This window comes from Clostridia bacterium (assembly GCA_035628995.1).
Lineage (GTDB): Bacteria > Bacillota > Clostridia > Lutisporales > Lutisporaceae > BRH-c25.
In genome coordinates, this window is the sequence record DASPIR010000016.1 from 1 (window position 1) to 52,405 (window position 52,405).

Sequence of the window (52,405 nt, forward strand, 5' to 3'; positions counted from 1 at the left end):
AGGACGTACTTGCAAAATGCTACGGCGGTGACATAACAAGAAAGAAGAAGCTTCTGGAAAAGCAGAAGGAAGGAAAGAAGAGAATGAGACAGGTAGGAAGCGTGGAGCTGCCGCAGGAAGCCTTCATGTCAGTCCTTAAGCTTGATGAATAATAGGTGAAGCAGATGAAGGAAGTCGGATTATATATCCACATACCCTACTGCAGGAGCAAATGCCTGTATTGTGATTTCAACTCTATTGAAGGTAAGGCAGATAAAGCGGAAGGTTATGTGGCTGCACTTCTCCGGGAGCTTAATGCATACCAGGAGAGATATAACTTCATATATAAAACAGTTTTTATCGGTGGGGGTACTCCCACCGTTATTAATTATCCCCTTATAGGCGCAGTTATGAAACAGGTGACCCCATATTTGAAACCTGGGGCGGAAGTGAGTATGGAATCCAACCCGGGTACAGTGACTTATGAAAGCCTTAAGTATTATAGAGGTCTTGGAATCAACAGGCTCAGCATAGGCCTGCAGGCGTGGCAGGAGGAGTTGCTTAAGGGCATTGGACGGATCCACAGCCGTGAGGACTTTTTACAGGCCTTTGAAAATGCAAGAAAAGCAGGCTTTACAAACATAAACGCTGACCTGATGTTTGCGCTGCCGAACCAGACCATGCAGATGTGGGAGGAAACCCTTTTCAATATCTGCAGGCTTGGGCCGGAGCATGTATCCTGCTACAGTCTGAAGCTGGAGGAAGGTACTAGGCTCTGTGAAATGCATGAGAAAGGCATAGTGCAGCTGCCTGATGAGGATATGGACAGGGACATGTATAAAAGAGCGGTAGATATGCTGAATGCTGCCGGATATCATCAATATGAGATATCAAATTTCGCAAAAAAAGGCATGGAGTGTGAGCATAATCTTGTCTATTGGAGAAACGAGGAGTATCTTGGAATCGGCGCAGGAAGCCATTCCAGGCTGGATGGCAGGAGGTTCTGGAATCAAAGGGATATTTACCTATATACATGCTTGGTGACCCAAGGAGAGCTGCCTGTAGAAGGTCAGGAGGAGCCGTCTTTGGATGAGGAAATGTGGGAGACCATATTCCTGGCTCTTAGGCTGAATGAAGGCTTAGATATCCACGCTTTTGAAAGAAAGTATATGACAGATTTCGGGAGCCGCTATGGCGAAGCCATGAAAAAGCTTGCTGCCCAAGGACTTATAGCAATTGAAGCAGGCTCCTTGAAGCTTACCGATAAAGGAAGAGATTTGTCCAATTCAGTATTTATTGAATTCCTATGAAACATAGGAATTTTTTTTTGTAAAAAACTATTGACAAAAATATCCCCCAGTGATATTTTAAAGACAGAATTAGCACTCGATACAGTAGAGTGCTAACAAGGGTGGTGAAAAGGATGGACCTGGGAGATAGGAAAAAACTTATTCTTCAAGCTATAATAGAGGATTATATAAATACTGCAGAGCCTGTCGGTTCTAGGACAATATCCAAAAAGTACCTGACAGGAACAAGTCCTGCGACTATAAGAAACGAAATGGCTGACCTTGAGGAGATGGGTTTCATTGAGCAGCCCCATACCTCATCAGGAAGAATTCCCTCAGACAAAGGCTACAGACTTTACGTAGATAAGATTATGAAACAGAATACTGTTAATGATGTTCAGAGGGAAATGATAAAGAAAGAATTCCTTGACACCCTTGGAGAGATTGACCGACTGGTAAAGCATGCATCCAAACTGCTTTCTCAAATGACTCAATACACATCCATAGTAATGGCCCCGCAGCTCCGCAGAACCAGCGTCAAACAGATACAACTTATAAGGATAGATAACGCTACGGTATTGGCAGTAATAATAACAGACGCCGGAATCGTAAAAAATAGTGTTCTTAGACTAACACAGGATGTGCAATCAGATGCTCTAATGAGGATAACAAATATGCTGAATGACAAGCTGTCAGGGTTGGGAATCGAAGACATTGAAGATTTTGACCTTGAATATATGAGGAATAATTCCCTGGGACATGGAGAAATTATTGAACAGATTGTGCCAGAACTGATACAGACGTTATTCTACTCCGATACTGCGGAGGTATACCATGACGGAGTGTCAAACATATTGAACCTGCCGGAATATAGTGATATCAACAAGGCAAGGAATTTCCTCAATACAATGGAGGAAAAAGATCTGCTGTTCAAGGTGCTGAATGATGTCAAGGGTGATGTCGGTGTAAGCATAGGCAGCGAAAATAAGCTTGAGCAGTTCAAAGACTGCAGCTTGATAACAGCAACCTACAGAATAAACGGCAAGACTATAGGCTCAGTTGGGATAATCGGTCCTACCAGGATGGAATATTCCAAAGCAATTTCCATTGTGGAATGCATGACAAACAACCTCAGTGATATGCTAACAAATATCCTAAAGAGGTAAAGTAAAATATAACAAGCTTAAAGGTGGTCAGATTAATGAAGCATAAGAAACATACTTCGGAGGAAGCTGAACAAATCGATAATTCAGATGCAGAAGCTTCCGAACAGTTGGCAAAAGAAGTGGCAGCCCCCGAACAATCAGATGAGGATGTAAGCAAGGAGGTTGAAGAACTCAGAAAGCAGTCTGAAGAAAACTACAACAGACTTCTCAGAATGCAGGCTGATTTTGACAACTATAAAAAGAGGGTAGCCAAGGAAAGAGAAGACATGTACTATACCGCTCTGGAAACCATTGTGCAGCAGCTGCTTCCGGTGGTTGACAATATGGAAAGAGCTGCGGCGGCATTCAGAAATGATCTGCTGGACGAGAAATATATAAGCGGTGTAGAAATGGTCAGCAAGCAGATGCTGGAGGTTCTGAGTAAAAACGGAGTCAAAGAAATTGAAGCCTTGGAGAAGGAATTCGACCCCAATATACACCATGCAGTAATGCAGGTACCTGGGGAAGATGAGGATGAAAACAAGGTAAAGGAAGTATTCCAGAAGGGATATATTCTTGGAAACAAAGTAATCAGACCAACACTTGTAAAGGTGTCGGTAAAGCAATAATTGACTATATTATTAAGGGAGGAAAACATTAAATGGCAAAGGTAATAGGTATTGACTTAGGAACTACAAACTCTTGTGTTGCAGTTATGGAAGGCGGAGAGCCTGTAGTTATTCCTAATGCTGAAGGTGGAAGAACAACACCCTCAGTTGTAGGTTTTTCAAAAACAGGAGAGAGGCTTGTAGGTCAAGTCGCAAAAAGGCAGGCAATAACTAATTCTGAGAGAACAATAAGCTCGATAAAAAGAGAAATGGGAACAAATTTCAAGGTAGCTATTGATGATAAAAACTATACACCACAGGAAATATCAGCAATGATACTTGCAAAGCTTAAGCAGGATGCAGAGGCTTACCTGGGTGAAACAATAACACAGGCAGTTATAACTGTACCAGCATATTTCAGCGACAGCCAGAGGCAGGCTACAAAGGATGCAGGTAAAATTGCAGGCCTTGAAGTATTGAGAATAATCAACGAACCCACTGCCGCATCACTGGCATATGGCCTTGACAAGGAAGAAAACCAGAAAATTCTTGTATTCGACCTTGGGGGCGGTACGTTTGACGTATCAGTACTCGAGCTTGGAGATGGAGTATTCGAAGTGCTTGCAACAAACGGCAACAACAGACTTGGCGGTGATGACTTCGACCAGAGAGTTATAAACTTCCTGGCAGACGAGTTCAAAAGAACAAACGGTATAGATCTTCGAGTTGACAAAATGGCTATGCAGAGACTCAAGGAATCCGCGGAAAAGGCGAAAATAGAGCTTTCTGGAGTACTGCAGACCAATATAAATCTTCCGTTCATAACTGCTGACGCAAGTGGACCAAAGCATCTTGATATAACTCTTACCAGAGCTAAGTTTGATGAGCTTACACGTGATTTGGTCGAAATGACAATGGAACCATTGAAAAAGGCTCTATCAGATGCCGGGCTTACGGCTGATAAACTGAATAAAATTATACTTGTGGGTGGTTCAACAAGAACTCCTGCAGTACAGGATGCTGTAAAGAAGGTTACCGGCAAGGAACCATACAAGGGAGTAAATCCTGATGAATGTGTTGCAGTGGGTGCAGCTATACAGGCGGCAGTTTTGACTGGAGAAGTGAAGGATGTACTTCTTCTCGACGTAACTCCACTTTCACTTGGTATTGAGACTCTAGGCGGTGTATTCACTAAGCTTATTGAGAGAAACACTACCATACCTACAAAGAAGAGCCAGATATTCTCAACAGCAGCTGATGGGCAGACAAGTGTTGAAATACACGTACTCCAGGGAGAGAGAGAAATGGCTTCTTACAACAAGACTCTTGGAAGATTCCAGCTTAGCGGAATACCTCCGGCTCCAAGAGGAGTGCCTCAGGTAGAGGTTACCTTCGACATTGATGCGAATGGTATTGCACATGTATCTGCAAAGGACCTGGGTACAGGAAACGAGCAGAAGGTAACTATCACAGCAAGCTCTCATCTTTCTGACAGCGATATAAATTCAGCAGTAAAGGAAGCAGAAATGTATGCTGCTGAAGACAAGAAGAAAAAGGAAGAGGTAGAAACAAGAAATAATGCAGACAACTTGGTATACCAGACAGAGAAGAACCTGAAGGATCTTGAAGACAAACTCAGCAGTGAAGACAAGGCAAAAATCGAAGCTGAATTGAATAGTGTGAAGGAAGCGTTGAAAGGGACAGACAACGAAGCAATAAAAGCAGCTACCGAGGAGCTCACAAAGGTATTCTACGAAATATCAACCAAGATATATCAAGCAAACGCAGGCCAGCAAGGACCTGCCGGAACAGAACCACAGGATGATAATACAGTAAATGCTGATTATAAGGTTGATGACGACAAGCAATAAATGATATAATGCAAGAGTACTAAGCAGGATACCTTTTTAAGGTCTCCTGCTTAGCTATGAATTGATTCATTAGACAATGTGCAATAGTGTGGGTTCAAGGTAATGTTTAGAGGAAGTCTTCGAAGGATTTGCCCTAGGCACGAGCCGCGAGGCACGTAGCACGAGGCAAAACCTGGGATGTAAAGGTGGTGAAAAGATGGCAGTAAAAAGAGATTATTATGAAGTATTGGGTGTAAACAAAAATGCTTCTGAAGACGAGCTGAAAAAGGCATACAGGCAGCTTGCAAAGAAGTACCATCCTGATATGAACCAGGGTGACAAGGGCTTGGAAGCTAAGTTCAAAGAAGTGAATGAAGCATATGAAGTATTGAGCGACAAGGATAAAAAAGCAAAATATGATCAATTCGGTCACGCGGGAGTTGATCCTAATGGCTTCGGCGGTGCCGGAGGAGGCTTCGGCGGCGCTGGAGGTTTTGGCGGTGCCGGAGGCTTTGAAGATATATTTGATATGTTCTTTGGTGGAGCCAGCGGTGGCTTTGGCGGTGGTGCAAGGAAGAGATCAGGCCCTCAAAAGGGTGCAGACTTGAAGTATGAGATAGAGCTGGAATTTGAAGAAGCAGCCTTTGGAGTAAAAAAGGATGTACACGTGACAAGAAATGAAAACTGTACCGAGTGCAAAGGTACTGGAGCAAAAGCGGGAAGCGGTGTAGAGACTTGCAAAGACTGCGGAGGCAGCGGTGAAATCAGGTTTACCCAAAACACAGTATTTGGCAGGGTTGTGAATGTAAGACCTTGTGACTCGTGCCATGGGGAAGGCAAGATTATCAAAGAGCCTTGTCCACAATGCATGGGAAGAGGCAGTGTAAGAAAAAGCAGAAAAATAACGCTGGATATACCCGCAGGTGTTGACACCGGCTCTGTGATGCCGCTCAGAGGTGAAGGAGAGCCAGGACTGAAAGGCGGGTCCAACGGGGATTTATATATTTATATGAGAGTCAAGCCCCATAGGCTGTTTAAACGCGAAGGCATCAATATGTACTGCGAAATCCCGATTTCCTTTACACAAGCAGCTTTGGGAGATGAAATAGATGTGCCAACTCTTGATGGTGGCATGAAATATACAGTACCGGAAGGCACTCAGACCGGCACCACCTTCAGAATCAAGAACAAAGGCATTCCCAGCCTGAAGAACAAAATGAAGGGTGACCTTTACTTCACAGTCAAAGTAGCTGTGCCCAAGAAGCTGAACGACCATCAGAAGGAGCTTCTCAGGAAGTTTGCGGAAATTGGCGGAAGCAACTTGGATGAGCAGGGGAAATCCTTCTTCGATAAGGTCAAGGATGCATTCGGAAAGTGAATTCCTAGTATGATATGAAAAAAGGCTCGGCTTAATGGCGGGCCTTTTGTTATTCTAGCAAGTATCGAAACAGAGACAGCCATGTCATAGCCACATATGAGTATACAAAAATTGATGGCACTAATTCACTGCGCCTAAGAAAAGTCTAGCGCCTTCCAAAGGCCATCCTTGGCCCTGGAAGGCTTGCTTCGGCGTCCTGCCTCGCATACGACTTTTCTAAGGCTCCGTTCATAAGTGCCATTAACAATTTCTGTATAAGCATACTTAGGCTATTGACATGGCTGTCTTGCCAATTAGCTGCTTAGTAGAGGAAAGCTATATGCTGATTTAATTAAGTATTAGCTTCAGAGCGCACTTGAATGGGGTTCAGGAGGTCAGAGGTTCGATCCCCTTATCTCTACCAAAAACAATCCTTGTAATCCGAATGATTACAGGGTTTTTGTTATTCAGCGAGGGAAATTAATAAGTTAGGGAGTTTTTTTATAAGAAAAAATCATCCTTGCGTTTGAATGGTATACACGAAAATCAGATGAGTTAATGGCATTTAGAAAATTGTCACAAGCATGAACATTACCAGAATTTATGATATAATTATGTCTATAATGGGAAGTTGAGTTACGCTTTCAGTTAGGCTAATAATGGGAAGTTGAATGCTAAGTAATTCTATATTAAAGTTTAGAATATGATAAGGTGAACCGTGTCATAAGTGATTGCTAAAGTATAATAATGCTTGAATATCATGGGAGGGATACAATATGAAATTGGAACTAGCAAATATTAAAATTGGTCAACCGGCGCACAGGGCGCTACGAGGTGCAGGAATTGAGACTCTGGAAGAATTAACTCTGTATAACGAAGCTGAATTACTTGCGCTTCACGGATTTGGACCCAAGGCATTAAGAATATTAATAAGTGCTCTTGCTGAAAATGGTCTTTCTTTCAAAGCAGAAGGCTAGATATTAAAAGAACTATGGTGTCAGGCATAGTTCTTAAGCACTTATTCATAAAACCGCAGTCAGAGCGGTACGGTGAATCGTATCATAAGTAGGAAAAATAGTATAAAAAATAGATAAGTGCCAGGCTCCGAGGTTATTAGGTTTTTATGCTTATTGACTTCAGTAACCTAATAACCTTTGCACCTGGCACCTAAAGGCACACCGGGAGCGGAACTCCGCCAAGGGGACAGGCTCTGAGAGTCCGGTTCAGTGATGTCGTGAGTGCGAAACCGTTAGCTGAAATCAGACAAAAAAATATCTGCCTATTGTAATTAGATCTAAATTTGATATCAAGCAAAACGATTTAATGAAGGGGAAGTTTATCGATGCATAGAAAAAAACTATTAATAGTGATTTGGATGTCAGCAATCCTTCTGCTTACCGCATGTAGTCGAGGAGATGTAGACTTAAGTTTCATTGACGTGCCGAAGAAAGTAAGTCTTATGAGCAGTATGTATCATGATGAAATAAAATCGCTTAATGAGGAATGGAAAAAGGGTCAAAATACTAATGACAAAGAATCGCAGCAGAAATTACTCAACAAGATGATAGAGTATTATAAAGCTGCTACTTTAGAAATCGAGGATGAAGAATTTATTAAGACAGTCTTTAATGCTATTAAAAAAGAAAAAGCTTCTGTGTGGGATAGTGATCGAATTGGTCCAGTAGATGCATCTTGTTTCAAACTGAATATAAATGATGAATCACAGATAATAACGGATGAGTATTTAGACTCAGTATCAATTTTTGAAGATGGATCGGCTTTTTTAATTATCCAAAATCATTACAAATCAAGAGTCCTTAAATCAATAGTCCTTAAAATAAACTTGAAAACGAATGACTTTGAATATATTCAAAAATACTTCGACGATCATAAAAGCAAATAAACTATGGTGCCAGGCACCGCACTTTCGCACATACTTAGAAAGTATTACTTTGTATGTAGTATCAGTTTCTCATTATCCATATGCCCATTAGGCTAATAATGGGAAGCTAGCATAGCTATTACACTAATATGGAGGAAATATGGTTAAGACAATAAAACAAATGATTACCGATATAAAAAAAGCTAGCGAACGTGAAAATTTAGTTATTTTCATTGGTGCAGGTGTATCGGTTAATTCAGGGTATAGGTTATGGGATAGTTTGATAGGATTGTTTAATGGAGAGTTAAAATATTCTTTAAAAACAAGTCACTTCAGTACAGATGAAATGCTAAAAATTCCTCAATACTATTATAATGAAAATAGTGCAAGATACTATGAAATCATAAAAAGTGAGTATAGTAAATTACCTGATCAAACCAACGATATTATTGATGAGATATTAAATCTTAAGCCTGTACACATTATTACAACAAATTTTGACTTATTAATTGAAAAATCATTAGAAGAGAACCATATATACGGCAATACGGTATATGGTAGTCTGGGAAAATATTCAATCATTAGAAGTGACGATGATTTCGTTAATGCCGCAAAAAATCACTACTTGATAAAGATGCATGGTGATATGGAATCATTGGATAGTCTAGTGCTAAAAGAAGAAGATTATTTGCAGTATTCTTCATCACACACATTAATTGAAACATTTATTAAATCATTGTTCGTTAATCATACCATTCTTTTTATTGGGTATGGCCTTGGGGATTATAATATAAAACTTATTATGTCATGGGTCGATGGCATTTTGCAAAATCAAAGGAAACAAAACGATAATGATCGATTTTCCTACTATTTTATTAATTCTGACTCGGAACCTTTAAAGGATTATGAAAAAGACTATTATAGAAGACAAAATATTTTTGTGATAGAAAGTTCTGATGTGCCAGCCGATTTTAGCACCCACAGTTATAATGAAAAGGCGGTAGTATTCGAAGATGTTAGAGGAAACAATCTGCTTAGAACATGCAAATATATCAAATACGGAAGAGATAACGACTTGGTTGAAATAAAGGATGATTTATCAGTATTTGATAACATTGATTGTATTACTGCTAAAGAATTAATGTCTAAATTAGGAGATTATATTGAACATCATAACATGTACGATAATATTCTTACTTATAGGGAAGAACTATTATCACTACAGTTAAAAACAATAATTGATATATTGGCTAATAACGCCAATACAACAGAGGCGATTTATTTTACTTCTGTTTTTAAGAAAGCTGGCATTGGCACTATTGTGTCTACATTTTCCGAATCAGATAATAAACAGATTGTTAATTTAGAAGATTCTTATGAAAATACGGATGTTCTATACACTAGTGTAATTGAATGTAATATAAGGCAACTATATGAGTTATGCCAAGCACCTTATAGTGACCAACGGGCAATGCTACAAGCAGGATATGTATGCTCAGTTTTAGATAATAATGAAAAAGCAGTACAGTTATTCGAAGCGGCTATGTCTCATTACAGCTCAACAAATGATTTTTTTCATTTATTAATCTGTCAACAGAACATCTGTAAAGTAAGTATTAGAGAAAAGCAGATTTGGTATGTATTAAAAAACAATTTGTCTGAAGAAGATAAAGATACTTTTAGAACACTTTACGATTATCTTGATGACTCTGATGAAATATACCAAGAAACAGTCGAAGCATTTAAACTTTTGGAACGGAAATTTGATGTTAATTATCATAGCGTGTACTGGGACAAAGATAATTTATCATTTTTGAAATTACGATATCATATACACCAAATCCAAAAATATTTTATAATAAACAACATTTATATAAAAGGATATAGCGGGTCCACACAAATTATCGGTAACTGGCTAAAAACACTTGATCTTTATGTGGATTTGGTATTAATGCTACATTCTTCAAATGTGAAAATGAATCGCAAAAATACGATTTATATGCGAAATGCACTTAAAAAAGAAGATATACACATTCTAATTACCCATCCTGACAATAGAGATCTAAAATACATATTAAAAAAATACAACATAAAACAAATCGAAGTATCTGATGGCTGTATGGATTATATTATATCTGTGCTAAATAATTATATTGATGCCTTCGAATTTCAAAGTATTTTACGCTTTAAGTTTGCTAATGATATTAAAAATATTCTATTACTTATACAAGTTATAACCTTCAAATCAGAACAATATAATTCTATATTTCAAAGCCTAACAAACTTGTTAAAAAGAATTATAACTACTCATTTTGACAAGAAAGACTACTATTTCACAGTTTTTAGGGATGTACCAATTGAAATCCTTGAATGTATCTTTAACATATTGCGTTTTCGAAAAGACAATGTACAAATAGAATCGCTTAAAAATATTATCGAGAATGTTCTCCTGTGTTTCAATAATACTTCGCATGAAGATAATATAGGGATTGCTGTGTTCAGAGAGTGTAGCATACTTCTAAATTTTAGCGTGGCTCTAGAGTATTATTATAAAGGAATTATATCAGAAAATATAACCAATCAATTTCTAGAAATTGTGCGAGATAAGCATCCAGACATGTTAAGCAGATTCATTATTGAAATTTTCCCAATTCTTTCAGAACAACAAAAAGTAAAATGGAGGATGTCTGTTGGAATTTTAGGAATTGAGCCTTATTATATTCGCTTTGGAATTATTAACGGTGTGTTTTATTATGATGATAAGATATTTACTATTCTCATCAATCTTTGTAGAAAGCAGGTCAAAGAGAAGCCACCCGAAAAAGAAGGAGATTTACATCTAAAACCTTTATATAGTGTTTTAAGATTGGTCGAAAAGGGTTATATTACTGACCTAGAGCCTTATAGGGAATTTATAGGGCATTATGATTTTTTTGATTTTGTCTGCTTCCCAAACGATTTTGATTATACTAAGTATGACACTAGCTGGGGTTCTTGGTTGGCTTTAGAAAAATATAGAGAACCTGCATTTAAAACAGCTTATGAAACCCTGAAAATAAAGTATGAGCAAACAATGAAAGACGGTCCATCCGATATTGAAAAATCGATATTTTATAAATATTTTTATTTCGAGAATGATCCGTACTAACTCAGACACGTAGGCAATAAGAAACAACTTTACTTTAGCTAGACTTCCAATTATCCTTAGCAAATTATCCGAATTTAGGCGCAAAAAACTCAAGTCCTTAAATAAGAACTTGAGTGCAAAAAAGCAAATACTGCGCCTAACTTTGGATAATTATGATAGCGCGAAACGACAGAGAGTTATGGGGATTGAATAGTTATACCCGGCTTAATTTGAAAGATCATTTTTGGTGTTGGCTTAATACAGCAACGACAAATATACAAAAATAAGCAGCAGATACGGTAAAATAGAGATAGCTTCCCCCTCCCCGTAACATGGCTTAACTTTTGAGTCATGCGGTTTGAATAGTGGCAGGAGGCGGTTTCCCCAAATACATAAATCTACTGAGTTTGTCAGAACCGCAGTGAGGGCATTTGGATAAATCTCTGCCTGTAATTTTTTCGATTAGCTGGAGGGTGGAAGCTTTCTCTTTAAATAGAACAGTCGTGTTGGTAAGCTGTTTGCAAATCTTTAGTTTGGTAGTCTTGTTACGGTTACCAAGCAGGCCGTAGTGCCTGATTTTCATAAATCCACTTGGCAGAATATGAATAAGGAATCTGCGTATAAACTCATCAGCAGAAACAGTCATTAGCTTGCATTTGCTACTATCCTTGTAATCCCGCCATTTGTACGTAACATTACCATTTTCAATACTCATGATACGATTGTTGGAGATGGCAACCCGATGAGTATATCTGCCCAGATATTCAACAACACAGGCGGCATCCTTAAAAGGCGCTTTGCAGTAGACAATCCACTCCTTAGAATATAGGGAAGAAAGCAGCTTTTCAAATTCCGTTTCACTGGAAAGAAATTTTTGACTACCATGAAATTCAAGCTTGCTCTGATAATACAATTGTTTGAGGTAATACAGAAACTTGCCTCTAAATTTTCGAGATAGAACCTTAACCGGGATAAAAAACTTTTTTCTACTGTTTACCCATTTGCCGATCGAGGATAATCCACCACCTGGCACGATGCAGTGAATATGTGGATGGTGCATGAGGTTTTGTCCCCAAGTATGTAGAACTGATGTGAAGCCAAGCTTTGCACCGAGATATTTCTTGTCAGATGCTAATTCTACAAGTGTTTCAGCTATAGCCTTAAACAAAAGAGTATAAAGTACTTTTTGATTTTGATATACCATCAAATTTAAGGTATCTGGAATGGTGAACACCACATGAAAGTATCCGATGTTAAGTAAGTTGCTTTTCTGGTTGTCAATCCAACGTTCTTTGGCAAGCGTTTGGCATTTAGGGCAGTGCCTATTACGGCAAGAGTTGTAAGAAATTTGGGTATTACCACAACTTCCACATACGTCTATATGACCGCCTAACTGTGAAGTCCTGCATTTTTGAATTGCAGACATGGCTTTATGCTGAACAAGGGTAAGCTTGTGGTTTTTACGATAATCTGTGCCATATTTAAGAAATATATCTTGAACCTCAGCCAATTGCTGTCTCCATTTCCTTTAACGTATCAAGGGGGCTTGTTACATTTAAAGAATCAATTTTTAGTAAATGAAGATAAAAGCATGTTGTACTTATGTCTGAATGTCCAAGTAATTGTTTAATATGAAATATACTAACCCCAGATTCAAGAAGGTGAGTCGCAAAACAATGCCTTAATGTATGTGTAGAAACATCTTTGGTTATTCCGGCTATATTCTTGTATTTGTTGAATATATTAGCTACTCCTCGAGGCGTAATATGTGTACCAGAATTTATCCTGCTGTAAAAAAGCCATTCTTTAGGATGGTATGCCTTCCAATAATCTCTGAGTATTTCAAGATTAGAATGTGAAAGTAGTGCAAATCTATCTTTGGCACCTTTACCGTCGCGGATAAGTAGTTGCATCTTGTTGCTATCAATATCTGATACTTTAAGACAGGCAGCTTCACTAAGTCGGAGCCCTGCACCATAAATAGTCATTAAGATAGATTTATCTCTTAAATTATCGCAAGCAGCAAAAATACTTTGAATTTCCTCTTGAGTAAGGATATCAGGAAATTTACGTTTTTTACGGTGACGAGGTATTTGTTTGCAGTTTAAATTAACATTTAAAGTTACGCCATACAAAAAGCGAAGACCGCTATTATATGAATTTACACTTCCGGAAGTAAGTCCTTTTTCGGTTGTAAGATAGTGAAGAAACTCTCTAATATCCTCTTCGCCAAGCTCAGTTGCTGGTTTACCAAAGTAATCCTGAAAAATTTTAGTTTTTGTATAGTATTCATCTTGGGTGTTCTTGCTTAACCCCCTGAGTTCTACATCAAACTTCAATTTTTCTAAAACCTGTTCTTTTGTCATAGTTAAAACATCTCCTTTAAATTAGAGTTACATCTATTTTAAAGGATTCGAATACAAAAAAGGAACTGATACACCTACATTATCAGTTCCAAGTACAATAGCTAAGGCAATGCACCGGAAACCACCGCGTAAGCGGTTTAGTGCTATCCATATAATCGGTAGTTTGCTTTTATGTCTTGATGAAAAGGATCAACCAAAGATATAAGAGGCTCTGCTTGCCGCCCACCCGAAAAAGATATGAACCAGAGAAAGCGAGGAACTTTATGGAGTCAAAGAATGTTTTATCTCAAATAATTTCTTCATTATCGACAGAGGATAAGTATATTGTAAACAGCCTGCATGAAACAGCACTTGCTCTTGGATATATGGCAAAGATTTCACCTGTCGGAGAAGGAAGCCTGACGATTGGAAATATGAGTATATCGCAATAAAGCCGAAACGTTCACTTTACATTTTGCATATAACCAGGCAGTGGTTTTCAATCCGTGCAAAATTGTTTCACATATCAGAGTACTCCGATGTTTTGAAGAACGCACACGACTTTAGGAGGAAAAAAGTTAATACTCCCCTAAATCGTTACATAAAATGCCCCAGGAGAGTAACTGATAGGTAGAACAGCCATGTCAATAGCCTAAGTATGCTTATACAGAAATTGTTAATGGTACTTAGAAGCGGAGCCTTAGAAAAATCGTATACGAGGCAGGACGCCGAGTAAGCCTTCCAGGGCCATGGACGGCCTTTGGAAGGCGTTAGATTTTTCTTAGGCGTAGCGGATTAGTACCATCAATTTCTGTATTACACATATGTGGCTATGACATGGCTGTTCTTATTTTAGAGATTCTCTTACTTGCTACTTAGTATTTGATCTTATTAACTTCGCTCATTCTTTTCTTTATAAAATCTTTATATTCCAGTTCTGCTTTTTTGTTGGTCTTTCTCTCAACAAATGCAGCTTCCTTCTTCAGTTTGATGTAGTTATTGTATCTATCCTCACTTAGGGCGCCGCTCTCGATTGCTTCCTTTACTGCACACTGGGGTTCAGTGGTATGTGTGCAGTTCGAGAATCTGCAATTCTCTGCAAAGCTCTCTATATCATTAAAGGCAGTGTTAATGCCTTCTTCAGCATCCAAAATATGAAACTCCCGCATACCTGGAGTGTCTATCACTACACCGCCTTCGGGCAGTAATATCAGCTCTCTGTTAGTGGTAGTGTGCCTGCCCCTATCTCCCAAATCGCTTATTGCCTGAGTATCAAGCCTTTCTTCGCCAAGCAGCCTGTTTACTATCGTTGATTTGCCGACACCGGAGGATCCAAGGAAAGCTACAGTCTGACCCGGTTTGATGTAATTCCTAACTGTTTCAGCAGCTGAATCGTTTGCACAGCTGATGCAGTGTACATCTACGCCTATCGCTGCTTCCTGTGTCTCTTTTAATTTCTCTTCAACATTTTCGCATAAATCAGATTTTGTAAGCAGTACTACCGGAATGGCACCGCTGTCCCAGCCCATGGTTATATACCTTTCCAGCCTTCTTAGGTTATAATTCTGATTAAGAGACATGCATATAAATACAGTGTCGATATTTACAGCTATTATTTGCTCCTCAACAGTATTACCCGCTGATTTTCTGGAGAATTTGCTCTTGCGGCTAAGTATTCCGCGAATTATAGCCCTATCACTATCAGATTCAGACTTATCCAATACCACCCAGTCCCCTACGGCGGGATAATCATCACGAAGGGCAGCGGAATAAATCATTTTACCGGATATTGCTGCGAGTGTTTCTCTGTTTTCGCAGTAGACCTTGTATAAGCCCTTATATTCAACAGCAACCCTGCCAACCTCGCAAGAGTCCTTATAACCTGCAAATTCCTTTTCCAAGTCCTCGTTCCAGCCTAAAGCCATTAAGTTATTATTTGTATTCAATATGTTGTTAACCTCCCATTAATTTTGGGCATAAAAATAGCCCTGTGTAGTTAGTCGATACCCGACTACTCCCAGGACATGGTTAACATACAGCATGTATTAAATATTACAGTATCGTTCCAACACTTTTGGGAGCAGTCATTATGAAATTCACAAAAAAAGAACAGAATTCTACACACTCTATCTTCATATGACATCACTCCTTCCAAATTAATAAATTAAGAATAACAGATTATAATATTCTTGTAAATAGTATTATATTAAATTGCTTCGAAGACTATACTCAAAAAACGCGCAACACGAAACGCGTAACTCGCAACCATATCCTTGAGGAATACAATTTGCATATCCATGAATATATTGTAAAAATTAGTATGATTATATATAATAATTAAAGTATCAAAAATAGTAACCGGAGAACATACCGGGCATATTTCTATTGTGAAGGGATGAATTATATGAAATACATAGAGCTGCAGGTAATAACAACTACTGAAGCATCTGATGCAGTATCAGAAATATTATATAACGAGGGAGCATCGGGAGTGCTTATAGAAGATCCTAACGACTTTAACGCATTGAACAAGGATAAGAAGAGTTGGGATTATGTTGAAGAGGAGTTAATCAAGAAATTGGGAGACGATGCCAAGGTAAAAGGATATTTTCTCTCTGAAGAATTTAGTGAAGAAAAGTTGAATACTATAAGAAGCCGAGTAGGAAAGCTGGAAGAGTTCGGACTCGACAAGGGAAAAGGCATTGTGTCCACACGTGAAGTCAATGATGAAGACTGGGCTAATGCCTGGAAGAAATATTACAAGCCTGCAAAGGTCGGAGACAGAGTGGTTATAAAGCCTACCTGGGAAGGGTACGAGAGCAAGGCCGGTGAAGTTATTGTGGAGCTGGATCCAGGAATGGCCTTCGGTACAGGAACCCATGAAACAACAATTATGTGCGTCAAGCTATTGGAGAAGTATGTTAAGGATGACAGCACAGTGTTTGACGTAGGCTGTGGCTCTGGAATCCTTGGAATAACAGCTGCCAAGCTTAATGCAAAGAGTGTCGTCTGTGTGGACATAGACGAGCTTTCCTGCAAAGTCAGCAGGGAGAATGCAGAAATAAACAAGGTGTCCGACAGGCTGGACATTCGCTGCGGAAACCTTCTAGATGTAGTTGCAGATAAGGCTGATGTCATAATTGCAAATATAATAGCGGATATAATAATTTCCTTCAGTGAAGATGCAATGAATTTCATGAATAAGGGCGGCATATTCATATCCTCCGGCATTATAAGGGATAGAAGGGATGACGTGCTGAAAAAGCTCAGGGCAGAGGGCTTCAACGTTCTCGAAGTGCTTGAAATGGGAGAATGGTGCGCCATAGCGGCAGAGAGGAAGTAAAATGCACAGGTTTTTTGTAAAGAATAGAGATATTGAAAAAGACAACATAACCGTTTATGGAGAAGATGTGCAGCATATATCGAAAGTGCTGCGTCTTCAAGTTGGTGACAAGATAGTGCTTTGTGATGGAGAGGGGTCAGACTATCTTGCAGCAATTGAAAGCATGGATAAGACCTCTGTAAGGACGGTTATCCTCGATAAGGAAGCATCAAAAGGTGAGCCGGATGTTGAGGTGGTATTATATCAGGGAATACCTAAATCAACCAAGATGGACCTCATCATTCAAAAGTGTACAGAAATGGGAATTATAAGGGTGGTTCCAGTTTCTACAGTGAGGACTATAGTTAAGCTGGAGTCAGAAAAGGATGAGAAGAAGAAGGTTGAAAGATGGACTAAAATTGCTGAAGAAGCGGCAAAGCAGAGCGGGAGAGGAATTATTCCCACTATTGAAATGCCCATGACCTTTCCTGAGGCACTTAAAGACGCAGCAAGGCTGGATGCAGTTATAGTACCCTACGAGCTGGAAGGCAGCCTATCTATTAAGGAAGCACTTCGCAAGGATAAAGGAAGCAGCATAGGCTTCTTCATAGGTCCTGAAGGGGGCTTCGACTCCTCGGAGATTGAGAAGGCAAAAGCAGCGGGAGCGGTACCGGTCACCTTAGGCAGCAGGATACTCCGCACAGAGACCGCGGGGGTGGCAGTACTGACCAGCATAATGTACGAATATGACCAGATGAAATAATATCATATTCAGATGAATATGATAAGCCTCCGGCGGATGCACACGATTTTGTAATGGAAATTATCACGCAAACGTGATCAAAATCGGCGCGCAAATTCGCCGATGCGAATTTGAATTCAGGAGGAAGTGCTTTGAAAAGAGCGGCATTTTATACACTGGGCTGCAAGGTCAACCAGTATGAGACGGAAGCAATGATTGAGAGTTTTGAAAGTGCAGGCTATGAAACTGTAGAATATACTGAGTATGCAGATGTATATATTATAAATACCTGTACGGTCACCAATATGGGAGACAGGAAATCCAGGCAGGTAATAAGAAGGGCCCTGGAGCTTAATCCCGATGCCTTTGTGGCTGTTGTGGGCTGCTATTCCCAGATAGCACCCAAGGAGGTGCTGGAGATACCGGGAGTCAGCCTTGTGGTTGGAACAAATGAGAGAAACAGGATAGTGGAGCTGGTTGAGTATGCCATGGAAAAAGAGGAAAAGCTCAATCTGGTCAATGACATAATGGAAGTAAGTGAATTTGAAGAAATGTCCATTAAAAACTATAAGAGCAGGACCAGGGCGTTTCTGAAAATTCAGGAGGGCTGCGACCAGTACTGTACATATTGCATAATACCTTATGCCAGAGGGCATATTAGAAGCCGCAAGCCGGAAAGTATAATAGCCGAGGTAAGGGAGCTTGCGGAGAATGGCTTCAGGGAGGTCGTACTGACGGGGATACATGTGGCTTCCTATGGAAAAGACCTGGGGAATACTTCACTTATAGAGATGATTGAGAAGGTTCATCAGGTGGAAGGAATTGAGCGAATTCGCATGAGCTCTGTAGATCCTAATGTGATGACAGAAGAGTTTATCGGCAGGCTAAAAAAACTGCCTAAAATATGCAGACATTTTCACCTTTCGCTGCAAAGCGGATGTGATGAAACCTTGAAAAGGATGAATAGAAAATATACCACAGAGGAATATAAAAGAGTGGTAGGGAAATTAAGGGAAGTCTTTGCTGATGTTGCAATAACAACCGACCTGATTGTAGGTTTTCCGGGAGAGACAGAGGAAGAATTTCAGAAAACAGCTGCCTTCATTGAGGAGATATCCTTCAGTGCCATGCATGTTTTCAAGTATTCACCCCGAGAGGGTACACCGGCTTCAAAATATCAAAATCAGGTAAAGCCCCAGGTAAAAGATGCCAGGAGCAAACTTGTAACTTCCATTGCCAAAAAAAGTGAAGAAAAATTCAAAAAAGGCTTTATCGGAAGCTGCAGGTCGGTTTTGTATGAGCGTCCAATTGATGAGAAGAGCTCTCTTTACGAGGGTTTGACAGATAACTATATTAGGGTTGTCTCTGAATCGCAGAGTGACATAAAGGGAAAAATAATTGAAACAATTCTTGTTGAACTAAGAGAAGATTCTATGGCAGGTAAAATTAAGCAATAAATTTTGATACATTTGCAGGAATTTAAAATATTTTGTTGAATATCCAATAATGCATTTGTAAGCTGAATTGTTGTTGGAAGGAAGCTTCTAATAATATAAGGCGGGGACTGGACTAAGGAGGTGAAGTAATGAGCGACTGTATTTTCTGCAAGATAGCCAGCGGAGAAATACCTTGCAGCTTGGTTTATCAGGATAACCTAGTAATGGCTTTTAAAGACATCAATCCACTTGCTCCAGTTCATATATTAATTATACCAAAGCAGCATATTGAGTCTGCCCAGGAAATAAATGGGGGCAACTCACAGATAGCAGGGTATATTTTTGAGAAAATCCCGGATATAGCAAAAGAAGCAGGCATAGCAGAAAGTGGTTACCGTGTAATTACCAATATTGGAAAGGACGGCGGGCAGTTAGTGCCACACCTGCATTTTCATATATTGGGAGGACGCAAATTAGAAACAGCTCTGGGATAGAGTAGAAAACTCAAAAAACCTGTTATTGACACTAAATAATCAATTAATGTATAATTAACTAAGTGTTTTATTTAGTCCCACTTTGTAACACAGTATTAAAATATACTGTAAGGATTGTTACCAGCGGAGGGAGGGAAATAGATGTCAGAAATTAGAGTTGGTGAAAATGAATCTCTTGAGAGCGCTCTTCGAAGGTTTAAGAAGAAATGCGCTAGGGCCGGGGTTTTGGCAGAAGTTAGAAAAAGAGAACATTATGAAAGCCCAAGCGTAAAAAGAAGAAAGAAATCTGAAGCTGCAAGAAAAAGAAAAACAAAATAAAGAAGGTTGATGTGAATGTCCCTCAAAGAAGTATTACAGCAAGACCTTAAGTCTGCAATGAAGGAAAAGGATGTCATCAGGAAAAATGTAGTAACTATGATGAGAGCCGCTGTGCTGCAGATTGAAAAGGATAAAAAGATTGAATTGGATGATGAGGGTGTTATAGAGGTAATTGCCAAAGGCGTAAAACAAAGGAAGGATTCTATACCTGACTTTGAAAAAGGCAACAGACCCGACCTGGTTGAAAATATAGAAAAAGAAATTGGTATTCTGATGGGGTATTTGCCGCAGCAGCTTACCGAAGAAGAGATCAACCAAATAGTTTCAGATACTATATTTGAAGTTGGTGCCCAGAGCATGCAGGATTTAGGCAAGGTTATGAATGCGCTGAAATCCAGAGTAAAGGGAAGAGCTGACGGCAAATTGGTTAATTCAATTGTAAAACAGCATTTAACAACATAAAAAAGGCTTTATATAAAACACTTTAGCAATTAAGCCAGCCTTTTTTGAAACTCATTTACGGAAAGTGGTAAATTAATGAGATATATACTTTCCTATTTGTTATAAAAAGACGGAAACCCATAAAGGGTTTCCGTTTTTTTTATGCTTGACAGTTATATAAATGAAAAACAGGGTATTATAATGATTGTGAGAGATATAAGGAGAATGAAAGAGATAAACTGATTCGGGTATTTGCAGTATACAAGGGTAAGCTGGGGTGAGTTAGTTTAAGCTAGTACTCATGTTGTGAATACTATATAAAACTGATATCATTATACTATACTTAGTTGCAGACAATTTAAGGTTTTAAGCTAAGTGGGGTTCATTCTTAATTGCAATTAGGATAACGATTTGCAGGGTAAATTTAATCAAAAAATTATGTGGTATTGGGGGTGTAACGGATGTTAGGAGACTGGAGCTTGCTTACAGCATTCCTGTATGTGATGGGTATTGTGCTTCTTCTGGTGGAAGCAATGATGCCTGGGTTTGGTGTTGCAGGGATAAGTGGGGTTATATTGGTATTTGCCAGTGTAGTTATGATTTCCTCAAGCTTTTTTCAGGCTATGCTAATAATGGTAGGTACCATCGCTATTGCGATATTACTGATCATTGCTCTATATAAGCTTGGATACGGAAAAGGCTTCTTGAAGTCAATGATACTCAGCACAGAACAGAAAAATGAAGAAGGGTATGTAAGTGCCAAAGGCTATGAAGAATACCTTGGAATGAGGGGTACTGTAATAACTCCGTTGAGGTCTGCGGGTACTGTGCTTATTGGTGAAAAAAGAATAGATGCAGTGTCTGAAGCAGAGTTTATCAACAAGGATGAAGAGGTTGAAGTCATAAAGATAGAAGGCAGCAGGATTGTAGTAAGGAGAGTAAAATAAATAATTGGAGGTATATTAATGGACATTGTGATTTATGTAGTAGGACTATTTGTTGTAATACTTGGGTTGACAATATTCCTAAGCTTTGTACCGCTTGGATTGTGGATATCGTCCCTGGCAGCAGGAGTTAATGTCGGAATATTTACCCTTGTAGGAATGAGGCTCAGAAGAGTTGTTCCAAGCAGGATTGTGAATCCACTTATAAAGGCAAGGAAGGCTGGTATTAACGTTAGTGTAAATGAACTTGAAGCTCACTTCCTTGCTGGAGGTAATGTTGACAGAGTGGTAAATGCACTTATAGCTGCACAGAGAGCAGAAATTGAGTTAGGCTTTGAAAGGGCTGCAGCTATTGATCTTGCGGGCAGAGACGTTTTGCAGGCTGTACAGATGAGTGTTAATCCAAAGGTTATTGAAACACCTGTAGTAGCAGCAGTAGCAAAGGATGGTATAGAAGTAAGGGCAAAAGCAAGAGTTACAGTAAGAGCAAATATTGAGAGACTGGTCGGCGGAGCCGGTGAAGAGACTATAATCGCCAGGGTTGGTGAAGGTATTGTTACAACTGTTGGTAGTTCGGAGAGCCACAAATTGGTATTGGAGAATCCTGATATGATATCAAGGACAGTATTGGCCAAGGGTCTCGACTCAGGAACAGCCTTTGAAATACTTTCAATAGATATAGCAGACGTAGATGTAGGCAGGAATATAGGTGCTCAGCTGCAGACAGACCAAGCAGAAGCTGATAAGAGGATAGCTCAAGCCAAGGCGGAGGAAAGACGTGCCATGGCTGTTGCTAAAGAGCAGGAGATGAAGGCTGGAGTACAGGAAATGAGAGCAAAAGTTGTAGAAGCTGAGGCCGAAGTACCGAAGGCACTTGCTGATGCGCTGAGAAATGGACGAATGGGCGTAATGGATTATTACCAGCTGCAGAATATGCAAGCTGATACCCAGATGAGAGACGCGATATCAAAGGTAAATAAGAGTGACGCTATTGATAAGGAAAAGAAGTAATCCCGCATAAAAGCATCTCCACCAAAGGAGGGATGTAGTTGGAAGGTTTATTTGCGGTAATATTCATAATTATAGGCATAGTGAACTTTGCTATGAAACAGCAGCAGAACCAAAACCAAGGTAGGGGCCAGGGCGGAATGAAAGAAAAGCAGCGCAGTTATAAAGTAGAGCAGCCTCGGAGGATCGCTCAGGAATACATGCCTTCGCCGATTATGATGGAAGAAAGTGAAGGTACTGAGGAAGAGGATAGAAGTATACAAGGCAGCATGGTTTATGTAGAGGACAGAAATATACAAGGCAGCATGGTTTATGTAGAGGATAGAAATATACAAGGCAGTATGAATTATGTGGAGCAGAGCCAAAGCAGCGAGGGTGTTGATCTTGCGCTTCCAAAGCTGGAGGCAAGAAGAAGGAAAGAAAAGAAGCCTGCCCCATTGGCTGAAGTGATGGAAAGGGAAGAAACGGACGCAATATTTGAGATAACAGAGGATAATCTGCTGAGCAGTATAATAATGGCTGAAATAATTGGACCGCCAAGGTCAATGAAAAGAAGCATAAGATAATAAACAAAAAGCAAGTTAGGCTAAGGCTTAACTTGCTTTTCTACGCTTTGAAACATATAGTTGCATAAATTGGGGTAGATTATCATTAAGGATTACACCTATAAATTTAGAGATTTACTGTCATTGATGGAGGTTACCGTGTTTGAGAAAAGAAAGAATTATTTAAAACAGATATATAAAATGGATGCGGAAACAAACGCATTTATAATTGAGATTTCGCTGGAAAACTACAAGGAGATATTCAACGGGTGGGATCCATCGCCTATCAAGAGAAGGGATCTTGATCCGGATCTTTTGCGTTTTATGGATCAGTGTTCCTCTGATATTCCATTGAGTTTTCCGCTGGAATTGCAATTTTACCTGCCTAAGGAACAATATGACGCGGACAAAGAAAACCTGACTAGGGTAGGGATTAAAAACAATTTTAATTTTACTGCCCATTTTATAGGAAAAGAGATTAGACAAATTAATAAGAAGATATTCTTTTATATTATTATAGCTTTCGCTTTCTTGGTAATTGGATATTTATCAAAAGAGAAAGTGGCAGAGAATGTGTTCACTACTACTCTTATAGAGGGGCTGTCTATTGGAGGATGGGTGTTTTTATGGGAAGCTTTTTCTTTATTCTTCTTTTCCAGGCAGGAGGTTTATGCTAGATTGAAAAGTACCAAAAGATTTCAGAATACAAAGATTAACTTCAGCTACAACTGAAATATGTCAAACATACAGTAAAAGCAAGTTAGGCAAAGGCTTAACTTGCTTTTTTAATGTTCTTCATTCTGCCCCGGCTGCATACAATTATATAGGGGTGGATGCTATGGTTAAGAAGAGTTATAGAATCAGAGAGAGGATATCTAACACCTTTGAGCTTCCAAAGGATATTGTAATGGATGTTTCAAAGGTTATTATCATTGGCACGGGTCAGATAACCGTAGAAAATCACAAGGGCATAGTGGAATACAGCGAGGAGCTAATTAGAGTGAATACGGGCAGCGGAATAATGAAGCTGTGCGGCAGAAACCTTACCATAAAAACGATATTGCAGGAGGAGATCACTATTACCGGTGAGATAACTAATATCGAATTCTGACGTACAGGCAGGTTGAGGCTATGCTGGATATTAAGGGGTAATGGGGGTAAGCAGGCATGTTTATTATACGAATATGGAATTATTTAAGGGGATATGCTATTATTATTGTTAAAGGATTGAAGATTGAAAGATTTATTAATCTCGCAGTGGTTAATAATATTTACATATGGGACATAAAGAAGCTTGACTATACCACGGTGCAGGCAAAAATCGGGCTGGAGAATTTCGGAAGGCTTAGGGACATTGTACGAAAAACAGACAGTTCAGTCAGCATTTTGACCAAGCGGGGCTTTCCTTTTATCATCAGAAATGTTAAGAGGAGAAAGCTGTTTTACGCTAGTCTGCTGTCACTGTTTATTTTTATCTACATAATGTCCTCTTTTGTCTGGATGATTGAAGTAGTAGGCGCCAAGAATGTCGATAGTGAAAAGATAATTAAGCAGCTTTATGCTGAGGGCTTACACGAGGGGAGCTTCAAGGGCAAGCTGGATAGAAGGCATATAGAGAATCAGGTGCTTATCAACATGCCGGAGCTTTCGTGGATAGGTATTCAGATAAAAGGTACCAAGGCAGTAGTCGAGGTTGTTGAGAAAAGAGAAGCGCCGCCGATGGTTAGTAACACCGATGCCTGCGATATTGTTGCGGCAAAGGATGGAATCATCACAAAACTCCTGGTGCTTGCAGGTGATCCCATTGTCAAGGATGGTACATCTGTCAGAAGGGGTCAGAAGTTAGTAAGCGGAACCATTCTCAGAGAAAACCTGGAACCGAGGCAAGTACATTCACTTGCCCAGATAAGTGCCAGGACCTGGTATGAGGATGCAGAGGAAATTCCACTTCAGCAGGTAGAGTATAAATCCACGGGGAAGATAGTCAGACATTATAAGTTGAAGCTATTGAACAAGGAATTCTCAAGGAAGAGAAGTGTAAAATTCAAGGATTTCAATGAATACGTAAATGAAAGAAACCTTATAAGCTTCGGGGACTATGTGTTCCCCGTGAAGCTGATAGAATATAGATTTGAAGAGCTGGTGCCAGTACAAGAGACGCTTATGGTGAATGAAGCCAAGGCAAGGTGCGCTGAAAGGCTCAATGCACGGATAAAGCTTCAGATTTCGGAAGAAGCTGTGATTTTGAATAAGAACATAAACTATTACATTGAGAAGAAGTCTGTAAAGGCTAAGATAAGTGTTGAAGTCCTGGAAGATATAGGAGTGAAACAAAAAATAAATTAACACAAAAGCGTAGGAGGAAAGCAATTGCCAGAAAACGTTATAGAAACTAATATACAAATTGATGATATGGAAAAAATAATGAATCTTTTTGGGAATTTTGACCAGAATCTTAAAGTCATAGAGAATGAATTCAATGCAGATATAATCGTAAGAGAAGGCCAAGTAAAGATTGTAGGTGAGGAGAAGGCTGTCGGCATGCTGAAGAAAACCCTCGATATCCTTCTAAAGATGCAGGAGACCGGTGAAATCATCACGAGCCACTCAATCAGCTATACTATTGGGCTGGTAAAGGAAGGGGAAGAGAACCGGGCTGACGAGCTTAGCGATGTAATCATAACAAGTGCAAGGGGTAAGGCCATTAAGAGCAAGACGATAGGGCAGAAGAAATATGTTGATGCAATACAGAATAACGATATTGTATTCGGGATAGGCCCTGCAGGGACAGGGAAGACCTACCTTGCCGTGGCTATGGCGGTTAAAGCCTTCAAGAACCGTGAGGTAAGCAGAATAGTTCTCACCAGACCTGCTGTGGAAGCAGGAGAAAAGCTCGGGTTCCTGCCAGGAGATTTGCAGACTAAGGTAGATCCTTATCTGAGACCTCTTTATGATGCACTGCATGACATAATGGGCGTAGAAACGTACCAGAAGCATATAGAAAGAGGGGCAATCGAGATTGCACCCCTTGCCTATATGAGGGGCAGAACGCTGGATGACTCGTACATAATATTGGATGAAGCCCAGAATACCTCGCCGGAGCAGATGAAAATGTTTCTGACCAGATTGGGCTTTGGATCAAAGGCTATCATTACAGGGGATATAACGCAGATAGACTTGCCCAGGGGCAAGTATTCAGGACTGAAGGAAGTAATGGAGGTATTGAAAAACGTAAAGGACATAGAATTCATATACTTCCATGAAAAGGATGTCGTAAGGCACAAGCTGGTGCGTGACATTATCAAGGCATACGAAAAGTACGAAGATAAAAAGAAGCTAACTGGGGAAGTACCAACAGGAGAAATTTCTGAATAAACAGGGGAGATCAAATGATAAATTTTTCTGTTTCAAATTTAAGGAAGCTGGTCAGAAGCAGTACAACCATCAGGATAGTTCTGATTGCCTGCCTTTTTGCTGCGCTCTTTTCCTTGTTCGTGCTGAATGCAAGACCAGAGGTTTATAGTCTTAAGGTGGGAGAGATATCCAACGAAGACATCTATGCCCCTTCAGATATAGTGGACAAGTCAGCGACTGAGCTTAGAAGGCAGCAAGCAGAGGAAAGCGTTGATTTGGTATATAAGCTTGATTTGACTGTACAGATTGATATAGAAAAGAAAACAGACAACTTCTTTTTATTGCTGGATACAGTAAAGAAGAGCGAAGGCATCGATAAGGCACAGAAGCTTACAATCTTGGAGCAAGAGTCAAACATTAGCCTTGGCAACAGCTTGTATAATACGCTCCTGGATGCATCTGAGACTGATCTTAAGACGCTCAGCGGCAATATCAAATATATAATAAACCAGATACTAAGCGAGAGAATTACAGAGCAGCAATTGAATGACAAGAGAAGCGACATAAGGGAGTTCTTTATGAATCTTCCCAAGAAAAGTAAGCTTAATGAAATTGGTGCAGATATTGCTGTAATGACCTTGAGACCCAATATGTATTACGATGAACCGACCACACTAGCCAAGAAACAGCAGGAAAGAGAAAAGGTTGAGCAAGTGGTAATACGGAAGGGCACAATTATAGTCAATAAGGGAAAGGAAGTTACACAGGCTCAAATACAGCTTTTAAAGGCTTACGGACTGCTGTACGTGGGCGGCAGCAGCTTCGAACTTCAGATATATGCTGGCTATGGAATAATAATAAGCATTTGTCTCGTAATAATGGGTTTGTACCTGAAGAGGCTGGACAAAAAGCTGTGGGCAAGCAATTCCACGATTTTTCTCATCAGCCTGATAGCGGTGATAACACTGGTCATTACAATGGTGGTCAAGAATATTTCCAGTTATCTGATAATATTGCCGGCAGGTACAATGCTGATTTCAATACTAGTAAGCACAAGAGTTGCCATACTGTCAAACATAATGATGTCGATACTTGCAGGCTTCCTAGGCGGTTTTGACATGTCGGTGGTAGCGATAATGCTTCTGACAGGCATACTCGGAGCGGAGATGGTATCCAGAACTCACCACAGGAGCACTTTTATTCTGGCGGGTTTTGCAGTAAGTCTGGTCAGCCTGCTGATTATATTCAGCGTAGGAATACTTAACAGGGAAGACATATACAGGATGTTAAACAATGGAATGTATGGCGCTATCGGTGGGGTACTCTCGGCGGTTCTTACTATAGGCACACTGCCGTTCTTTGAATCCACCTTTGACATCATAACGCCCTTAAAGCTGCTGGAGCTGTCAAATCCCAACCAGCCAATTCTTAGAAGGCTTCTTATTGAGGCACCAGGCACATACTATCATTCAATACTGGTGGGCAATCTGGCTGAGGAAGCAGCAGAAGAGATAGGGGCAAATCCTCTTTTGTGCCGAGTAGGGGCATACTATCATGACATAGGCAAGCTGAAGAGGCCGTATTTTTTCAAGGAGAATCAAATTACAAAGGATAATCCTCATGATAAGATTACACCTAATCTAAGTACTCTTGTCATAACCTCCCATGTGAAGGATGGAGTGGAGATTGCCAGAAAGAGCAAGCTTCCCTCTGCTGTTGTAAGGATAATTGAGGAGCATCATGGAAATACTCTGGTAGCATATTTCTATCATAAGGCATTGAATACAGAGGGAACTGAAGCAGTCGAGGAAGGTAAGTTCAGATACCCCTTCAGAAAGCCGCAGACACAGGAAGCTGCAATAGTCATGCTGGCGGATTCTGTAGAAGCATATATCAGGTCTTTATCTGAGCCTACACAGGATCAGGTAGAGCAGGGTGTGAGGAAGATAATCAAAGATAAGCTAAATGATGCACAGCTCGACGGATGCGACTTGACGCTTAAAGACTTGGAAATGATAGGGCAGGCCTTCATGAAGGTTTTGGCAGGTATATTCCATGAAAGAATAGAATATCCTGAAAACATACGGGACATATGAAGGACTGAATAATGGGCTAGACAATGGAGTAAGGTTACGCGTAACGCGCAACGAAAAAATAGCATATGTCTTATACTTGGATTTGCACTAAAATATCTAATATAAAAAAACGATTGGAGGAGTTTTTAAATGTCAGTATTGATAGACAACAGACAAAAGGGTATAGAAGTTGATGAGGCTATGGAAGCCTTGGTTACACAAGTAGTAGAAAAGGTCTTGGCTTACGAGGAATGCGAGGAAGATTACGAGGTAAGCATTTCCTTCGTAGGCGACGAAGAGATGCGGAGCCTGAACAATGAATATAGGGGTATTGATAAGGAGACAGATGTTCTTTCCTTCCCAATGATTGATTTTACGGAGGAAGAGCTTGAGGAAGAGGATGAAAATGCCGAATATATTGATGAGGAGATAGCACTGGGAGATATAGTCATATCAATGAGAAGCGTACGGGAACAAGCAGAGGATTACGGACACAGCATTAATAGGGAACTGGCTTTTTTGCTCGTCCATGGGATGCTGCACCTGCTGGGCTATGACCATGAGGATGAAGCAGCAGAGAAAGAAATGTTTGAAAAGCAGGAGATAATACTGAAAGAAATGAACCTTACGAGGTAAATGGGAAGTGAAGAAGTGGGGCCAAGGAGATTTTTTGCAAGCCTGAGATATGCAGCGGAAGGAATAGCATACTGTATAAAAACCCAAAGGAATATGAGAATACATCTCGTAGTTGCCATTATTGTCCTGCTGTCAGGAATACTTCTGAAAGTTGTCAAGACTGAGTTTATAATGGTGCTTATATCAATCTCCATGGTATTCATATGTGAGATAATAAATACTGCTGTGGAGAGGGCGGTTGATACTGCTACACTGGAGTATCACCCTATTGCCAAGATTGCAAAGGATGTAGCGGCAGGAGCTGTATTGGTGGCTGCCTTGAACTCGGTAATCGTGGGGCTTCTGGTCTTCGGAAAGTATTTATCGGCTATAGTCTTGAAATTGCTTGAATAGTATATATGAGTTAAAGGGACAAGCCTAGGTATTCTTTACGGGTAAAAGCACGGGAACCACGGAGCACACGGATGTTTCACGGAATTACACGGTAGTTTATAATATCTTCCCGCCGTGAATTCAGTGAATTTCAGTGTCTTCAGTGGTATGCGTTCCCTTCGTCGTATTTTAATATATTATTTAGAAAAGAGGGTTTCGAATGAATAGTAGAAGATGGCTGTCTGTGCTGATGATTGTATTCTTAATTCCAGTAATGTTTTCCGGGTGCGGCAAAAAGGTGGAAGTATCCAATGTTGAACCGGTAGTCACACCTATGCCAACTGTTCAACCAACTCCAGAACCGCCGGAAGGCCCACCTTGTACTTTGACAGGGATGCTTGTAGAAGATGCGGAGGATTTGAAGCTGAGACCCATAGCTGTAATGCTGGATAACGAGTATAATGCAAGACCTCAGTCAGGGCTTCTGGATGCCGAGATAGTATATGAGATTCCTGTTGAAGGGAATATCACAAGATATATGGCTGTCTATCATCATAACCCTTCTGATAAAATCGGTCCGGTGAGAAGTGCCAGACCTTACTTCATAGATAAGGCAATGGAGCTTAATGCAGTATACGTGCATTGCGGCGGAAGTCCTCAGGCACTGCAGGATTTGGTGACGCTGAAAGTCGATACCCTCAATGACTTGAAAGGATCTCCATGCTTCTGGAGATCAACTGACAGGAAGATGCCTCACAATCTTTACACAAGCACCAAGCTTATGAGGGAAGTAATGGAAAGCAACAAATTCAATAATAAAACAGCACCAGAATATTTTAAGTTCAGTGAGGAGTTCCTTAACCTGGACGGTAAGAATACCGGATCAATAAGCTTTAATTACAGCAAGAACTATACTGTCGGGTATGAATATAATGAAAAGGACAAATTATATTATAGGACAATAAACGGAATAAGGCTTAAAGACAAAGAATCAAGCAAAGATATAGCCACTACCAATATAATTGTTGAAAAAACAACTGCAAAGGTTCTAGATAAAGTGGGCCGATTAGAGGTAAGCAATTTAGGAAAGGACAGAGGCTACTATCTCACAGCCGGAAAGTTGATAGAAATAGAATGGAGCAAGAGCAGCAGGAGTGCCAAGACAATATATAAAGACCTTAAAGGCAATGAGATTATCATGAACAAAGGCACTACATGGATTCAGGTGGTTCCGGACTATGTGAGGATAGAGATAAAGGAGTGAAAATCATGAATTACGATATACTAATAGAAAAAGCACAGGAAGCGATGAAAAACGCCTATGTAAAGTATTCGAATTTTAAGGTTGGGGCGGCATTGTTGACGAAGAGCGGTAAGATATATACTGGCTGCAACATTGAGAACTCTTCGTATGGAGCGACAATCTGCGCGGAAAGAGTTGCATTCACAAAAGCGATTTCTGAAGGAGAGAGGGAATTTGAAGCTATTGCTGTAGCAAGCAATCTGAAGGGTTTTACATATCCCTGCGGTATTTGCAGACAGTTCATGTCTGAATGGGGCTTGGATATAAAGCTTTTAACCAAAAGCGAAGGCACGACTAGAGTTCATACTATAGGTGAGCTGCTGCCTGAAGCCTTCGTAGAATTCGAAGCGGATAAATAATATATCGAATAATAATATAGAAGTAAGCAGAGGATGGTGTTTTAAGAAAAGGTATTCTGGAGGAATATTTATTTTAAATTCACCGAAGGAGAGAAATTATGGATAAAAAATTTAAATCAGGCTTTGTAACAATAATCGGAAGACCAAATGTGGGAAAGTCTACTCTAATAAACAGGCTGCTGGGGGAGCGGGTATCGATAATATCCAGCAAACCCCAGACAACCAGGAACTCAATACGCTGCATATACACAAATGATGAGTATCAGATTGTTTTTATCGATACACCCGGCATACACAAACCCCGGCATGCGCTGGGAGAGTACATGGTAAAGACGGCAACAGAGTCATTAAAAGGCGTGGATGTTGTTATAGTGATGTTTGACTGTTCCGCAGAAATAGGTCCTGGAGATATGCATATAATCGAAGTGGCGGGAAAGGTCGACTCCCCTGTCATTCTTGTGTTGAACAAGATAGACAGGATAGCAAAATCCAGACTGGAGCAGGTTGCAGCATCCTTGGTTACGCATGAGAACCACTTTGACGCTATAATACCTATTTCAGCAAGTACCGGAGAGAACCTTGACGAGCTTTTGAAGGAGATAGTAAAACATCTGCCGGAGGGCCCCAAGTATTTCACTGAGGACATATACACTGACATGCCGGAGAAATTCATTGTATCTGAGATAATAAGGGAAAAGATACTTGAGCTTACCGAAGAGGAAGTGCCCCATGGAACCGCTGTAGATATTACCTCCATGAAGGAAAGGGAAAATAAGGACCTTATAGATATTGAAGCCACTATATTCTGTGAAAAGGATTCCCACAAAGGGATGATAATAGGAAAGCAAGGCAAAATGTTAAAAGAGATAGGCACTAGAGCAAGAGTTGACATTGAGAGTCTGCTGGACTGCAAAATCAACCTGCAGCTTTGGGTCAAGGTTAAAAATGATTGGCGTGACAATAAAGGCGCGCTTAAGAACTTCGGGTATAAGTGGGAGTGAAGAAATGTCAATATCAAAGACTGAAGGTATTGTCCTAAAGCACACCAATCTCGGCGAAGCGGATAGAATACTGACAATACTCACAAGAAACAACGGAAAAATCAAAGCGATTGCCAAAGGCTGCCGAAAACCAAAAAGCAGCCTTCTTTCATCGTCGGAGGTTTTTGTTTTCAGTGAGTTTGTAGTATACAAGGGTGCGAACTTCTATCATGTATCGCAAGCTTCAACAAGAGAAACCTTTTATAATATAAGGAAAGATCTATTGAGGCTTTCTTATGCCACCTATTTTGCGGAGCTTGCAGAATCTGTATCTGATGAGGATATACCGAGCGAAAGATTGTTTCTGCTGCTTGCGAAGGTACTTTATTATCTTTCTACCGGAGAAATACCAATGGGATTATTACACGTGGGCTATCAGCTGAAGCTTATGGATATCAGCGGATACAGACCCAATTTAGCCAAGTGTGCAATATGCGGGAAATCAAGTGAGGATTTTATCAAGTTCAGCGTCAATCTTGGAGGTGTCATTTGCGGCGATTGCAGCACTGATGAGAGATTATGGAAGGATGGAGATGTTTTCAAGATCAGCCATGGTACCATAGAGGTTTTTAAATTTTTGTTGAATACTGAAATTTCTAGATTAAATACAAAGAAAATTGATAATACTATTTTTAATGAAATAGATAAAATAACTAGATCCTTCATCCTAAGCCACTTGGATAAAAGGTTTAAGTCGCTTGATTTTTTGGATGATATAAAGGATTCAGGTTTCTAGAAATTTTAAAAAGATTTGAAAGGAGTAGGTCCCATGGATATAAGTCTTGAAAAGGTTGACATTATCAGGGATAGGACAGGTGTTTCTTATAAGGAAGCTAAGGATGCCCTTGAAGCAGCTGGCGGCAATGTAGTGGATGCCTTGATAAATATTGAAGCAGTTGGGGATAAGAGGTGGACAGAGACAATCTCTGTAAAAGGCAACGAGGCGGTTGACAAGCTGAAAGGAATAGTAAAGTCAGGCAATGTGAATAGGATAAGAGTTAAAAAGGATGAATATGTAATACTTGACATACCCGTTACAGCTGGAGCCATAAGCGCAGTAGCAATTCCACAGCTTACAGCAATAGGAGCGGCAGTTGCACTGCTGTCAAAGTGTACCATAGAGGTGGAAAGGCCAAACAAACAGACTATTAATGTGTCACAGGCAATCACAAATACCGCAGATGATATTGCAAATAAGATAAAAAATGTAACTGGTGATATCAGGAACATGAAGTCTGGCGCAACCGGCCAAAAAACCGGATTAGCGGACGATATTGATACCTTCAGCGCAGAAAATATGGATGACTACACCTTTAAGAGCAATGACTATACTGATGCTTCCAACGTAAACGTTGACGACACTTTTACACAATAGACTATTGACAAAATATATACGATTTGCTAAATTAAAGTTAGTATACCGAGTTTAAACGGTATGCAATGCGTTGAAGAAGAGAAGTAATCAAATTATTGCACTCTTAGAGAGCCGGGAGCTGGTGGAAGCTCGGCAGTGCAGCTTGACGAAGGGCGCTTTGGAGCAGAGGTATGAAAAGAGGGTTTGATAAGGTTCTTTTATCAGACCAAAAAGGGTGGAACCGCGGAAGTAAACCTTTCGTCCCTTGCAGCAAGGGATGAAGGGTTTTTTTTATTTTATCAAAATCAGTATTTGGAGGGATATGAAATGACATTTCAAGAGATTATTCTGACGCTTCAGAAATACTGGGCTGAACAGCATTGCATTATCGCACAGCCTTACGATGTGGAGAAGGGTGCGGGTACGATGAGCCCTTACACATTTTTAAAAGCGCTGGGGCCGGAGCCTTGGAGAGTGGCTTATGTAGAGCCTTCAAGGAGGCCTGCGGATGCAAGATATGGGGAAAATCCCAACAGGCTGTATCAGCACCATCAGTTCCAGGTAATTTTAAAGCCTTCACCGGACAATGTGCAGGATTTATATCTGGGAAGTCTTAAAGCATTGGGAATCGACCCGCTCAAACATGACATCAGATTTGTAGAGGACAACTGGGAAGCCCCTACTCTTGGAGCTTGGGGACTTGGCTGGGAGGTATGGCTGGATGGAATGGAGGTAACTCAATTCACATACTTCCAGCAGGTAGGAAGCGTAGACTGCCAGCTGGAATCTGCGGAGCTAACCTATGGTTTAGAGAGAATAGCAATGTATATCCAGAATATAAACAACGTATTTGACATAGAATGGGTTGCAGGTATAAATTACGGTGATGTATTCAAGGTTGCGGAATATGAGCATTCCAGATACAGCTTCGAAGAAGCGGATACAAAGCTGCTTTTCAGGCTTTTTGAGGAATATGAGGGAGAGGCTAAGAGGTTGCTTGATAAGAATATTGTTCTGCCAGCCTATGATTATGTTCTAAAATGCTCGCATGCTTTCAATATACTGGATGCAAGGAAAGCTATAAGCGTTACTGAAAGAACCAGTTTTATTGGAAGGGTAAGGAATCTTGCGAGGCTTGTAGCTCAGGGCTACCTGAAGCAAAGAGAGTCTATGGGATATCCCCTGCTCAAAAAGGCTGTATCCGGAGGTGCGAAAAATGAATAAGGATTTGTTGTTCGAGATAGGCACGGAGGAAATCCCTGCCAAGTATATGCCAGCTACGCTGGAACAGGTTAAAGGTATTGCAGAGTCAATGCTTAAAGGTAATAGGATAGTTTTTGAGGAGATAAAGTCATATGGCACTCCAAGAAGAATAGTACTTTTCGTCAGAGGGATTGCAGAGCAGCAGGAGGATTTGGAGGAACTGGTAAAAGGCCCTTCCAGGAAAGCAGCCTATGATGAAAATGGCAACCCGAGCAAGGCTTTATCAGGCTTCTTAAAAGGCCAGAAGGCAGAACTGCAGGATGTGTTTATTCAGGAGCTTTCCGGAGTGGAATATGTATATTTTAAAAAGCAGGAAAAAGGTCGGCCAACTAAAGAAGTGTTAAAGACAATACTTCCTAACATACTTACATCAATCACCTTTCCCAAGTCAATGAAATGGGGCAATAAATCCTTCAGGTTTGCAAGACCTGTCAGATGGCTGGTGCCAATACTGGGAGACGAGCTGATAGAGTTTGACAAGGACGGAATTCAGTGCAGCAGGAGCACAAAGGGACATAGAGTATTGTCAAATGGCAGCATAGAGATAAGAAATACAGCAGAGTATTTTGAAAAACTCAGGGAAGGCTTCGTCATTGTAGATCAGGACGAAAGACGCTCGCTGATACGCAAGCAGTGTGAAGCGCTGGCAAAGGCAAAAGGCGGAGAGGCGCTAATGGATGAAGAGCTGCTGGAAGAGGTTGTATATCTTTTGGAATATCCTACTGCTCTCATGGGCGGCTTTGAAGATGAATATCTCAAGCTTCCAAAGGAAGTAGTTATTACTCCGATGAAGGAGCATCAGAGGTATTTCCCAGTTTTAGATAAGAATAAAAAGCTTATGAATTACTTCATTACTGTAAGAAACGGCGACAATCGCTTCCTGGAAACAGTACAGGAAGGAAATGAGAAAGTTCTTAGGGCAAGACTGGCAGATGCGAATTTCTTCTACAGCGAGGACAAGAAGAATTCATTAGAGAGCTGTGTGGAGAAATTAAAGAATATAGTATTCCAGGAAACCTTAGGCACCATATATGACAAGACACAAAGAATAAGAGGCCTAAGCGAATACCTTGCAGAAGTGGTTGGATTAAACAGCGGCGAACGAAAGAATCTGCTAAGGTCTGCGTACTTATGCAAGGCTGATCTGGTTTCCGGGATGGTTAAGGAATTTGATGAGCTGCAGGGAATAATGGGAAGAGAATATGCACTGATGCAGGGTGAAAAGCAAGAAGTGGCGGATGCAATACTTGAGCATTATCTTCCAAGGTTTGCAGGAGATTATACTCCTGAAACTGTAAATGGTTCAATCCTGAGCATCTCAGATAAAATGGACACTATCTGCGGCTGCTACGCAATAGGTATACAGCCGACGGGTTCCCAAGACCCATACGCTCTGAGGCGGCAGGCAATAGGAGTCAATTCGATAATACTTGAGGCAAAAATGCATTTGGGATTGGCACATCTTGCAGATACCGCTCTCAAGTCCTATGCAGAAAAAGGTATACTTACGGGCGATATAAAGACGATAAAGAGAGACATAATTGAATTCTTCAAGCAGAGATTCAGGAACGTCATGATAGACAAGGGTTTCGAATATGATGTGATTGATGCTGTTATAAATGCTGAGTTTGATGATATATATGACGCATATATGAAAATTGAGGAGCTGTCAAAGTGGAAGTATAGGGATGAGTTCCTTAATATCCTGGGCTCAGTAAGCAGAGTTTCCAATCTTGCTGCTAAGGCTAAGAGTTCCCAAATAAATGCAGAACTTTTCACAGAGAAAGCTGAACTGGAGCTTTTGAAAGCCTTTGACAGGGTGAATACGGAATATGAAGGATATGTGGACAATAGGGAGTATGGAGAAGCATTGAGGCTTATGATTACGCTTAAGAAACCTATAGATGACTTCTTCGATAATATTATGGTAATGGTAGAAGATGAGGATATAAAGAACAACAGGCTGGGACTCTTAAAGAGCATGGCCAACATGATGAACAGAATGGCAGACTTGGGTGCGATAGTAGTGAACAAATAAATTCAGACCGGCACTTTGAAAGGTCGGATTTACAAAGTGCCGGCATTTTGTACACTCCAAATTTTTTCAATGATATAAAATTTGATTTTTTTATTGTGATGATAAATGCTTTATGATAGTATTTATAGAGAATGCAGTATAAATAAGGTAAATCTCATAAGTTATATATATATTGCACATCATATATAGCAGGTAAAATGACCGCTAAAAACGTTTCGAGGCAGGTGATAGCCATAGAATTTACAAGTCGTCAGAAACAGATAGTAGAGCTGGTAAAGAATAATCAGCCTATAACCAGCGAGCAGCTGGCAGCAAAGCTCAATATGACAAGAGCAGCCTTAAGGCCTGATCTTACAATACTTACGATGTCCGACATGCTTGAAGCCAGGCCAAAGGTAGGATATTTTTACTCGGGAAAGAGTGTAAACAACATAGGCAGCGATTTCATAAAGAGCATAAAGGTTGCTGAAATAAAGTCAATTCCTGTGGTAGTTGATGAAGCAACAACCGTATATGATGCGATTGTTACGCTTTTTTTAATGAATGTTGGTACAATCTATGTGCAGAATAAAGGAGCACTTACTGGGGTAGTGTCCAGAAAGGACTTCATAAAGATTGCAATCGGCAATAACGACATACACAATATGCCGATTGGAATGATTATGTCGAGGATGCCTAATATAATTTATATATTGGATACTGAAAGTGCATATGACGCAGTAGTTAGGCTTATTACCCATGAAATAGACAGCATACCGGTAGTAGAGCCTTTTAAGAATGAAGAAGGCAAGGAACTATTCAAAATAACCGGCAAGGTATCCAAAACCACTATTACTAAACTGCTTTATGATTTGTGCAAGCAATAGGTTAGGGGGATATTATGGATAAAAATAGGGTAGTAATATTTGTGATATCAGATTCAATAGGAGAAACTGCGGAGCAGGTGGCAAAAGCCGCAACTGCCCAGTACCCTGAATGTGAAATCAGAATAAAATGGATACCGTATGTTACCGAAATAGAGAGCATACAGGAAGTAATAAGCGAGGCAAAGGACCTGGACAGTATAATAATGTTTACACTTGTGGTTCCTGAGCTTAGAGAATATCTGAAAAAGCAGGCTGATGAGCATAATATTACTTATGTTGATATAATGGGGCCTGCGGTTGATGCCATAGCTAAAGTCACAAAGCAGCACCCTACAGATATACCAGGGGCTATGAGAAAGCTTGATGATGAATACTTCAAAAAGGTTGAGGCTATGGAATTTGCAGTAAAGTATGACGACTGCAAGGACCCAAGGGGTATAAAGAAGGCTGACCTGGTATTGCTTGGAATCTCCAGGACCTCCAAGACTCCTCTCAGCATGTTCCTGGCAACCAAGAATATAAAGGTGGCCAATATACCGCTAATGCCTGAAGTGAAGCCACAAAAGGAGCTTTTTGAAATATCTCCAAAGAAGATAATTGGTTTGGTGATCAGTTCAGACCATCTGAATCCAATAAGACTGGAAAGGTTGAAATCTCATGGGCTAAAAAGTGAAGCAAATTATGCAAGCATGGAGAGAATAGCCTATGAGCTTAAATATGCTGAAGAAATCATGAATAAAATCGGTTGCAGCGTAGTAGATGTAACTGATAAAGCCATTGAGGAAACAGCAAATATTATACTGCAAATATTAAAGGAGGCTAACGAGGAATGAAGAAGTATGTTTACAACTTTAAAGAAGGAAAGGCTTCAATGAAAGACCTCTTAGGAGGAAAAGGCGCAAACTTGGCTGAAATGAGCAATATAGGGCTGCCTGTACCTCCAGGATTTACTATAACGACTGAGGCCTGCAACGAGTACTATAACCAAAATGAGCAGATTTGGAAAGAGCTTAACGATGAAATATTCGCAGAGCTCAAGCAGCTGGAAACTGCCACAGGCAAGACCTTCGGCGGTGGAAGCAATCCGCTTCTCGTATCTGTAAGATCCGGTGCAAAGTTTTCAATGCCTGGTATGATGGATACAATTCTTAATCTCGGCTTGAATGACGAAGTTGTTGAAACAGTGAAAAACAGCACTGGCAATGAAAGATTCGCAATGGACAGCTATAGAAGATTCATTCAGATGTTCAGTGATGTTGTTATGGAGATTCCAAAGCCAAAGTTCGAAAAAATTCTTGATGCAATAAAAGAAGAAAAGCATGTGAAATATGATACTGACCTTACAGCTTCAGACCTTAAGGAAGTTGTTGAGAGATTCAAGGGTCTCTACAAGCAGGAGAAAGGCGAGAGCTTCCCGCAGAATCCCAGGGAACAGCTTTTGCACTCAGTGACAGCAGTATTCAGATCATGGAATAATGAAAGAGCAATAATATACAGAGCAATGAATAACATACCGGGAAACCTCGGTACAGCCGTTAACATACAGTCAATGGTATTCGGGAATATGGGAAATGACTGCGGAACAGGAGTTGCTTTCACAAGAAACCCATCAACCGGAGAAAGAAAATTATACGGCGAATTCCTTATGAATGCACAGGGTGAAGACGTTGTTGCAGGTGTAAGAACACCTCAGACAATTGATAAGCTCGGTGAAATCAACAAGGAAGTTTATGACCAGTTTGTAAGCGTTGCAAATCTCTTGGAAGACCACTACAGAGATATGCAGGACATAGAATTCACAATAGAAAAGGGCAAGCTGTTCATGCTCCAGACAAGGAACGGCAAGAGAACAGCTGGTGCAGCACTTAGAGTTGCTGTTGAGCTTGTTGAAGAAGGCAAGTTAAGCAAGGAAGAAGCTGTAATGAGAGTTGAACCTTCACAACTTGACCAGTTGCTGCATCCTAACTTTGACACTGAAGCACTTAAGAAAGTAACTTCAATAGCAAAAGGACTTCCGGCTTCACCTGGAGCTGCTTCAGGTAAGGTATACTTTACAGCAGCTGCAGCAGTAGATGCAGCAAAGAATGGTGAGAAGGTAGTACTTGTAAGACAAGAAACTTCACCTGAAGATATTGAAGGCATGGCAGAATCCCAGGGAATACTTACAGCTAGAGGCGGTATGACTTCACATGCTGCAGTTGTAGCAAGAGGTATGGGTAAGTGCTGTGTAGCCGGCTGCGAAGATATTAAGGTTAATGAAGATGCAAAGCAGTTCTCAATCGGCAGCAAGATATACAAGGAAGGCGACTTAATATCCATCAACGGCAGTACCGGTCATGTCTATGAAGGAGTTATTGCTACAAAGACTCCAGAAATGTCCGGCCATTTCGGAACTCTGATGTCATGGGCTGATGATGTAAGAAAGCTTAAGGTAAGAACAAACGCTGATACTCCCAGGGATGCGCAGCAAGCTGTGGCATTTGGCGCAGAAGGCATAGGCCTCTGTCGTACAGAGCATATGTTCTTTGATGAAGACAGAATACCGGCAGTCAGAGAAATGATTATATCCGAAACTCTTGAAGAGAGAAAGGTCGCATTAGTAAAGCTTCTCCCAATGCAGAGAGAGGATTTCATAGGTATATTCGAGGCTATGGAAGCAAGACCTGTTACTATAAGGCTTTTGGATCCACCACTGCATGAGTTCCTGCCTCATTCTGATGAGGATATCAAAGAACTTGCGAAGACAATGGGTATTGAGTTCAAAACGCTTAAAGAAAGAGTTGAGAGTTTGCATGAGTTCAACCCTATGCTCGGTCACAGGGGCTGCCGACTTGCAGTAACATATCCTGAGCTAGCTGAAATGCAGGCAAGAGCTATAATTGAAGCTGCCGTATATGTGAAGAAGAATAAGGGAATAGATGTACATCCTGAAATAATGATTCCACTCGTAGGGGATATCAGAGAGCTTACATACATTGAAAAGATAGTTAGAGAAACAGCTGATAAGATTATAGCTGAATCCGGAATAAAGCTTGAGTATATGTATGGTACGATGATAGAAGTGCCAAGAGGTGCTGTGACAGCTGATGAAATAGCAAAGTCAGCTGAGTTCTTCTCCTTTGGCACCAATGACCTTACACAGATGACCTATGGCTTCTCAAGAGACGACGCAGGCAAGTTCATAAAGGAATACCTCAACAAAGGCATATTCGAACAGGATCCATTCCAAACTCTCGACCAGAACGGCGTAGGAAAGCTTATTAAGATGGCTGCAGAGCTTGGGAGAAGTGTAAGACCGGGAATAAAGCTCGGTATCTGCGGAGAGCACGGCGGAGACCCTGCATCCATAGAATTCTGCCATAAGGTAGGACTTAACTATGTATCCTGCTCACCATTCAGAGTGCCGATAGCAAGACTTGCTGCAGCACAGGCAAATATTAAGGACAAAATGGGCGAATACAGCCAGAAATAAATAGAAATATTTGAATCAAAATCCGCATATCCCAATTGGGATATGCGGATTTTTTTATTTACCTCAGACAAACTGTAGCATTAAAATGTACAAGTCATATAATGCTAGTGGAAGAAAATAAACCGGTTCTGATTCTACAATTGGAAAAAAGGGGAGGTGAATTTATGGGATTTGTAAAAATGCCCGAAATGCTTTCGCCGGAATTAATAAAGGCTTTAGCAGGCAATGTATATACCGCTAAAGGTGAGCCGAGCCCCAAGGACGAAATGGCTGCAACATGGAAAAAGTATATAAAAGAAGATAAGAAACATGACAAAAAGGAAGACAAAAAAGAAGATAAAAAAAGAGGTAAGAAATATACACAGGAAGAATGCTGGGAAGATGATGAATGCTGCTGCTCGAAAAAGGTAAAATTCATATTTCTATTGAACAACGCAGTGGTAATCAATATCAATGCAGTATGCGAAGAAGAAAGTTACACGGCATAAGCAACGATCTTACCATTGTTTTTTTTTGAGAAAGATTGCTTAAAATGCATAGGTACATGATAAATGAATTATTGTACCTATGCTCAACTATACATAACAGGATTCAGAAAGTGAGGTGATGAAAACATGGAAAGAGTTATTATGCCTGAACTTATATCACCGGTGTTTGCAGAAATGATATCAGAAAACCCAGAATTACTTAAAATTATTGTAGACCACCAATCCGGTGAGGAGCTAATAGTAGGACAGAACTGTACTTTAGATTGTAATTGCAATCCAACAAATGTCAAGCTTGTATTTTGCAATGTAACAATTGGCATAGATGACACAGTGGATGAGTGCGATAATACCTGTGGCTCAGGAGAAACAGAAGAACAGATTGGCAACTGTCATATAAAGATAAATGATGGTGCGCTTGGTAAAAGAGGTTTTCATTGGGAAGAATTGCTGAATGAGCTGAGTCAATTAAAGCTAGAGGTGGCAGTGCTTGAGGCAAGGATGGAAGAAGCCAAGAAAATATTAAAATTGATACCAAGGCAAGCATGTAACAGAAAGCTGGTAGCTCGATGTAAAATTGATATAAATGAAGCTTTGGAGCATTTAGCTGATAAGAAGAGGGAATTGGGATATAAGGCCTGGCTTATGGAGAACTAAAAATAGTGAGAAAATGGTTTTTAGTACAATCAGTAGCAAAACAATGTACAAGTCATACTATGCTAGTGGAAGAAGACAAACCGGTTTAGATTCTCCGCCCATTAAAAGAAAGGAGGTGAATTTATGGAATATGTAAAGATGCCTGAATTGCTGTCATCTGAAGCAGCACAAGTCCTTGCAGACAATGTGGATGCTGTTAGAGAAATGATGAGCTCAAGGGAATATGACGGTGGCTGTCATGACAATGATGAATGCTGCTGCCCGAAGAAAATTAAATTCATATTCGTAATGAACAATGTGGCGATAATCAACATCAATGCAGTATGCGAAGAAGAAGATGATCATCATAAGAAGTGCTAAATCCATATATAACGGCAAGAATTAGTCTTCCCAGAAGTATATTTTTGGCAATATGCTGAATTCAGCAACTAGACATAGAGAGCTCGGGCTCTCTATACCTTTGTATTACATATTTGATCTTACTGTACATTTCTGTCTTGATCCGCGGTCATAATGCCTGCCTTTTCAACAACCTTTCAGTACAGCTGCAAAAAATTGAGCAGCTGAGGAAGGGGTTTATTGCAAATGAATCTTACGAGTTCAGGCATACCTTAGTTTTGCTAAGGGTTCTGCAGCAACAATAAGGGATGTTACTGGGAATATGTTGCAAGAATGGACAAGCAGCTGTGAATTATGCCTGTAACCACACGGCCGGAGAGGGACGGATGCGAATATAAGTATTAGAAAATGTAGATAATGTTAAACTGGTATTATTGGTTGGTTAGGGAGCTAGTATGTTAATAAATGCGAGATGTGCGCCTGATTTTGGGCGAGAAAGGTCCCTTTGGTTCGGGGGCTTCGGAGAATGCAGGGATGAACATCGTTCGCCAGTGGCAGGGGCGCCCGTTGTGAGGCAGTAAATGAATACTTGGCATAATAGTTGCATAACTTTTATAAGGATAAGAATATAATTATCGAGGAGGTTATAATAACAATGAGAGAAGTTGTAATTGTAGGTGCGGCTAGAACCGCAATAGGAAGTTTCAACGGCAGCCTTGCAGGAGTTCCAGCGGTTGACCTTGGGGTGGCTGCAGTTAAGGAAGCAATTAAAAGAGCAGGCATTACCCCTGATATGGTGGATGAGACAGTATTAGGCTGTATTCTCCAGGCTGGATTGGGACAGGGAGTAGCAAGACAGGTAGCTGTAAAAGCAGGTATACCTGTTGAAAAACCAGCATATACAATCAATATGATATGCGGATCAGGCTTGAGGGCTGTACAGATTGCTGCTCAGCAGATTATATCCGGAGAATGTGATGTTGTAGTTGCAGGTGGTACCGAGAACATGAGCGCAGCTCCATATTTATTGAAAAATGCAAGAACAGGCTATAGAATGGGACATGGAGAGATAGTGGACTCAATGATACATGACTCCCTCACTGATATATTCAACAACTATCATATGGGTATGACTGCCGAAAATTTGGCAGAGAAGTACAGCATTTCAAGAGAAGAACAGGATGAGTTTTCAGCATCCAGCCAGAACAAAGCTGAAGCAGCTATAAAGGCAGGCAAATTCAAGGATGAAATAGTTCCTGTAGTCATCTCATCAAAGAAGGGCGACGTAATTGTTGACACAGACGAGTTCCCAAGGGCTGGGATAACTGCAGAAGCTCTTTCAAAGCTTAGACCAGCATTTAAGAAGGATGGTACAGTAACAGCAGGAAACGCATCAGGTATAAATGATGGAGCTGCTGCTTTAGTAATAATGGCAGCTGACAAAGCAAAGGAGCTTGGACTTAAGCCCCTTGCAAAGATAGCAGGCTATGGTTCGGCAGGTGTAGATCCAAGCATAATGGGTATTGGACCGGTTCCTGCAGTAAAGAAGGCATTGGAAAGATCGAAGCTCAAACTTGAAGATATTGACCTTATAGAAGCTAATGAAGCTTTTGCTGCACAGGCTCTCGCAGTTGCAAAGGAGCTGGGTTTTGATATGAGCAAAGTAAATGTAAATGGCGGAGCTATTGCCTTGGGACATCCTGTTGGGGCAAGCGGTGCAAGAATACTCATCACACTTCTTTATGAAATGAAGAGAAGGAACTTAAAGCATGGCCTTGCGACCTTGTGCATAGGCGGCGGTATGGGTACAGCTCTAGTAGTAGAAATGTAGTATACGATAGAAGTTAGAAGGAGGAATATTTAATTGAGATTAAAGGATAAAGTAGCTATAATTACCGGCTCTACAAAGGGAATAGGTAAAGAGACTGCAATGGTTTTTGCCAGAGAAGGTGCAAAGGTAGTAGTCGCAGGTACACGTGAGGATGCAATAAAAGAAGTAGTTGCGGAAATAAAGGCAATGGGTGCTGAAGCAATGGGCTTCAAGGTTGATGTCAGCAAGCGTGCACAGGTAGATGAAATGGTAGCAGGCGTTAAGCAGGCTTGGGGCAGAATTGATATACTTGTGAACAATGCAGGTGTAACAGCTGACGCAATGCTCAAGAAGATGACAGAAGAGCAGTTTGATAAAGTAATCAATATCAACCTGAAGGGCGTATACAACTGTGCGCAGGCTGTACTTGACATAATGACCGAGCAGGGAAGCGGAGTAATACTCAATGCCTCTTCTGTAGTAGGATTATACGGCAATGTAGGTCAGACCAACTATGCAGCTGCAAAGTGGGGAGTTATAGGTATGACAAAGACCTGGGCCAAGGAGCTTGGAAGAAAAGGCATTAGGGTAAATGCGGTTGCTCCAGGTTTCATAATGACTCCTATGACTGAAGCTGTTCCGGAGAAGGTACTGGATCTGATGAAGGAGAAGGCTCCTCTGCAGAGACTCGGAAAACCTGAAGATATTGCGAATGCGTTCCTGTTCCTTGCCTCTGATGAAGCAAGCTTCGTGACTGGAGCTGTTCTCTCAGTAGATGGGGGACTCGTAATCTAATATTTATATATTAAAAAATGGATTGCTCAATGAGCAATCCATTTTTTAATTAGCTGTTATTTCTTTAGTGGCACTATTGCCGGATTCTCAGATACCTGAGAATCTAAAGGTGTCTTTTCTACTGTGAGGTATTTTATAAGCATTCCTGCTGTATCTGCCTTTGTAAGTTCAAGGTTCGGCTTAAAGTTGCCATCGGCTGTATCAACAAGACCGAGCGTATCTGCTATTGAGACATAACCTATGTTTTTGGTGGGTATGGTATTGGCATCCTTAAGGTTGCTAACGAACATATTACCCAAGTCTGCAAGGAATCCTACACCCAGTGCTTTTACCATCATTTTTGAAGCGTCCATTCTTGTGACACAAGCTTCGGGGTTTTTATCCTTTTTCGTCAGTATATTCTGCGCTATTGCATTTTCATAGTACCTGTCGTATTCACTGCTGTCAGCTGTTGCATAAGGGATAGGATAGTATTCCGGCTGTGTAGCTTTCATCAGAAGCTTTACAAAATCCTTTTGAAGTATTTTTGTGTCCGGATCGAATTTGCTTTCTGTGGAATCTAGGACACCCAGCTCTACAAGCAGCTTGATATCCTTTTCAAACTTATGACCTGCAATATCTGTGAATGCAGCTTTATTAGCTTCAATTATAGGTTTTCCGCTATAGTCTATGAACTGCCCGCTCTTTGCATCAATCATACCGTTGAAGTTATCCAGCATGTAAGCGAGCTTTATCATCATGCTTTCATTATATCTGTTATAATCATATATCCTTATATACTTAAGCATTAGGTCATGCTTTGCATAAAGTGTCTTGTAAGCGTCTTCAAGGCTTATTACACCTTTTGCATCCGGGAACTCCAGGTTGTTCCACATCATGTTAAATCCTATTACCTTGCCTGTATATGCGCTTACAGTGACGTTTAGGTTATTGAAGGGAGCGGATACTCCGTTTTCCTTCCTGATAAAGTTCATATTGTAGCTTGCTGTGTTTTGAAGCTTCATGTAGGCGTCCATGTACTGTTCTCTGTATTCTGAATTCTTGAATTTAACAGGCTGTATCTCCTGAAGGAATTTTTTAGCTATCTCGTTGCATTGTTCCTTCGTGTACTTAGGAGTGCTGTTAGGCTTAGCTCCATTCTCGCTGCTGCTGATGTTGAAGTTCTTTACTTCACCTGTAACAGCATCTACCGCGCCATATATATAGTAATATGCGTTATTTGTCTTGTCTGTGTAGCTCCAACTGAAGTTCCAAACAGCACTTTCAATGCTTTGGCCGCCATAGAGGCTTGAATTGTCCATATTGAATTTGCTGTCTACAGATACGTACTTTTTAAGAGCTTCTATGGCTTTTTCCTTGCTGATATATTTGCTGGAATCATCAATTACCTTCTGCTCCTGTGGCGTTGGCACAGAGGCGAACCTGCCCCCATCGCCACCGAGAGCGTATTTTTCCTGCATTGCATACATTGATCCGTAGTATGGCTGGGTGATTATTTCGCCGGTAATAGCATCAATAGGATTGCTGCTATTCTTCTGAGAGTATACAAGTATCAGCTTGGGGTTCCCTGGAGGATTCGGATATATCATCTGATATGCTAATTCCAAACCGAGCTTCTCGGCGTTAATTTTCTTAGCTGCTCCTACATTGATTGCCTTCTTCGAATCGGGAATAGGAATCACTGTATCCCATTCCAAGCTGAAATGTCTTACCTTAAGTGTGTTCTTATCTATCTGGACTTGCATACCATTGTCCTGAAAGTCGATTCCGTCTACCTTTCTCATGAAAAAGAAGCTGTAAATATCATTGTTGTAGACAGGGCGGAAAAGGTTATTCTGGTATTCATCCATAAGCTCTGTATTATTGAATTTGTCAGGATGCAGCTTTTTAACAAGCTCCGTTGCTACCTTTTGAGCTTCTTCTCTTGTGTATTTCGGTATTTTCTTTGTTGGTACGGCGTAATTTTCCCATTTACTCATATTAATTATTTCACCAGTTGCTGCGTCCACAGTAACGTTGATGCTTGAACCGCTTCCAAGGGTGGAGTTCCAGTTCAGGAACCAAAGCTTCCTGCCAAACTTTGTTTCTGAATAGCTGCTATTGAAGTCTAAGCTTGTAGTATCAATGTTGAAGGTTGTCTTGGCAATATCTATTGCCTTTTTGAGTTCCAGCTTGCTGTCCTCTGCAGCAGATACGGGACCTGCAAGAAGGACGCCGAAGATCAATGCAGTCAGTGTTATGATTGATATTATCCTTTTCATTCTAATCTCCCTTTCCTTTGCTTTTAATTGATTATGTACCAAATTTCTAATATAATCCTTTGACTGCCATGAATTAATAAAAGTTCCAAAAAAATGTGGTTTTTACAAAATCATTTTTATATTGAAGCTTCCTCTGTCTTTACTGAGCTTGCGATAAGCTTGTTAATGACCTTAAGCTCATCCGGTGTTAAGTATCTCCACTGGCCTACCGGCAGCGAACCAAGCGTTACGTTCATGATCCTTACCCGCTTGAGTTTCACCACTTCATAGCCGAATACCTCGCACATCCGTCTTATTTGTCTGTTCATTCCTTCCGTAAGAATTATTCTAAACATATACTTGGACATCTGTACAGCTTTACACTTTTTGGTGACAGTTCCTAATATTCGTACACCATTTGCCATGGACTCGACAAAGCCCTCGGTTATAGGTTTGTTTACAGTCACTATATATTCCTTTTCATGGTTGTTTCCTGCCCGGAGAATCTTATTTACAATATCTCCATCGCTGGTGAGGAATATTAGACCTTCAGACTCCTTGTCCAGCCTTCCTACAGGAAATATTCTCTTTGGAAAGTTGATGAGATCTATTATATTGTTTTTTTCCTTTTGGTCCGTGGTGCTTACTATGCCTGGTGGTTTGTTAAAAGCCAGGTACACCGGTCGTTCTTTGGGTTTCAAGGACTTGCCGCCCAGCTTTACATTATCCCCGGGATAAACCTTGCTGCCCATCTCTGCTTTTTCATTGTTTATGGTGACACGTCCCTGTCTGATGAGCTCATCGGCTTCTCTTCGGGAGCATAACCCCTTCTCGCTTATGTATTTATTAATTCGGATGCTCTCACTTGTATCCGAATTCATTTGTATTTTACTTTTCATGAAGTACTTCCTTTCAACTTTTTGGCTCGTGGCACGCGGCTCGAGGCTACTTAGTATATATTTTACTTATATTTAGCAAAATAATCAATTTATGTGGTTAAGAAATTGAATATATGAAAAGAAAATGTAAATAATTAGATATATAGGAAAAGCATATCATAGATGCATTTAATTACCTAAATAGAATCTTTTGGAGGTGTGCATATGAGTAAAAGCGAGAATACTAGAAGCAAGCTGAAAATCGCCGATGACTGTAAAACCCCTTCAGAGATTTATAGTATTATACTGCGTGGCGTTATTTGCACATTGAGAACGATTTTTTTGAACTATTATGTTTCAGAAAATATTGAGGCATTAATGAAGTACGTTAATGAGAAAAGGATAATCAGCGCCGAGGAGTACAAAAGGCTTTTATATGAAGCTAAGGATTTTTATCCGGTAATTATTTGCGCTTTATTTATAAACCCTCTGAAAAGGCACACAAAAAATCTAAAAAACATCAAAATTGACAGTGAATCTAAACAAGAGCTTTTCAATGAGATTAATGAGGAGCTGAACAAGTTTTTTAATGATTGGCTCTGCGACGTGGAGGTGGATCCGCTGCTTTTTTACAGATTGTCTGTGTCCTATGGCAAGCCTTTCAGCCTCGAGCTCTCAGTTAAAAAACATCTTGCATGTGTGCTTACTCCCATTGAGGAACAAGTACTGAAGCTCCAGATGATAGAGATTATTTCATTGTATGCGATAGAGCAGGTTGCAATACATTTGGGACTCACAGGCCTTGACTATATTGACTATATCAAGACAACAGCGGTAAAAAGCAGGGAGACAGCGCAGGAGGTAATATGACGTATTGTATCGATACAATTGAACAGAAAGTGATGAAATTGTGTGCAAAAAAGTGGATTTGATATTGTTCCAGATTGATGCTCCTGTATAATTAACTTAAAGACACATAACTGAAATGCATATTCTATGGGGGAGCGTGGGCAAATGGAAACAAGAAATTCAAATTACAGCAGTACTAGTTCAAATATCAGAGCTATTGTACAAATGGGACTTTTATCTGCACTGACCTTCGTGGCAGCCTGGGCTATCCATATACCTTATGGAAATGGTGGAGTTATTCATTTGGGAGACAGCATGATATTCCTTACCGCAGTGGTTTTCGGAGGAAAATTTGCGGCTATATCCGGAGCAATAGGCATGACTATGTTTGATATACTCTCCGGTTTCTCTGTATGGGCACCATATACTCTTGTGATTAAAGCAATGATGGGCTTGATTGCAGGAAGTCTGGCCTACATGGGAGGAGCAAAGGGCGAAAGTGTGGTAAAGAATGCAATAGGAATGCTTTTAGCAGGCATCTGGATGATATTCGGATACTACGTTGCAGAAGCCGTAATCACTTGGAATATTAAACAGCCTATATTCAGCATATTGGGCAATGTTATACAGGTCACAGCTGGTGCCGCTATAGCCTTTGTAATCATAGCAGCGATAAAAAAGACCAGCTACTTCAAAAACAGATAGAAGACACTTATAAAACCATGTATTTTTAAAGCGAATACATGGTTTTTTCTATTTTATACATTTTTTTTGAAATGTCCCTGTAACCAACCAAGTTTACATAATTGGTATAATGGTTATGGGGGAGTGTGAGGTAATGAAGAAAAAGGTCACAAGGTATTTTTTGCTGTTTTTGGCATTAGTATTCGCGTTGAACATATGCATGCCTGTATTCGCAGCAGAAGGTACATATGAAGAGGATGCACCTTTAGCGGACAAGCAGATAGCGAAAAAGGAGCTATTGCTCATTGAAGACAACACATACAATTTCAAGGATATAGCTAATTATTGGGCTAAAGATGAACTCTTGGAATTGAGCTATATGGATATAATAAAAGGCTATGATAATGGTACGATGCAGCCTGATAGGACTGTGTCCAGAGAAGAGTTCGTGGCTATGCTTGTGAGGGCATTGGGAATTGCTGCGGATGATGAATTCACTCAAAGCTATAATGATGTTACAAGCAGCAACTGGAGTCAGAAGTATATTTCTGCAGCCAAAGAAAATGGGCTGCTGACTATATTTAGTGGTTATTATTTTTATCCCTATAAGGAGATAACCAGGGAGGAAATGGCGGTTATTACTGCCAAAGCGGTTCAGAACGCTGATGTCACTGGGGAGAAGCTCAGCTTCAAGGATATAGCCCAGTACTATAAATATAAGGACAGCATTGATAAAGTTACATCATTGGGAATAATTACAGGGCTGCCGGATGGAAGCTTCGCACCTAAGGGCAAGGCAACCAGAGCACAGGCTGCAGCTGTAATAGGAAGAGTGCTGAGAACCAGAGAGGCTTTAAAGGAAACAGCAGATACTGCATTGACTGCATTTGCCTCCAATTATGAAAATAGTGTAATGAACTCCCTAAGTGAAGGCGACTTGAGCTTTAATGAGCCACTCTCCCTTTCAATAGGAAAAGAAGGCAAAATAAATGTTATAAGGTCTGAACAGCTAAATATTCAATACCCCAGTGGGCTTGTCAACAGGAAGCATATAGAGAATGAAAGCTTTGTAGTCCTAAGCAAATCCAGATACCTTGCTGCCATCGATATATCCTATGATATGGTGCTGGATACTGGCAATTATGCTTATGGCAGATATAAGATAAAGAAAACATTATATATGAAGAATATAGGCGACAGCTGGGTAGTGTATAACAGCGTACCAGAATTCAGTGATGATGAATTGGGAAAGAAAGTGAACCTTTCATGGCACTATATCTGGAATAATACCCCCGACATGTCGCAGGTCAAGAAGGTAGACGGATTGAATGTGGTATCCCCTACCTGGTTTACACTTGCAAACGAGAAGGGTGATTTGGATGACAGGGGAAGCCTCAGCTACAGCAGCTGGGCTCATAAGAACGGTTATAAGGTCTGGGCTTTAGTGGACAATAAATTTGATCCTGCAATGACGAATAAGCTGCTTAGTAATGCAGGTGCAAGGGCAAAGCTTATAAGCTCCATTATAAGTAATGCGAAGAAATATAAGCTGGATGGCATAAATATTGATTTTGAGAACATGTATACGAAAGATAAGAATGCTTTCACTCTGTTTATGAAAGAGCTTTATAAACAGACAAAAGCAAATGCCTTGAAACTTTCAGTTGATGTATCAATAATTGCAGTAAACTCCAACTGGTCCGAGAGTTTTGACAGGGCTGCGCTTTCCAAAACTGTGGATTATGTGGCTCTAATGGCTTATGACCAGCACTGGGGCGGCAGTCCGGTAAGTGGATCTGTTGCACAGCTGACCTGGGTTGAACAGAGCGTGCAAAGAGTATTGAAGGAAGTTCCAAAAGAAAAATTGCTTCTCGGAGTTCCCTTCTATACAAGACTGTGGAAAGAGGAGTATGTTAATGGCAGCAGCAATCCGGTTGTCACATCCCAAGCTATTTCTATGAGTAAGGCAGAAAGCATAATCGCAGAAAACAAAGCTTCAAAGACATGGGATGCTGCAAGTGGACAGTACTATGCCACATATAATGTGGGCAAGACAACTTATAAGATATGGCTGGAGGACGAAAGATCCATAAAGCTTAAGGCTGAGCTGGTGAACAAGTACAGGCTGGGGGGCATAGCATCCTGGAAGTATGGCTTGGAAAAGCAGACAATCTGGGAAGTAATCGCAAAGACAATCAAAAATAGCTAGGTAATAAGAACAACCGTGTCAATAGCCACATAAGAGCATTAGCTTTGTATATCGACTCACACAGTATAAGCTTTGGACAGAATTAGAGCTTGATACTTGTAAAACCCTAACGCACATAAACCCAACCTCCTGTTGGTATGTGCTAGATTTACATCACGTAAATCTTACGGGTTTTCCTACGTATCAAGCTCTATTCTGTTACCCAAAGACTTATAAGTGTTCGCTGATATACAAAGCTAATGCTTTCCTATATCGATACATAGCTTTCCTCTACTGAGTAGCTAATTAGTAGAACAGCCATGTCAATAGCCTAAGTATGCTTATACAGAAATTGTCAATGGCACTTATGAACGGAGCCTTAGAAAAGTCGTATGCGAGGCAGGACGCCGAAGCAAGCCTTCCACGTCCACGGATGGATATTGGAAGGCGTTAGACTTTTCTTAGGCGGAGAGAATTAGTGCCATCAATTTTTGTATACTCATATGTGGCTATGAC

At 40.4% G+C, this 52,405-nt stretch carries 49 protein-coding genes and 1 other annotated feature; of the genes, 44 read left to right on the plus strand and 5 right to left on the minus strand.

From position 1 onward, the window contains the following. From VEB00_04875 to VEB00_04915, 9 genes are all read left to right on the plus strand, one after another. Nucleotides 1-152 (plus strand): hypothetical protein (locus VEB00_04875; protein ID HYF82345.1); only part of this gene is annotated, 152 nt, incomplete at its 5' end. A gap of 12 nt (nt 153-164) precedes the next feature. After that, a complete protein-coding gene (hemW, locus tag VEB00_04880; protein HYF82346.1) occupies nt 165-1,289 on the plus strand; it encodes a radical SAM family heme chaperone HemW in 1,125 nt (374 codons plus the stop codon). A 113-nt stretch (nt 1,290-1,402) separates the two neighbouring features. Continuing rightward, complete coding sequence (hrcA, locus tag VEB00_04885; GenBank protein HYF82347.1) at nt 1,403-2,434, plus strand: heat-inducible transcriptional repressor HrcA; 1,032 nt, start codon at nt 1,403-1,405, stop codon at nt 2,432-2,434. Nucleotides 2,435-2,469: 35 nt separating this feature from the next. After that, nucleotides 2,470-3,042, plus strand: a complete 573-nt coding sequence (grpE, locus tag VEB00_04890; GenBank protein ID HYF82348.1) for a nucleotide exchange factor GrpE — start codon at nt 2,470-2,472, stop codon at nt 3,040-3,042. A 32-nt stretch (nt 3,043-3,074) separates the two neighbouring features. Then, a complete protein-coding gene (gene dnaK, locus VEB00_04895) occupies nt 3,075-4,892 on the plus strand; it encodes a molecular chaperone DnaK (GenBank protein HYF82349.1) in 1,818 nt (605 codons plus the stop codon). A gap of 196 nt (nt 4,893-5,088) precedes the next feature. Continuing rightward, on the plus strand, nt 5,089-6,249 hold the full coding sequence (gene dnaJ, locus VEB00_04900; GenBank protein ID HYF82350.1) for a molecular chaperone DnaJ: 1,161 nt from the start codon (nt 5,089-5,091) through the stop codon (nt 6,247-6,249). 755 nt (nt 6,250-7,004) lie between these two features. Beyond that, entirely contained in the window at nt 7,005-7,205 is a 201-nt protein-coding gene (locus VEB00_04905) for a DNA-directed RNA polymerase subunit alpha C-terminal domain-containing protein (GenBank protein ID HYF82351.1), read from the plus strand. Nucleotides 7,206-7,570: 365 nt separating this feature from the next. Beyond that, entirely contained in the window at nt 7,571-8,131 is a 561-nt protein-coding gene (locus VEB00_04910) for a hypothetical protein (GenBank protein ID HYF82352.1), read from the plus strand. A 139-nt stretch (nt 8,132-8,270) separates the two neighbouring features. Further along, nucleotides 8,271-11,258, plus strand: coding sequence for an SIR2 family protein (locus tag VEB00_04915; GenBank protein HYF82353.1), 2,988 nt, complete (start codon nt 8,271-8,273; stop codon nt 11,256-11,258). 328 nt (nt 11,259-11,586) lie between these two features. Here VEB00_04915 and VEB00_04920 read toward each other — a convergent pair whose 3' ends face one another. Both VEB00_04920 and VEB00_04925 read right to left on the minus strand, forming a co-directional pair. Then, the gene (locus tag VEB00_04920) at nt 11,587-12,747 is read right to left on the minus strand and encodes an IS91 family transposase (protein ID HYF82354.1); all 1,161 of its coding nucleotides are present in this window, start codon (nt 12,745-12,747) and stop codon (nt 11,587-11,589) included. After that, nucleotides 12,740-13,603 (minus strand): tyrosine-type recombinase/integrase, encoded by an 864-nt coding sequence (locus tag VEB00_04925; GenBank protein ID HYF82355.1) that lies wholly within the window; start codon nt 13,601-13,603, stop codon nt 12,740-12,742. The genes VEB00_04920 and VEB00_04925 overlap by 8 nt, the downstream gene beginning before the upstream one ends. A 263-nt stretch (nt 13,604-13,866) precedes the next feature. On the opposite strand from VEB00_04925, the gene VEB00_04930 reads away from it, so the two are divergent. Continuing rightward, nucleotides 13,867-14,034 carry a hypothetical protein gene (locus VEB00_04930; GenBank protein HYF82356.1) on the plus strand — a complete coding sequence of 56 codons (168 nt, stop codon included), beginning with the start codon at nt 13,867-13,869 and terminating at the stop codon, nt 14,032-14,034. 423 nt (nt 14,035-14,457) lie between these two features. On the opposite strand, the gene rsgA is transcribed toward VEB00_04930, so the two are convergent. Next, nucleotides 14,458-15,528 carry a ribosome small subunit-dependent GTPase A gene (gene rsgA / locus VEB00_04935; protein HYF82357.1) on the minus strand — a complete coding sequence of 357 codons (1,071 nt, stop codon included), beginning with the start codon at nt 15,526-15,528 and terminating at the stop codon, nt 14,458-14,460. A gap of 449 nt (nt 15,529-15,977) precedes the next feature. Here rsgA and prmA point away from each other — a divergent pair, with 449 nt between their 5' ends. The 31 genes from prmA to fabG all read left to right on the plus strand — a co-directional run bounded on the left by prmA (nt 15,978) and on the right by fabG (nt 45,050). After that, on the plus strand, nt 15,978-16,925 hold the full coding sequence (gene prmA, locus VEB00_04940) for a 50S ribosomal protein L11 methyltransferase (protein ID HYF82358.1): 948 nt from the start codon (nt 15,978-15,980) through the stop codon (nt 16,923-16,925). Nucleotide 16,926: 1 nt separating this feature from the next. Continuing rightward, on the plus strand, nt 16,927-17,667 hold the full coding sequence (locus VEB00_04945) for a 16S rRNA (uracil(1498)-N(3))-methyltransferase (GenBank protein ID HYF82359.1): 741 nt from the start codon (nt 16,927-16,929) through the stop codon (nt 17,665-17,667). 131 nt (nt 17,668-17,798) lie between these two features. Continuing rightward, complete coding sequence (gene mtaB, locus VEB00_04950; protein HYF82360.1) at nt 17,799-19,103, plus strand: tRNA (N(6)-L-threonylcarbamoyladenosine(37)-C(2))-methylthiotransferase MtaB; 1,305 nt, start codon at nt 17,799-17,801, stop codon at nt 19,101-19,103. A 128-nt stretch (nt 19,104-19,231) separates the two neighbouring features. Beyond that, nucleotides 19,232-19,576 (plus strand): histidine triad nucleotide-binding protein, encoded by a 345-nt coding sequence (locus VEB00_04955; GenBank protein HYF82361.1) that lies wholly within the window; start codon nt 19,232-19,234, stop codon nt 19,574-19,576. A gap of 141 nt (nt 19,577-19,717) precedes the next feature. Next, complete coding sequence (rpsU, locus tag VEB00_04960) at nt 19,718-19,894, plus strand: 30S ribosomal protein S21 (GenBank protein HYF82362.1); 177 nt, start codon at nt 19,718-19,720, stop codon at nt 19,892-19,894. Between the two features lie 15 nt (nt 19,895-19,909). Beyond that, complete coding sequence (locus VEB00_04965) at nt 19,910-20,356, plus strand: GatB/YqeY domain-containing protein (GenBank protein HYF82363.1); 447 nt, start codon at nt 19,910-19,912, stop codon at nt 20,354-20,356. Nucleotides 20,357-20,796: 440 nt separating this feature from the next. Then, a complete protein-coding gene (locus tag VEB00_04970) occupies nt 20,797-21,282 on the plus strand; it encodes an NfeD family protein (protein ID HYF82364.1) in 486 nt (161 codons plus the stop codon). An 18-nt stretch (nt 21,283-21,300) separates the two neighbouring features. Further along, the gene (floA, locus tag VEB00_04975) at nt 21,301-22,290 is read left to right on the plus strand and encodes a flotillin-like protein FloA (protein HYF82365.1); all 990 of its coding nucleotides are present in this window, start codon (nt 21,301-21,303) and stop codon (nt 22,288-22,290) included. Between the two features lie 38 nt (nt 22,291-22,328). Further along, entirely contained in the window at nt 22,329-22,853 is a 525-nt protein-coding gene (locus VEB00_04980) for a hypothetical protein (GenBank protein HYF82366.1), read from the plus strand. Nucleotides 22,854-22,991: 138 nt separating this feature from the next. Continuing rightward, nucleotides 22,992-23,564, plus strand: coding sequence for a hypothetical protein (locus VEB00_04985; GenBank protein ID HYF82367.1), 573 nt, complete (start codon nt 22,992-22,994; stop codon nt 23,562-23,564). A gap of 106 nt (nt 23,565-23,670) precedes the next feature. Next, entirely contained in the window at nt 23,671-23,943 is a 273-nt protein-coding gene (yqfC, locus tag VEB00_04990; protein ID HYF82368.1) for a sporulation protein YqfC, read from the plus strand. A gap of 56 nt (nt 23,944-23,999) precedes the next feature. After that, a complete protein-coding gene (yqfD, locus tag VEB00_04995) occupies nt 24,000-25,178 on the plus strand; it encodes a sporulation protein YqfD (protein HYF82369.1) in 1,179 nt (392 codons plus the stop codon). 66 nt (nt 25,179-25,244) lie between these two features. After that, nucleotides 25,245-26,207 carry a PhoH family protein gene (locus VEB00_05000; protein HYF82370.1) on the plus strand — a complete coding sequence of 321 codons (963 nt, stop codon included), beginning with the start codon at nt 25,245-25,247 and terminating at the stop codon, nt 26,205-26,207. 14 nt (nt 26,208-26,221) lie between these two features. Beyond that, complete coding sequence (locus VEB00_05005) at nt 26,222-28,282, plus strand: HDIG domain-containing protein (GenBank protein ID HYF82371.1); 2,061 nt, start codon at nt 26,222-26,224, stop codon at nt 28,280-28,282. Between the two features lie 129 nt (nt 28,283-28,411). Next, on the plus strand, nt 28,412-28,897 hold the full coding sequence (ybeY, locus tag VEB00_05010) for an rRNA maturation RNase YbeY (protein HYF82372.1): 486 nt from the start codon (nt 28,412-28,414) through the stop codon (nt 28,895-28,897). 15 nt (nt 28,898-28,912) lie between these two features. Continuing rightward, nucleotides 28,913-29,290 carry a diacylglycerol kinase family protein gene (locus tag VEB00_05015; protein HYF82373.1) on the plus strand — a complete coding sequence of 126 codons (378 nt, stop codon included), beginning with the start codon at nt 28,913-28,915 and terminating at the stop codon, nt 29,288-29,290. A gap of 199 nt (nt 29,291-29,489) precedes the next feature. Beyond that, entirely contained in the window at nt 29,490-30,533 is a 1,044-nt protein-coding gene (locus tag VEB00_05020; GenBank protein ID HYF82374.1) for a DUF3048 domain-containing protein, read from the plus strand. Between the two features lie 5 nt (nt 30,534-30,538). Further along, a complete protein-coding gene (gene cdd / locus VEB00_05025) occupies nt 30,539-30,931 on the plus strand; it encodes a cytidine deaminase (protein ID HYF82375.1) in 393 nt (130 codons plus the stop codon). 98 nt (nt 30,932-31,029) lie between these two features. Then, nucleotides 31,030-31,932 carry a GTPase Era gene (gene era, locus VEB00_05030; protein HYF82376.1) on the plus strand — a complete coding sequence of 301 codons (903 nt, stop codon included), beginning with the start codon at nt 31,030-31,032 and terminating at the stop codon, nt 31,930-31,932. A gap of 4 nt (nt 31,933-31,936) precedes the next feature. Next, nucleotides 31,937-32,707, plus strand: coding sequence for a DNA repair protein RecO (gene recO / locus VEB00_05035; GenBank protein HYF82377.1), 771 nt, complete (start codon nt 31,937-31,939; stop codon nt 32,705-32,707). Nucleotides 32,708-32,740: 33 nt separating this feature from the next. After that, nucleotides 32,741-33,346: a DUF4342 domain-containing protein gene (locus VEB00_05040; protein HYF82378.1), complete on the plus strand. Its 606-nt coding sequence runs from the start codon at nt 32,741-32,743 to the stop codon at nt 33,344-33,346. 61 nt (nt 33,347-33,407) lie between these two features. After that, nucleotides 33,408-33,594, plus strand: a binding site (T-box leader). Nucleotides 33,595-33,652: 58 nt separating this feature from the next. Then, on the plus strand, nt 33,653-34,549 hold the full coding sequence (gene glyQ / locus VEB00_05045) for a glycine--tRNA ligase subunit alpha (GenBank protein HYF82379.1): 897 nt from the start codon (nt 33,653-33,655) through the stop codon (nt 34,547-34,549). Continuing rightward, nucleotides 34,542-36,626, plus strand: coding sequence for a glycine--tRNA ligase subunit beta (gene glyS / locus VEB00_05050; GenBank protein ID HYF82380.1), 2,085 nt, complete (start codon nt 34,542-34,544; stop codon nt 36,624-36,626). The genes glyQ and glyS overlap by 8 nt, the downstream gene beginning before the upstream one ends. A gap of 224 nt (nt 36,627-36,850) precedes the next feature. Then, nucleotides 36,851-37,492: a helix-turn-helix transcriptional regulator gene (locus VEB00_05055; GenBank protein HYF82381.1), complete on the plus strand. Its 642-nt coding sequence runs from the start codon at nt 36,851-36,853 to the stop codon at nt 37,490-37,492. Nucleotides 37,493-37,506: 14 nt separating this feature from the next. Beyond that, nucleotides 37,507-38,325, plus strand: coding sequence for a pyruvate, water dikinase regulatory protein (locus VEB00_05060; protein HYF82382.1), 819 nt, complete (start codon nt 37,507-37,509; stop codon nt 38,323-38,325). After that, a complete protein-coding gene (gene ppdK, locus VEB00_05065; protein ID HYF82383.1) occupies nt 38,322-40,964 on the plus strand; it encodes a pyruvate, phosphate dikinase in 2,643 nt (880 codons plus the stop codon). Before VEB00_05060 ends, ppdK begins: the two co-directional genes overlap by 4 nt. Before the next feature lie 164 nt (nt 40,965-41,128). Beyond that, on the plus strand, nt 41,129-41,452 hold the full coding sequence (locus VEB00_05070; GenBank protein HYF82384.1) for a hypothetical protein: 324 nt from the start codon (nt 41,129-41,131) through the stop codon (nt 41,450-41,452). A 126-nt stretch (nt 41,453-41,578) separates the two neighbouring features. Then, complete coding sequence (locus tag VEB00_05075; GenBank protein ID HYF82385.1) at nt 41,579-42,106, plus strand: hypothetical protein; 528 nt, start codon at nt 41,579-41,581, stop codon at nt 42,104-42,106. A 123-nt stretch (nt 42,107-42,229) separates the two neighbouring features. Continuing rightward, nucleotides 42,230-42,466 (plus strand): hypothetical protein, encoded by a 237-nt coding sequence (locus VEB00_05080; GenBank protein HYF82386.1) that lies wholly within the window; start codon nt 42,230-42,232, stop codon nt 42,464-42,466. Nucleotides 42,467-43,100: 634 nt separating this feature from the next. Then, nucleotides 43,101-44,276 carry an acetyl-CoA C-acetyltransferase gene (locus VEB00_05085; protein HYF82387.1) on the plus strand — a complete coding sequence of 392 codons (1,176 nt, stop codon included), beginning with the start codon at nt 43,101-43,103 and terminating at the stop codon, nt 44,274-44,276. Nucleotides 44,277-44,309: 33 nt separating this feature from the next. Further along, complete coding sequence (gene fabG / locus VEB00_05090) at nt 44,310-45,050, plus strand: 3-oxoacyl-[acyl-carrier-protein] reductase (GenBank protein ID HYF82388.1); 741 nt, start codon at nt 44,310-44,312, stop codon at nt 45,048-45,050. Between the two features lie 56 nt (nt 45,051-45,106). On the opposite strand, the gene VEB00_05095 is transcribed toward fabG, so the two are convergent. Together VEB00_05095 and rluF are read right to left on the minus strand one after the other, a co-directional pair. After that, a complete protein-coding gene (locus VEB00_05095; GenBank protein ID HYF82389.1) occupies nt 45,107-47,311 on the minus strand; it encodes a YcdB/YcdC domain-containing protein in 2,205 nt (734 codons plus the stop codon). Between the two features lie 116 nt (nt 47,312-47,427). Then, a complete protein-coding gene (gene rluF, locus VEB00_05100; GenBank protein HYF82390.1) occupies nt 47,428-48,189 on the minus strand; it encodes a 23S rRNA pseudouridine(2604) synthase RluF in 762 nt (253 codons plus the stop codon). A 204-nt stretch (nt 48,190-48,393) separates the two neighbouring features. Between rluF and VEB00_05105 the strand changes: the two genes are divergently transcribed. The 3 genes from VEB00_05105 (at nt 48,394) to VEB00_05115 (ending at nt 51,910) form a co-directional block, all read left to right on the plus strand. After that, entirely contained in the window at nt 48,394-49,038 is a 645-nt protein-coding gene (locus VEB00_05105) for a hypothetical protein (GenBank protein ID HYF82391.1), read from the plus strand. A gap of 144 nt (nt 49,039-49,182) precedes the next feature. Then, the gene (locus VEB00_05110) at nt 49,183-49,722 is read left to right on the plus strand and encodes an ECF transporter S component (GenBank protein HYF82392.1); all 540 of its coding nucleotides are present in this window, start codon (nt 49,183-49,185) and stop codon (nt 49,720-49,722) included. 133 nt (nt 49,723-49,855) lie between these two features. Further along, the gene (locus tag VEB00_05115) at nt 49,856-51,910 is read left to right on the plus strand and encodes a glycosyl hydrolase family 18 protein (protein HYF82393.1); all 2,055 of its coding nucleotides are present in this window, start codon (nt 49,856-49,858) and stop codon (nt 51,908-51,910) included. Nucleotides 51,911-52,405 lie beyond the last annotated feature (495 nt).

What these genes read in the sequence shown, in the direction of transcription:
- VEB00_05080 (HYF82386.1), top strand. Translation starts at nt 42,230, where the DNA reads ATGGAATATGTAAAGATGCCTGAATTGCTGTCATCTGAAGCAGCACAA.
- glyQ (HYF82379.1), top strand. Translation starts at nt 33,653, where the DNA reads ATGACATTTCAAGAGATTATTCTGACGCTTCAGAAATACTGGGCTGAA.
- VEB00_05005 (HYF82371.1), top strand. Translation starts at nt 26,222, where the DNA reads ATGATAAATTTTTCTGTTTCAAATTTAAGGAAGCTGGTCAGAAGCAGT.
- recO (HYF82377.1), top strand. Translation starts at nt 31,937, where the DNA reads ATGTCAATATCAAAGACTGAAGGTATTGTCCTAAAGCACACCAATCTC.
- ppdK (HYF82383.1), top strand. Translation starts at nt 38,322, where the DNA reads ATGAAGAAGTATGTTTACAACTTTAAAGAAGGAAAGGCTTCAATGAAA.
- glyS (HYF82380.1), top strand. Translation starts at nt 34,542, where the DNA reads ATGAATAAGGATTTGTTGTTCGAGATAGGCACGGAGGAAATCCCTGCC.
- yqfC (HYF82368.1), top strand. Translation starts at nt 23,671, where the DNA reads ATGGTTAAGAAGAGTTATAGAATCAGAGAGAGGATATCTAACACCTTT.
- era (HYF82376.1), top strand. Translation starts at nt 31,030, where the DNA reads ATGGATAAAAAATTTAAATCAGGCTTTGTAACAATAATCGGAAGACCA.
- VEB00_05070 (HYF82384.1), top strand. Translation starts at nt 41,129, where the DNA reads ATGGGATTTGTAAAAATGCCCGAAATGCTTTCGCCGGAATTAATAAAG.
- VEB00_04965 (HYF82363.1), top strand. Translation starts at nt 19,910, where the DNA reads ATGTCCCTCAAAGAAGTATTACAGCAAGACCTTAAGTCTGCAATGAAG.
- VEB00_04970 (HYF82364.1), top strand. Translation starts at nt 20,797, where the DNA reads ATGTTAGGAGACTGGAGCTTGCTTACAGCATTCCTGTATGTGATGGGT.
- dnaJ (HYF82350.1), top strand. Translation starts at nt 5,089, where the DNA reads ATGGCAGTAAAAAGAGATTATTATGAAGTATTGGGTGTAAACAAAAAT.
- VEB00_05110 (HYF82392.1), top strand. Translation starts at nt 49,183, where the DNA reads ATGGAAACAAGAAATTCAAATTACAGCAGTACTAGTTCAAATATCAGA.
- cdd (HYF82375.1), top strand. Translation starts at nt 30,539, where the DNA reads ATGAATTACGATATACTAATAGAAAAAGCACAGGAAGCGATGAAAAAC.
- VEB00_04905 (HYF82351.1), top strand. Translation starts at nt 7,005, where the DNA reads ATGAAATTGGAACTAGCAAATATTAAAATTGGTCAACCGGCGCACAGG.
- VEB00_04930 (HYF82356.1), top strand. Translation starts at nt 13,867, where the DNA reads ATGGAGTCAAAGAATGTTTTATCTCAAATAATTTCTTCATTATCGACA.
- grpE (HYF82348.1), top strand. Translation starts at nt 2,470, where the DNA reads ATGAAGCATAAGAAACATACTTCGGAGGAAGCTGAACAAATCGATAAT.
- VEB00_04910 (HYF82352.1), top strand. Translation starts at nt 7,571, where the DNA reads ATGCATAGAAAAAAACTATTAATAGTGATTTGGATGTCAGCAATCCTT.
- rpsU (HYF82362.1), top strand. Translation starts at nt 19,718, where the DNA reads ATGTCAGAAATTAGAGTTGGTGAAAATGAATCTCTTGAGAGCGCTCTT.
- VEB00_05000 (HYF82370.1), top strand. Translation starts at nt 25,245, where the DNA reads ATGGAAAAAATAATGAATCTTTTTGGGAATTTTGACCAGAATCTTAAA.
- hemW (HYF82346.1), top strand. Translation starts at nt 165, where the DNA reads ATGAAGGAAGTCGGATTATATATCCACATACCCTACTGCAGGAGCAAA.
- VEB00_05060 (HYF82382.1), top strand. Translation starts at nt 37,507, where the DNA reads ATGGATAAAAATAGGGTAGTAATATTTGTGATATCAGATTCAATAGGA.
- ybeY (HYF82372.1), top strand. Translation starts at nt 28,412, where the DNA reads ATGTCAGTATTGATAGACAACAGACAAAAGGGTATAGAAGTTGATGAG.
- VEB00_04955 (HYF82361.1), top strand. Translation starts at nt 19,232, where the DNA reads ATGAGCGACTGTATTTTCTGCAAGATAGCCAGCGGAGAAATACCTTGC.
- VEB00_05020 (HYF82374.1), top strand. Translation starts at nt 29,490, where the DNA reads ATGAATAGTAGAAGATGGCTGTCTGTGCTGATGATTGTATTCTTAATT.
- VEB00_05095 (HYF82389.1), bottom strand. Translation starts at nt 47,311, where the DNA reads ATGAAAAGGATAATATCAATCATAACACTGACTGCATTGATCTTCGGC.
- VEB00_05075 (HYF82385.1), top strand. Translation starts at nt 41,579, where the DNA reads ATGGAAAGAGTTATTATGCCTGAACTTATATCACCGGTGTTTGCAGAA.
- dnaK (HYF82349.1), top strand. Translation starts at nt 3,075, where the DNA reads ATGGCAAAGGTAATAGGTATTGACTTAGGAACTACAAACTCTTGTGTT.
- VEB00_04945 (HYF82359.1), top strand. Translation starts at nt 16,927, where the DNA reads ATGCACAGGTTTTTTGTAAAGAATAGAGATATTGAAAAAGACAACATA.
- VEB00_04915 (HYF82353.1), top strand. Translation starts at nt 8,271, where the DNA reads ATGGTTAAGACAATAAAACAAATGATTACCGATATAAAAAAAGCTAGC.
- yqfD (HYF82369.1), top strand. Translation starts at nt 24,000, where the DNA reads ATGTTTATTATACGAATATGGAATTATTTAAGGGGATATGCTATTATT.
- VEB00_05040 (HYF82378.1), top strand. Translation starts at nt 32,741, where the DNA reads ATGGATATAAGTCTTGAAAAGGTTGACATTATCAGGGATAGGACAGGT.
- VEB00_05085 (HYF82387.1), top strand. Translation starts at nt 43,101, where the DNA reads ATGAGAGAAGTTGTAATTGTAGGTGCGGCTAGAACCGCAATAGGAAGT.
- floA (HYF82365.1), top strand. Translation starts at nt 21,301, where the DNA reads ATGGACATTGTGATTTATGTAGTAGGACTATTTGTTGTAATACTTGGG.
- VEB00_05105 (HYF82391.1), top strand. Translation starts at nt 48,394, where the DNA reads ATGAGTAAAAGCGAGAATACTAGAAGCAAGCTGAAAATCGCCGATGAC.
- hrcA (HYF82347.1), top strand. Translation starts at nt 1,403, where the DNA reads ATGGACCTGGGAGATAGGAAAAAACTTATTCTTCAAGCTATAATAGAG.
- prmA (HYF82358.1), top strand. Translation starts at nt 15,978, where the DNA reads ATGAATTATATGAAATACATAGAGCTGCAGGTAATAACAACTACTGAA.
- rluF (HYF82390.1), bottom strand. Translation starts at nt 48,189, where the DNA reads ATGAAAAGTAAAATACAAATGAATTCGGATACAAGTGAGAGCATCCGA.
- VEB00_05115 (HYF82393.1), top strand. Translation starts at nt 49,856, where the DNA reads ATGAAGAAAAAGGTCACAAGGTATTTTTTGCTGTTTTTGGCATTAGTA.
- VEB00_04925 (HYF82355.1), bottom strand. Translation starts at nt 13,603, where the DNA reads ATGACAAAAGAACAGGTTTTAGAAAAATTGAAGTTTGATGTAGAACTC.